Source organism: Devosia sp., assembly GCF_035944845.1.
Classification (GTDB): domain Bacteria; phylum Pseudomonadota; class Alphaproteobacteria; order Rhizobiales; family Devosiaceae; genus Devosia_A.
On sequence record NZ_DASZAW010000065.1, the window covers coordinates 1 to 49,355 of the forward strand.

Sequence of the window (49,355 nt, forward strand, 5' to 3'; positions counted from 1 at the left end):
GAAAACACCGGTTCGACGCTTCAGGCCCTGTCGCCGAGGGGAATTCATTCCCATGCTTCTAGGGTCTAGGTCGATCGCCGGGGGCTTTGCCGTCGGCGATCGGAAGAAATATCCGCAGCTGCTCCGCTAGTGCGCTGCTGCAGACCCTCATTGCTCCCTATGCCGGGGAGGACCCATCGATGCTCATTGCGGCTGCGAGACCGCAACGGCTCCCTGATGGGCAACGGAGGCGTGAAGCCTCTCTATCAAAACGGCCTGGAACAACGAGCCACCATGCTTGGTCAGCGCTCGCATGCTGGTGGAAGGATCGTCCGCCGACGAGGCGAGTGTCTCGGCGGACCGCTCTGGCTACGGTCACGTCGTCGTTGCGCCGGTACGCTTGTGATCTTTGCGACCTACCACACGGTCAATCGCCTGAACCGCACCGACGGCGGACATTTGTTCGCCCTCCTGCTTCACGCCTCCGTTGCCCATCAGGGAGCCGTTGCGGTCTCGCAGCCGCAATGAGCATCGATGGGTCCTCCCCGGCATAGGGAGCAATGAGGGTCTGCAGCAGCGCACGGTGCAAGCAGCTATCAGCTTTTTGGCCGCATCTACTATGGTGGGAGCCGCGGGCCCGTTATCTGGGCCCGCGGTCTCCTGTCTTCGGACGGCGCGCTCGTCACGTGGGCGGACCAGGGCTCCTGAGTCGGGCATACATGGGCATGAGGAGCCCCGGCTCAGCTGCCCCTGCGAGCTGAGGCTCCTTTTCCGGCTCGCCAGCGCTGGGAAGCACCGAATTGAACTCTAGTCGACTTCTTCGACCACCTAAGCCTTTGTATGGGAGCCACATTCCGTACGAGGCGCAAGATGAAGCAACTTAACGTCGACAATGCCACCCGGGAGCTTATCGCCCGCCAGACCCTGCCGGGGCACCGCTTCGTCAGCCGGGGTCGGAGGCTTCCGGATGGCAGCTGGCTGATCGTCGTCGATGACGAAGTGGCAGCAGTCATCGAGGAACAAAGGCTGCTGGGCGAGAGCGACGACAACGCCGTGTCCCGACTGGTGAGGGCCGCCATCGGACAGCGACCGAACTGATCATCCGATCGCCTGCACCAGCGTTGCGAACAGGGTCCTAGGGTCCTGCTCGAGCGCCTGCGCCACGGCCACGAACTCGACCACGTCGATCCGTCGCTCCCCGCCTTCGTACTTCGCGACGAAGGACTGCGGTCGGTCGAGCCGCTTGGCAACTTCCTCCTGAGTCAACCCGGCCGCCTTCCGAGCCGCGATAAGCAGATCGCGCAGAGCCGCGTGTTCTGGGGTGTGGATGGATCGGCTCATGCAGTGCCCGACGAGGACGATGAGCCCGGCAAGCTGATCCCGAATCCGGATTATCCCAAATAGGGATTTCTTCATCGATTCGGCGTCTGATGGACCGGCCAAAGCCGGGAACCATGAACGTGTCAGAGAGTCATCGAGCACCAAGCCGTTTCCTGAAACTCTTCCTGGCCGATGGGGTGTCCGATGGCGTTATCGTCGCCGAGGTCGGCAACTGGGTGGGCAAGGCATTGACCGCACCCAGAACGCGTCTCCTCGACCTGCTCAGGCGGCCGGAATGTGCTCAGACCGGGGTGTACGTGCTGCTCGGGCCTGACCCCGAGCGGGCTGGCGGCACGATCGGCTATATCGGCGAAGCCGACGATGTGGCGGCTCGGCTGCGATACCACATGCGATCGGGCGACAAAGACTTCTTCAACCGGGCCGCCGTCGTCGTCGCCTCCGATAACAACCTGACCAAGGGGCATGTCCGCTACCTTGAAGGACAGCTCATTCGCGCCACGCTTGGGGCCGGCTCGGTGCCGCTCACCAATACGCGCGAGCCGGACTTTCAGCGACTGCCGGAAGCCGACCGGTCCGATATGGACTACTTCCTCGATCAGCTCAGGATCGTGCTGCCAATCCTCTCGTTCGACCTGTTCCGCAAACCGGTCGCCGCAACAACGGCGATGGCGGCAACATCTGCGAACCGCACCAGGTTCGTCTTCTCGCCTGCGGGGGCCTCGGCAACCGCGGTCGAGGACGTCGACGGGTTCGTGGTGCTGGCGGGCTCGACGGCTCGAAAGGGCGAGACAGGCACCTTCCCGGCGGGCTACCGCGCGTTGCGCGACGAACTCCTTGCTGACACTCGGTTGACGGAGGAAGGGGAGAGATACCGCTTCGTCCGGGATGTGCCGTTCACCAGCCCCAGCGCTGCCGCGGCGATCGTCGCAGGGCGCAGCGCAACAGGTCCGGGAGAGTGGAAGATCGAAGGTACCGGGACGAGCTACCGCGACTGGAAGGCGGCCGAACTCGGCGCAGCATGACCACTTATCCTCGCGCGGGAGGGCTGCGTTAGCAGCGCATGCTGCAAGCAGCTATGAGCTTGACCACATCTACCATAGTGGGAGCCGCGGCCCGTTATCTGGGCCCGCTGCCTCCAAGTGAATAGCACAGTCAGCTCCGAGGTCACGGCAGGCGCCGGAGCTGGCCCAGCCCGTCGGGATCGAAGTGCTCGAGACGCAGCCCCTCTGCTGTAAAGTCGGCGGCAGAGATCGAACCGGGCGGGGCCGCGTCATTGAGCGGGCTGAAGGTGAAGCCGTCCGCGTCCCGGTGGGTCAGCGGATAGGTCTGTTGCCCATCGACGCCCAGCGTGAGTTGCAGGCCGTCTGCCACAGCGGTGACGCGCGCCACGCCCAGATATAGGCTCTCGTAGGTCCCCTCATAATCGGAGAGCGGCTTGGCGGCATGCGGCTCGGCCGGTGGTTGCTGCCCGGCGTACCGGCCCTGTGGCTGGAAGGCGCCGGCCATGGCTGAGGAATAGATCTGCCACCAGTCACTCTGCGGCGCACCCTGCAGCACGATATCGTCGAACTGCATCACGAGCGCTTCCGCCACCCCGGTCGGCCAGGCATTGGTGAGTACGACGATGCCCACATCGGCGTCCGGAATCACATTGAAATACGTCGATGCGCCCCAGGCAAAGGCCCCGCCATGGCTGAGGGTGGTGACACCGCCGGCCGTCGTGTTGATGAAGAAGCCGTAACCGTACCAGGCGGAGCGCTCGCCGGGCGCCTTGGCCTGGTAGACCTTCGATTGCGGCGTGATCGCCGGGAACCAGGCCTCGCCCGGTATGCTGGTGCCATCGGGATATGTCCCGTTGGCGAGGACGAACAGCATCCAGCGCGCGATGTCGTTGGCGGAGGAGCTGACGCCACCTGAGGGGGACTGGATATCGGTGTCATAGGCACTGGACCAGTGCTGCTCGCCCTCGAAGTCCCGCTCGGGGCCGACAACGAACTCCCCCTGTTCCTTTACGTGCCCCAGCGCCCGGTTGTCGCGGTTCTGAAAATCGGCGAAGCGCGAACTGGTCCGGGTCATACCAAGCGGCTTGTAGAGCGCGTCCTCCGAGAGGGTCGGCCAATCCTTGCCCGTGGTGGAAGCCACCGCCACGCCGGCGGCGGTCATGCCGTAGTTGGTATAGGCATAGGAGGCGCGAAGGGCACTGAGCGGCAGCTGGTCGAGCCGGGCGAGGATCGTCTCGCGATCAAAGCCGAGTTCTTCCATCGCATCGCCCGCATGATCCGGCAGGCCGGAGCGATGCGCGTAAAGGTCGGCGATGGTGACGTTCGCGCTGACATATGGATCGCCGAGCGTGAAGGACGGCATGTAGCTGCGGATCGGCGCGTTCCAGTCGGCGAGCCCCCTGCCGACGATGCTCGCCACCACGGTAGCGCCGATCGGCTTGGACATCGAGGCGAGCTGGAACACCGTGTCCCCATCGACCGGCTCACTGCCGCCAGCGACGCGGATACCAAAGCCCCTGGCGTAGACGATCTTGCCGCCATGGACGACCGCTACGGCCATGCCCGGAATACCCGACTTGTCCATCAGTTCCCGGGCGTGGGTGTCGATCTGATCGATGGCTTGCTGAATGTGGAACTGTTCAGCAGCATTTGCCGAACCGGCAATGAGCAACAGCGCGGCCACCACGGTCGCCGGCGACTTCGATACGAAAGACATGACGCGTGCCTCGCTGACAGAGGTCGCCAACACAGCACAAATCAAAGGGTTGGCCTGGCAACAATTTCGCGCAGCGTTCAGAAACGCTTACCGTCACGGCCGATGTCCGAGCGCCATGCAGCTCGCACTACCTGATTACACTTACGCACTAGTCCGCTCGGCCCTTGCGCGTCGTCTTTTGCCCAGCCAAGGTCAAGGTCTAGGCGCCACCTCCTACGGCACCGATCTCCCCCGGCTCCTCGCGGAGTCGGGTCTTTTTTTAGATCGTCGGTGCCCGGTCCTTCGACACCTGCAAGCCGATGCCAAGTGGAGCTGCACTGATGACCCGTGATCCCAGGATCGCCGTTTCGATGGCACGGCTGCACCCCGACAAGATCGCGCTCTACGAGCGCATCCATGATGAGATGACCGCCGAGCACGCCGCTGATGTTCGAACGGCGTACCGAAGGATCGACGTCTACCGGCTCGGCGACCTGCTGATCATGCTGACCGAGCAGAATGCCGGTCCGCTGCCGGTGCCCACGGCGGCGGAGGAGGCACGGGACAGGGCCTGGCACGCTTCGCTTGCCGAGTGCTTCCCTGAGCCCTGGCGCCCCGCTGATCCAATCTTCTCGCTGGCGGTTGCTGGGTCCGAGCACAGCCGTAGGTTTGGCTAGTCAGCGGTCGCTCCTCCCGCCCCGTATGCGATTTTTCGGACCTCTCCGGAGCCTGTTGCCCCGGATCGACGAACTCCGTGCCTCTCCGCGTGAACCCGCAAATTTACAACGATGTATTGCAAGACCGGAAATCCGCTGCTAGCGTCCGGCACGATCGGAACCTAGAGACGGCCACAATCAGCCAGCGAAAAGCCTGGCGAGCGGCCGGACGGCACGATCGGGGACTGAGGATTCCTGAGGAGGAAAAACTGAAGAACACGGTAGGACATTTGTTCACGGCAACCGGGCGCGCCGCGCGGATTGCCCTCGTTACGACAACGGCCCTCGCGGGCCTGGCAACAGCGGCTTCCGCACAGGAGCTGTCGGGCACCATCACGGTGTGGAGCTGGACTGCTCCGGCCCGCGGCGTCGAAGCGGCCATTCCCGGCTTCGTCGCGTTGCATCCGGGCGTCACCATCAAGGTGGAAGACGTCGGCAACCCGGCGATCTGGGACAAGATCACCACCGGCATGGCCGCCGGCGGCGCCGGCCTAGCCGATGTGCTCAACATCGGCATCGACTACATGGGCAACTATGTCGAGACGTTCCCGGGCGGGCTCGCCAACCTGAGCACGATGGGCGCCGACGACCTTGCCGCGCAGTTCCCCTCGGGCATGTGGGCCAGCGGCTCGGGCCCGGACGGCGCCGTCTACGGCATCCCGTACGAGGTCAACACGTCGGGCTTCTTCTACCGCAAGGACCTGTTCGAGAAGGCCGGCATCGACATCAACTCGATCGCCACCTGGGACGACCTGATCGCGGCCGGTCCGAAGCTGAAGGAAGCCACCGGCGCTGACCTGATCGCTATGGACAAGGCGGCGACGGTCGCCGACTCCGCCGGGCTGTGGCAGCTGCTCACGAACCTGCAGGGCGCGTTCTACTTCAACGCGGCCGGCGAGATCACCATGAACGGGCCGGCGGGCGTCCGGTCGCTCGAGCTGATCAAGAAGGCCAACGACGCTGGCGTCGTCGCCGACATTCCCGGCGGCTGGGACAATTTCATGATGCAGATCAAGGGGCAGACCAACGTCGCGGTCATTCCTGCGGCCTCGTGGGCAGCTGGCGTGTTCGAGAGCGAAGCGCCCGACATGGCCGGCAAGTGGGGCCTGCGGCTGCCCCCGTCGGTCGAGGCAGGCGGGCTGACCGCGGCGATCTCGGGCGGCACCTATCTGTCGGTGGCCGAGACCAGCACCAACAAGCAGTTGGCCTGGGAGTTCGTGAAATACGCCCTGGGCACGCTCGAAGGGCAGCAGGCGGTGTACGAGGGCGGCGGCATGTTCCCCGGCTTCAAGCCGATGCTGGAGAGCGACGGATTCATCAAGAAGAGCGCCTACTTCGACGCCGAGGTGAACAAGTTCTTCATCGACGAACTGGGCCAGGACACCCCCATTGTCAACTACACCACCGACTACGCCCGCGCGCTCAAGGCTTACACCGACGCACAGACGCAGGTGCTGCTGAGCGGGGCTGACCCCAAGACCGTGCTGGACGAAGCGGCCGCGCTGGTCGCCGGACAAACCGAGCGGACGATCGCCAAGTAGCGAGCGTCCAAGCAACACGCTCGCATGAGCGTGACGGCGGCAGGGCCGAGTTTCCTCCCACCCTGCCGCCGCCTCCCTGTTCCCACCGAGAGCCTGATATGACCGCGCCGAACACACAGCCTGCCGTACGCCGGCGCTGGCGGGGTTCTGCACCTCGCGCGACCCCCTACTTATTCCTGCTGCCGGTGATCGTGCTGTTCCTGGCGTTCAAGGTTTACCCGTACGTCTACGCGGCCTGGCTGAGCCTGACCAAGATACAGAAGGGCAAGCAGGTGTTCGTCGGGCTGGGCAATTACGGCCGGCTGCTGACCGACCCGATCTTCTACAAGGCGCTCAGCAATACGCTGCTGATCCTGGTCATCCAGGTGCCACTGATGCTGGGGCTGGCGCTGCTCTTGGCAGTGGCATTCAACTCGGCGCTGCTGAAGTGGCGGGCGATCTGGCGGACCGCGTACTTCGTGCCGATCGTCATGGGTCTCGTCGCCTACGGCATCCTGTTCTCGACGCTGCTCAACAACCACTACGGGGTGATCAACTTCGCGCTCGAGAGCATCGGGCTGCCCCGGGTGCCGTGGCTGGGCGATCCGTTCTGGGCCAAGATCTCGATCATCATCGCGCTGACCTGGCACTACACCGGCAACAGCGCGGTGATCTACCTGGCGCAGCTGCAATCGGTGCCCGGCGAACTCTACGAGGCAGCGGAAATCGATGGAGCCAGCGCATTCCAGCGCTTCTGGCACATCACCCTGCCAGGCCTCCGCCCCGCCATCACCCTCACCGTGGTGCTATCGACCATCGGCACGCTGCAGCTGTTCGACGAGCCCTATGTGCTGACCAATGGCGGACCCAACAACGCGACGCTGACCATCGGCATGTATCTCTACCAGAACGGCTTCAAATACTTCGATTTCGGCTACGCCTCGGCCATCGGCTACGTGCTCACCGGCATCATCGGCATCCTGGCGCTGATCCAGTTCCGCCTGCTGCGGGAGAAGCGGGCATGAGGACCGACCGCTCCCCCCAGGCGAAGCTCGCCAGCATGGCGGTAACCACCGTTGTCGTGCTGGGCTCGGTACTGATGCTGGCGCCGTTCTACTGGCTGATCGTCGCCAGCACGCACCGCTCGCGCGATATCTTCTCGAACCCGCCCAACCTCCAGCCAGGCGACCAGCTCTGGGCCAATCTCGGCAAGCTGTTCGGCGAGGCCGGGTTCGGGCACGCCGTGCTCAATTCGACATTGGTGGCGCTGCTCTATGCGTTGTTCGGCGGCATCGTCTGCACGGCGGCCGGCTATGCGTTCGCGAAGTTCCGCTTCGCCGGACAGGGCGTGCTGTTCGGCATGGTGCTGGTGATCCTGGCGCTGCCTTCGCAGGTGACGCTCGTGCCGCTGTTCCAGATCATGGTGCAGCTCAACTGGCTTAACACCTACCAGGCCCTGATCCTGCCCAATCTGGCGCTGCCGTTCGGCATCTTCCTGATGCGGCAGACCATGCTGTCGGTGCCCGATGAGCTGATCCAGGCGGCCCGCGTCGACGGCGCCGGCGAGTTCCGCATCTTCTTCCAGATCGTCCTGCCGACGATGCGGCCGGCGCTGGCGGCGCTCGGCATCTTCCTGTTCCTCGCGCAGTGGAACGACTTCGTCTATCCGCTGATCGTGCTGCGGACTTCGGATGCCTACACGGTGCCCGTCGCGCTCGCCTCGCTGCAGGGGCTCAGCGATACCGATTACGGCCAGTTGCTGGCCGGCACGCTGGTGTCGGTCCTGCCGGTGCTCGGGCTGTTCCTTTTCCTTCAACGTCATTTCGTCGCCGGCATCCTCGCCGGCGCGGTCAAGCAATAATCAGGAGACTGGCACCGTGCTGCTGGAAGACTACGCATCCGTCATGGCCCCTGCCGCCACCGGCGTCCCCGGTGTCGAGATTTCGATCGGCGCGGGATGCCGGGTGGTCGCCAAGGAGACCCAGGGCGATCTGCAGATCACGACGATCGAGACCAATGGGGCGATCGTCCGGGTCTCGCTCGAGGTCCCGCTGGGGGACGTCGAGGGCTATTGGTACCCCAATGCCACCATGCGGGCGCTGCCGGCGGATTGGAGCGGGCGTGACAAGACCAGCATCATTTCCTCGAGCCCGCTCGGCTGCCTGTACGACCGGCATGGGCGGAACATCCTCGCCTTCTGCTTCGACCAGCAGATCGAGGAGAGCCAGCTCCGCTTCGGGGTCTCGGAGGAGCACAAGAGCTTTGTCGTCTACTACGAACATGACCCGAAGGGTGAGCGACGCATCCGCCTGGCGACGGTCCGTTCGGGTCTCGAACATGTCGAGGCGATCGGGCTGATGCGCGACTGGTTGCGCGACGATATTGGCGAGCCCCTGGCCGTACCGTTCGACGGAACCGTGCCGGTCTATTGCACCTGGTACGCCTATTCGCAGGACATCAGCGCAGAAAAGATCGAGCGCGATGCAGTGCTGGTACGCGAACTCGGTTGCCGCGCCGTGATCATCGACGACGGCTGGCAGAAGCTGGGCAATGGCCGCTGGTATGCCGGATGTGGCGACTGGGTGGCCGACCCGGTAAAATTCCCCGATATGCGAGCGCATGTCGGCAAGCTGCATGAGCTCGGTCTGTCGGTCATCCTCTGGGTGGCGCCGCTGCTGCTGGGCGAGAACAGCGATGTCTTTGCGCGGCTCAAACCCTTCGCGCCCTATTACAACGGGGACGGCTGGCGTTGCTCGGCGCTTGATCCGCGCTACCGCGAGGTGCGGGATCACTTTGTCGAAACCTGCATCCGGCTGGTGCGTGACTATGGTGTGGACGGGCTGAAGCTCGACTTCCTCGACGGCGTTGTCGCCTACCAGGGCACCGCGACCGGCGGCGATATCCCAGATGTCGGGCAGGCCATCCACGCCACGCTGGTGCAGTTGCGCGAGGGGCTGAAAGACGCAGGGCTCGACGAGGTGCTCATCGAATTCCGGCAGGCCTACATCGGACCGGCTACCGCGCCCTACGCCAACCTGCTGCGGGTCGGGGACTGCCCAGTCGACGCCAACCAGAACCGCCGGGCCACCGTCAACATGCGAATGATCGCTGCTGGCCAAGTCATCCATTCCGATCCCACGGTGTGGGACCACCGTGCCGGAGCCGAACCAGCAGCGCGGCAGCTGCTGAACGCCTATTTCAGCGTGCCGCAGATCTCCATGGATATTACCAGCCTGCCGCAGGTGCAGCGCGACGCCGTGCACACAGTGTTGTCCACCTGGATGGAGGATCGCGAGACGGTGCTCTTCGGTCAGTTGCAGGCGGGGCTGCCTACGGAGGGCTATCCCGTGCTGCAGGCCCGGCATGAAGACCGGCTGGTCGTCGGCGTGTACCAGCCGCTGGTGGTGGATATCGACCTCGACGGCATTGACGAGTTAAGGCTGCTCAATGCGACTTCCCACGACCGGATCGTTGTGCGATGGACCGGTAGGCGCGCGCGGCTGAGGGGCGTAGCCCACTCCGCCCGGGGGGATGCCGGCACGGAGATCGAGGTTGTCGCGACGCAGGGGCTCACCGAGCTGCAAATACCGGTCTCGGGTATCGCCACCTTGCAGGTCTTGAACGAGTAACGATCGAGGAACGGTGGACAGGTCCGACGACAGCAAGGGACCGCGCGGTCAACGCGGCCGCACAGGCGGAACGGACGGGGTGGCCCCTCGCCCCCGCCCCCGCTCGCCTGCCGCCAATATCGGCCTTGCGGCGATCGCCGAACTGGCCGGTGTGAGCGAGGCGACGGTCAGCCGCGTCCTTAACCGTAAATACGGGGTTTCGGCGGCGACACGAGGCACGGTCGAGGCGGCGCTTCGCAAGGCCGGGTACGAGCGCCAGTTGAAGGGTGAGCTGGTGCTGCTGCTAGTGCCGGGTGTCGCCGAGCAGATTTTCGCCGACTTGTGCGAGGCGATCGAGAACGAGATCGCGCCATATGGGCTGCGCGCGGTGATCTGTCCCGGCACGCAGCGCGAGCGCGACTATGTCGAGGCGATGATCGATGCCGGCATCGCAGCAGTCGTCTTCCTGTCATCCAGCAATACGATGCGTAACACCGACCCGGTAGCCCGCCAGCTGCTGCAGTCGCGCGGCATCCCGTTCCTTTGCGTGAATGGCGGCTTTGCGGATATGCCCTCGCCGGTGTTTTCGACCGACGACTGGCGCGCTGCGGAAGTGGCGGTGGCGCACCTCTACGACCTCGGGCACCGGCGCATTGGCATGTGCGCCGGCCCGGTGGGCAATACGCCGGCCGACCGACGGGTTGAGGGCTTCGTGCAGGCCATGGATCGGCGCGACCTACCCAATTCCGACGATTTTGTCGTCCGGCAATACTACAATATCGAGGGCGGCCGGCACTCGGCCGAGGCGCTGCTGCAGATGGGCGTCACTGCGATCGTCGCCTCCAGCGACGACATGGCGCTCGGGGCGATCCGGGCAATCAAGCGCAACGGACTGAAGGTGCCGGCCGATATTTCGGTGATCGGCTACAATGACAGCTACATGCTGGACTTCACCGATCCGCCGCTCACGTCGGTACGGCAGCCCGTGGAGCGCATCGCCGAGAACACCACGCGCGCCATTGTCGCGCTGACGGCCAATCGCGAGTTGCCACTGACCGAAGTGCTGATCGAGCCCGAAATCCGCCTCCGCGGCTCCACCGCTCCGATCGCGGTGAGCTGACGCGTGAGATGGGTGCCTCGCGAGCGTGCAACCCCGGCTGGGTCGCAGTCATCGGCCGGGTAAGCCCCGATGAGGTCCAGTCGCGGGTTCAGTAGGCACGACTGTGCGCTGGCTACTGGGCTTGATCGGACGGCAGGCGGGCCGCATGGGTCTGCAGTCGGTTGCGGTTCTTCGGTCACCGCTTATTGTGTCACCACCTTGGCCGCCGGCCGACATTGGCGGCGGGCATCGAGTCTCCGCCAATACCGCTGGACTGTTGCAGCAAGCGGAGCATGGTGTTGCTCGCGCTGTGAGAGCAGCGCCTCCTGGCCCGGCAATCTACCCGGGCTCGTCTCAGTACACCGGAGCAATTCCGCTTCGGTGAACTGATGAGGAGAGGTGCTGTGGCCTCGAAACTTAACGATACGAAGCGATCGGTCCTTGCCGGTGCGGCCTGCCGTACCGATCTGCGTGTGCTTCCGGTGCCGGAGACCATAAGGGTGTCTGAAGCGATGGTCGACAAGATGGTTGGAGAGCTGCTCAGCGCCGGGCTGGTGGCCGAGACGGCAGCGCTCGACCACGATGTTGTGTGGCGCGACGGCGATGCGGGCAAGTTCACGCTGGTCATCACCGACGCCGGGCTGGCTGCCATCGGTATCGAGCCGGGAACGGCGCCGGTCGAACTGCCTGCGGCCATGCCGAAGACCTCGAAGCAGGACAGCATTGTTGCGCTGCTGCGCCGGCGGCAGGGCGCGTCGATCGATGAAATGACGGCTGCGACCGGCTGGCTGCCGCACTCGGTGCGCGGCTGGATGTCTGGCGCGGCGAAAAAGCGGCTGGGGCTGGAGCTGGTCTCCGAAAAGGATGGCGCGGGGACGCGCCGATATCACGTCGCGGCCCTCCGCCACAGCGCCGGAGCCTAAAACTGATGGCGGACGATCTGCACATTGTCGATCTGTCGCCGGCTGCACCGGTGGAGCCGGTCGCAGGTCACCCGCTGACCCGACATGAGGCGCTGCGGTCGGAGATCGCAGCGCTCGACCAGCTCGACCTCAAGGCGTTGTGCCAGCGCTGGCGGCAGCTCTACCGCACTGCGGCGCCAGCTGGCTTCCGACGCGACCTGCTGATCCGTGCCATCGCCTACAAGCTGCAGGAAAAGGCGCTGGGCGGTCTCGCGCCGCAGGCCCGTCGCAAGTTGCTGAAGATCGCCGCCGCCGCCGAGTCCTCCGATGGGTTCACCACCGCGGACGCACCGCGCCGTCTGCGAGCCGGCACCCGCCTGATCCGCGACTGGAAGGGAACCGTGCACACCGTCGAGGTGCTAGCGGACGGTTTTGAGTGGAGCGGTCGCCGCTTCACCTCCCTGTCGGCCATCGCCAGGGAGATCACCGGCACCAGCTGGAACGGCCACACCTTCTTCGGTGTCGGCAGAGCGAAGCGCGAGAAGGTCAGCGACGATGCGTGAGTCGCCCCCCAACAAGCCGCTGCGCTGTGCCATCTACACTCGCAAGAGTTCGGAAGAAGGCCTCGAGCAGGACTTCAACTCGCTCGAAGCCCAGCGCGAGGCCTGCGAGGCGTACATAAAATCCCAGGCCCATGAGGGCTGGGTGCTGGTTCCCGACCACTTCGACGATGGCGGTTTCTCGGGTGGCAACACGGATCGCCCCGGTCTCACCCGCCTGATGGACAAGGTCCGGGCCAGAGAGATCGACGTCATCGTCTTTTACAAGATCGACCGGTTCTCCCGGAACATCACCGACTTCGGCCAGCTCGCCGAAACGCTGGAGCAGTACGGGGTGTCGTTCGTCTCCGTCACCCAGTCCTTCAACACCAAAGACTCGATGGGCCGGCTGATGCTGAACGTCCTGCTCAGCTTCGCGCAGTTCGAGCGCGAGCTGACCGGCGAGCGGATCCGGGACAAGGTCGCCGCATCGAAGAAGCGCGGCATGTGGATGGGCGGACCCATCCCGCTCGGCTACGACGTCAGGGACAAGGCCCTGGTCATCAACGAGGCGGAAGCCGCGACGATCAGGAAGATCTTCGAACTCTATCTCGACCTCGGCAGTGTCCGGCTGGTCGAGGAGGAGCTGCGCACGCTCGGTCTCACCACCAAATCCTATGTTGCAAAGTCCGGTCGGCAGATGGGCGGGCTGAACTTTACCCGCGGGCACCTCTACAAGATCCTCGGCAATGCGCTTTACGCCGGTGCGGTCTCGCACAAGGGCAAGAAGCACAAGGGTCTGCACCAGCCCATCATCGACCGGCCAACCTGGAACCGGGTGCAGCAGCTGCTGCGGCTCAACCGGCAGGGCGAGCGCAAGCGCGTCAATGCCAAGCACCCCAGCCTGCTCAGCGGTCTCGTTGTCGACGAGTTCGGCAACAGGCTCACCTCCACCCATACGGTGAAGGACGGCAGGCGCTACCGGTACTATGCCAGCACAGCATCGGCAGCCCGCGGTGCACACAACCGGCCGACGAGCAGCTATCGGCTGGCGGCGACCGAGATCGAGCCGGTGGTGATCGATGCCATCGTCTGCCTGTTCGCCGACCAGCCGCGGCTGATGACGGCACTGGGGCTCACGGCAGCGACGCCCAACGAGGTCTCGACCGCGCTCGATCTTGGCCAGGCGCTGTCGGTTGAGCTGCAGCACGGTCTGCCGACCCAGCAGCGGGCGTTGCTCGAGCAGCTGGTCGACAAGGTTCAGATCAGCAAGGACCGGTTGCGCATCGAGCTGAACCCGACCGAGCTGCGCTGGCGGCTGCTCGGGGACGATACGGTGATGCACGAGCCGATTGTACTCGAGGTGCCGATGGACGCAGTCCGGCACGGGGTCGAGACGCGACTGGTCGTCGAAGCGCCGCATCGCACCACCGATCGCCGGACCAACGACAACGCACTCATCCGCGCCGTTGCCTGTGGGCGGGCGTGGTTCGAGGAACTGGCCAGTGGCAAGGCGGCAAGCTTCCGGGAGATCGCCGAGCGGGCAGGGGTCACCGACCGGTACGTGCGCCGGGTGGTGAACCTGGCGTTTCTGGCGCCGGACGTGGTTGAGGCCGTCCTCCGGGGTGAGCAGCCGGCGGGGATGTCGGTCAAGGCGCTGACGGTTGACGGAGACGTGCCGGTGGTGTGGGCGAGCGTGCGCTGACTACGCCCAAAATTAGACTCTACACATTGTACACCTTGCTCGGGTCCTTAGCGCTTCTAAACACGTTTGCTTTTGGTGTCTTTTGAGGCCAACGCGGAACTTCGCGAGCGCGGCCATAAATGGGTTCCGAGCGGTTCTAGCGCAGCAGATACTGGGAGATCGTCGTGAATGAAACTCACAGAGGCACGTTCCCCACTCTGCTCGCTTCAGGCGCAAGTGCCGCCTTTCGAGCGGTTCTCCGTTCGATAGACAGTGGTTCCCGGCGGGACCATCCACGAAGCTTGACCCACTCCCGGAAGAGGCGACTAGCAGCCTATACCAAGACGCACTAGTGTCATGTTGGGGAAAGTAATTTGGGGGAGCTATGCGAGCTAGACTAGGGCCCGCTCCAGCGGTTTTCGTCGTGCAGGTGATGAGCGCAAGCACATTTGGAGGTGCTGTTGCGCAGGACGTGGTGCCAGTTACCGAAGGCGCCGATCCATCCGACACCTCCTTGGCAACCGCCCAGACAGTTGCTCAGACGCCCCTTCCTGTACCCCCACCTTCATTGGATGCCACAATTCTAGTTGCGGCGCTCGTAGTAAGCCTTTGCGTTGCGGCCGCCGCATTGGGACTTGCGCTGCGCCTAATGTACTGGCGAATGGCGTTGAAGGACGGTCAGACCTCAATAATCCCCGACCTGGTGATCAGAGCCTTTCTTCGTCAAGGCGAGGCGATCCGCTCACTGACCAAGTCGACGACAAACCATGCAAGTTCGGTGGATGAGTTCGGGCGCGACGCGTTGAGAGAAATAGCCGAGGTTAAAGAAAGCCTCGCCATATTCTCAAGCAGCCTGTCGATGAAGGATCAAGAGATAGATCGACTGCGCAAGGGCGGAGATGCAAAGATATTCCATCGGTTCCTGGACCGTTTCGTAAGACTCCACAGGGCCGTTGGGGAGGAGATCGAGGATGCCACGGCTGGAGGAGAGCGAGTGGAACGACTTCGCAGCTTGTTAGCGTTGTTGGAGGACGCGCTTGCAGAATGTGGAGTGACAACTTTCTCGCCTCGTGTCGGAGAGTCATTCCGGAGTGCGTTTGGTGTCGCCAGCGCGCCGAGTGTGGTGGCGACCAGCGATATCGCTCTTGACATGACAGTGGCTGGCGTAATCAGCGCTGGCTATGCACTCGCAACCGCCGAGGGGCCCGTTTGTCTAAGGCCTTCCTCGGTCTCAATCTACAAGTATGGAACGACGGAGTAACGCATGGGCGCGGTAGTGGGCATCGACCTTCGAACGACGTTTTCTGCGGTAGCTCAGTTGGACGAGACCGGACGACCGATGATTGTAAGGACTGCAGATGGCAGTAATATCACGCCGTCGGTGGTGGCATTTTCCGGCGCCTCGGTGCTCGTTGGTGCCGAAGCGCGCCGAACCATTTTCCTAGACCCCAATACGTTCGGCCGCTTCAAGCGGGATATGGGGACCGCCACGAAGTTCGATGTTGGCGGCACGGTTCACACACCTACGTCCCTTAGTGCGCTGGTCCTCAAAAAGCTCGTTTCCGAAGCAGAGCGCCAGATAGGCTCCATTTCCGAGGCCGTGATTACGATTCCCGCGAACTTCGCAAATGAAGCGAGGGAAGCGACACTTGAGGCCGCTAGGATGGCGGGGATCAATGTTAAGCACATCATAAACGAGCCAACGGCCGCGGCGCTATACTATGCCCAATTTTCTGGAAAGGAGTTGGCAGGTACATTTGCCATCTACGATCTCGGAGGCGGCACTTTTGATGTTTCGATTGTTCGCGTGACGGGAAACGATGTGGAGGTCCTGAGTACAGAGGGTGTCAGCAAGTTGGGCGGAGACGATTTCGACGCCAAGCTTCATCAACTCATCGCTGCAAAGTACAAAGCGGCGACGGGGTTCGACCTGGACGCCACCGAGTACACAAGGGCCGACGCCGAGACTGACAAAAAGTCCCTCAGCCAACGCGAAACGGTGCTGGTGAGGGCGACGGGTGGCGGTGGACGGCAGCAGATTGAGGTCCGACGTCGGGAATTCGAGGACGCAATCTCGACGTACCTAGCTCAGGCAGAAATGCTCTGTGAGGCAGCAATCGCAGGCGCGGGCGTCTCGCTTGATGACATTCAGGCCATTATTTTGGTGGGCGGTAGTACGCGTGTCCCTGCCGTACAGCAGAGCGTCGCGAAGGCATTCAACAAGCCGCCTACCACGTTCGCCAACCCAGATGAGGTAGTTGCGCTGGGGGCTTCGCTCTATGCCGCTCTCAAGACGACGTCGAGCAACCTGAATGTCATTTTATGCCCAGAGGGACATTTTCCTTCGAGACGCTTCAACTTCGCGATGTTGCGTCTCTGGACATAGTCACGGAGGACAACAAGGCGTCGATCGCCGGTAAGCTAGGCTGGGGAGCGGCGGGCCTCGTTGTGCTCGGCCCGTTGGGTTTGCTCGCAGGGGTCCTGGGTGGTGGTAATAAGCGAGATCGCATCATGGCGATCTCAACGCGAGACGGTCGCAAGGCGCTGATCAAGGGGCATGTGAAGGAGGCTGAGATGCTGATGGCTGCCGCCTTCCAGAACCAGATGGGCGTCACAAAAGTGATCGATGCACAAAAGAGAGAGGCGATCGGCCGCTAGGCTGTCAGAACGGCAGTCGGTCGATGTTCCCTCGAATAAACGTCATCAGCGCGATGGCGTCCGACAATCCCGCCAAGCCGGCCTCATTGTCTCGCGAATAGTCATATGGCCACTCGACGTAACGAACCACGACCTTGGTTCCCTTGGACAAGGCGCCAACGATCGAACCGGAAGCGCATCCCTCCCGATCTGTGGTCACCGCCCCTTGCCCGTCCACGCGTATGGCTCCCGTCCTTCCTGGGAAGTCATGGCCAATGATGCAGACGCTCGTAGGGCTCGCGCTAGTGCCATACCAAATCAGGAGCCGAGCATCGTGCGAGGTAATCTCGCAGTTTCTCTTGTCCGTAATCTTGTCCTTGGTACAACCGATACTCCAGCCGCTGGCTACCGAGGGGCCCGGAACATCAATGCCGCCGCTTCCATCGCCGAAGATGTCGTAGTTATACCCTCCTGGCGACTTCCCCTCCCTCTTTGGGCCGGTGGAGTACTTGCCTATCGAGGCGCCTGGTACAATTCGCTCCCCCGGCTGCCATCCGTCACTGACCACTACCCCGCTCAACTTGGCGAGATCCACCTGTCGCCCGAATTGAGCCGTCGACGCGCAGGCCGCCAACAGCAGCGGCGCAACAAGACCAAATAACCACGCCAGCTTCATCACGCCCCCTAGTTGCGGGGACGGTATGCCATAGGGGCCTCAATTGGAAGATATCGCCCTGCTAGGCCTCGGCGTCACAAATGAGCCGGTGGTCAAGGCGACGAAGGACCTCAAAGCCTTTGACCAGCAGGCCGACGAGATCGAGAAGTTGCCGGACAAAGGGCTGGAAGGCACCGCTGCTCTTCTGGCGAGGGATATGGGCTGCTCGGCGCACCCGCTTGATCCGAATGCCTCGATGTGGACGATCTGGACCGGTCCGCAACGTTGTCGGAGCGCACGAGGGCGCATCGACGAGATGGGCTCGGCGCCATCGCCCTGCTTGGTTCGCCTTCGCGCTGCGGGCATCAGCCTGCCAAACGGGGGTCAGGGGTTCTCACGGCGATCCGAGGTGGCTGCAGCGTCCCTTGAAGTACCGAGGTGAAGCAGAAGCTCTGTTGGAACTGAGCGGGCCAAAACGACAACGGCCCCGAGAGGGCCGCTGCAAAGTCACTCGAGAAGCGATCTGCGATCGGGGATGACATCATGCGCATCGGCAGGTGCTCGCCGAAAGCGCGAGGGGTCAGGGCGCCACTGGCCGATAGGTCAACCGTATCGCGGAAATGGCCATCTCAGAATCAGGGCTGTTGCACGCGCTTTTGCGCCCGGAATCGCGCTCTGGTGAGACGGTTGCAGACGCCAAAATCGAGGCTAAGGCATTGATATTACGTATGGACCCGTCGCAGCTAGGGAACTAGTCCAAAGCAGCAGACTGCGTGGCGGTGGATGTAGTCAGCTGCGAAACGGTCTGAGCCGATCGGCCGGTATTCTGCGCCGCCGTCACGAAGCTGCAAGCCATTGAAACGAAGAGGTGTTTTGTTTGGCGATGCGGGAGCAATCTCTATGGCCGCACCTCAGCTAGGCGAGCTTCAGAATCGTCCAGGTGTCACTGCCGCAGGTGTTTGATGGGTTGGTGTGAGAGGTGACTTGGGCGGAGAGTGAGGTCCTCGTCGGCACGGCCCATCACGACACAGTTGGAAACCGCCGGGAAATGCTCGAATTCGTCCTGTATGTTGACAGCCGAAATCATAGCAGTCAGTTGAATGGCATTGCGTGATAGCCACAAAAGGAATGATCTACGTACCATGGACATCGCCTTGGCCAAGACGTTCCTTGAGATCGCTGAGACCGGCAGTTTTGTTGCTGCTGCGGGACGTTTGAACGTAACACAAACCGCCGTCAGCGCGCGCGTCCATGCGCTTGAAGAGCAACTGGGGCGGAGGCTTTTCGTCCGCAACAAGTCCGGCGCCCGCCTGACTCCCGCCGGCGAGCGCTTCGTACGACATGCCCGGACCCTGGTGCAGGTTTGGGATCGCGCGCGCCAACAAGTCGGTCTGCCGCAGGGTCGGGTCGATATCGCCAGCGTCGGCGCCGAGATCAGTCTTTGGAACCCGATCCTGGCGGATTGGCTGGTGTGGATGAGGCACGAGGCGCCGGACATTGCGTTGCGAGCGGAGGTGGACACACCATCGCGGTTGCTCGAGGCGGTGCACAACGGCGCCCTCGACCTCGCGGTACTCTATGAGCCGCCGCCGCAAGGCGGAAACACCGTCGTCGAGCTGCTGACCGAGGAGAAGCTGGTCATGGTGACGTCGTCACCGGACGGGCGCCGAGGGGGGGCTGAGGACTATGTCCAGGTGGACTGGGGACCATCGTTCCAGGCCAGTCATCAGGCGGCATTTCCGGAGATTGCCAGCCCGGGCGTGATGATCTCGCATGGCCCGCTGGCGCTGCTCTACCTGACCCGGGTCGGCGGATCTGGCTACCTCCGGCTCAGCGTCGTGCAGCCACACCTCGATGCGGGAACCCTACGCCGCGTAGCTGACGCGCCAGAGTTCTCCTATTCGGTGCATATGATCTACTCGAGTCGCACCGAACCGGGACTTATCGGCCGGATGCGGCGTGGTTTTCGATCGGCCGCGTCGCCTGCGACGCACCACCGCGCCTCTTTCTGATCTCCACCAGTCGCTCTGCTTCGATGCGTGCCGTCATCTGCGCCAGTTGATCGCGGACTCCCCCCTCGGCGATCCTTGGGATGATTGCGCCGAGCCGCCCCAGGATCGAGGCGAAGAGCAGCGAGATATCCACCGTCGACAAGCGGAGCTGCGGAATGACGGCCGAAGGCCGGGGAAGGCCACTGCTCAGCGAGCTGGCAAGCAGCCGTAGCCGCAGCGCCCAGCCGGCGACCTGCATCGCGCTCGGCGCGAACGGAGGGATCGATGTGGCACGCACGGGCGGGGGAAGTAGCGCGACCCGCAGGGCGGTCTGCATGTCACCAGCCAGCATCCAGAGATCGACCGATAGCTGCTCATCGTCGAGCAACCCCATATACACTCCCGACATCTCGTGGGCGTAGCAGGCGGGCGAGCTGGGCTCCGGTATCTCGGTCCTATCGGGCGAGATGGCGATCAGGTCCTCGGCCTCAGTGACGATGGCCCGCAGCCGATCTCCCGCCGGAATTATCGCCGTGATACTTCCGACTCCAGTGCCAGCGTACAGCGCCATCGACTCGAAATCGCCGGTCATCGAGCGCAGGGGCGAGTCGGTGCTGAACAGGTAGATCGGGCGTTTGCCCTCAGCCCCGATGACGACGCTTGCCGCAGTGTGGGGGTCGCCGCGGGCACCGCTGGTGGTGGCGCTTCGCAGCACCCGGACCGGTGCTCCGGGCGGCCAGTTGATGTGAAAGCTGCTGGTCAGCAGCGTGTCGCTCGCTTCGGCCGCCTGCAGGCGCTGCTTGTGGTAGCCATGCGCGAAGGACTCGTCGGTGGCGATCATCGCCGTGCCCAGCACAACACCTTGGGCGCCGAGCGCCATTGCGGACACCAGGTCGCTGCCGCTGGCGATACCACCGGCCGCGAGTACTGGGACATGAACGGCGCTGGCGACCTCGGGGAGCAACTCGCGCAGCGGTCGCACGCCGCGGACGTGACCACCAGCCTCGCGGCCCTGAGCGATGATGATGTCGACCCCGGCTCGTTCCGCTGCGATCGCCTCATCGACCGAGCCGACCTGGTGCACCACCAGTATCCCGGCGTCGCGAAGGCGCGCGGTCAGCCATTCATCCAGGTCCCAGAACGTTCCAACCACGGGTACCCCGAGCCGGATACAGGTCGTGACCTGGTGCTCAAGCAGGACCGGGTCGGTTGCGGCAGGGATGATGTTCACGCCGAAGCGCCGGTGACCGAGATCACGCAGGCGTTCGATCTCGCGAACGATCAGTTCGGGCGGCTCGCGCACCATGCCGAGAAAGCCGAAGCCACCGGCCTCGGTGACCGCAGCAACCAGTTCAGATCGAGAGACGCCGCCCATGCCGGCGAGCACCACCGGCACCGTGCAGCCCAGCAACGCGCAAAGCGGGCTATTTCGAAGGTTTGGCATGGCCGGCTTCCGTGTCGGCCTCGAGATACTCTGCAAGCACCCGGGCGTGGTTGTGGACAGGATCGTGGGCGGCATAGATCAGCGTCAGCGGGCCGGCCGCGGCGAGGTCGCGAAGCTGGGCCACCGCCGCGGCGTTGCGCTCGAGTTCGTCACGGTAGCGGCGACGGAAGTCGACCCAGCGCACCGGATCGTGGCCGAACCACTTTCGCAGGAGCGGAGTGGGTGCGACGTCCTTGAGCCACAACGCGATGTGGGCCTCTGCCTTGCTGACGCCTCTCGGCCATAGCCGATCGACCAGCACCCGGGTGCCGTCGCCATTGCCGACCGGCTCGTAGATGCGCTTGATTGGGAAGTGGAGCCCTGTCGATGGCATCTGATGGCTCACTCGTCTGTGTCGGTGGCGGTCAGTTGCCAGGCGGGAGTCGCCGACCGGAGCTCGCGCTCGAAGGTCCAGATCTCCGCGATATCGACGACCCGACCGGGATCTCCCGCCACCACCCTGGCGTCGCAGTCGCGGGTCACCGACACCATCTCACCGACGAATCGGACATCGATCGAGGCCCGGCCGCCCGCGAGTTCGGCGTTGACAATGTCACAAGCGCGAAGGCCGATGAAGGTCAGTTCGATCGTCTCGTCGCGCGCCTGCCGCTCGGCGATGGCTTCTGCGAAGGCGTCGCGAACGCCGTCCGAGAGCAGGTAGCCATACGGCGCGAGATCGCCGCTGGCGAAGGCACCGACGATCACTTCGTAGCTGAGCCTGGCGCCGGCGAGGAACGTGTCAATGCTGCGATAGCCGCAAGCCGAACAGATACGGTTCAGGACCCTGTCGAGCGGCAGCGCCGCTTCCTGCGTTTCGGCGCTCGGCGTGATCCATCCCACGCCACCAAGGTTGGCCGACAGCAAGGGTTGCAGCGCTGGCTCGTCGTGCCGTTCGGATGGCGGCGGCTGCGCGGCGAAGTAGATGCCCCACGAGGCGATCACGGCCACGATCATCAACAGGTAGTCGAACAGTCCGAACTCGTTCATTTCCGATCTCCTTCGGTTCGGCGGCGAGGCCGCGTCAGGCGGCTACTCGATGCGCACGAGGGTATTGAACTGGTGGGTCGGTGGAGGCGACGACAGCGTCCACTCGAGCGTTGTGGCGCCTTCACCCCAGGGATTGCCCAGGGCAGGGCGTTTCCGCACAAAGGCCTCGGCTACTGTAACGAGGAACAGCAGGACGCCGGCGGTGGAGATGTAGGCGCCGATCGAGGACACCAGGTTCCAGAACGCGAAGGCATCGGGGTAGTCGACATAGCGCCGGGGCATGCCGGCGAGGCCGAGGAAGTGCTGCGGGAAGAACACGATGTTCACCCCGACGAACATCAGCCAGAAATGCCATTTGGCGAGCCTCTCGCTGTAGAGATAGCCGCTCATCTTCGGGAACCAGTAGTAGAAGCCGGCGAAGATCGCGAAGGCCGAGCCCAGCGACAGCACATAGTGGAAATGCGCGATGACGTAGTAGGTATCGTGCAGCGAGTGGTCGACGCCGGCGCTGGCGAGGACAACGCCCGTCACGCCACCGACCGTGAACAGCAGGATAAAGCCCATCGCCCAGAGCATCGGCGCCCTGAATGTCACCGAGCCGCCCCACATCGTGGCGATCCATGAGAACACCTTCACGCCGGTAGGAACGGCGATGACCATCGAGGCGGTCATGAAGTAGGCCTGGACGTCCTTCGACAGACCGGAGGTGAACATGTGGTGGGCCCACACCACGAAGCCGATCAGCCCGATCGCCAGCATGGCGTAGACCATGGCGAGATAGCCGAAGATCGGCTTCCGCGAGAAGGTCGCGATGACATGACTGACGATGCCGAAGGCGGGCAGGATCATGATGTAGACTTCGGGATGACCGAAGAACCAGAACAGGTGCTGGTAGAGCACCGGATCGCCCCCGCCTTCCGGCGCGAAGAACGTGGTGCCGAAGTTGCGGTCGGTGAGCAGCATGGTGATCGCCCCCGCCAGCACCGGCAGCGACAGCAGCAGCATGAAGGCGGTGACCAGCATGGCCCAGGCGAACAGCGGCATCTTGTGCAGCGTCATCCCTGGCGCACGCATGTTGAAGATCGTGGTGATGAAGTTGATGGCACCGAGGATCGAGGAAGCGCCGGACAGGTGGATCGACAGAATGACGAAATCGACGGCTGGGCCGGGCTGGCCCGTGGTCGAAAGCGGCGGGTAGAGCGTCCAGCCGCCGCTATGGCCGGTGGAGCCGGGCGGTCCTTCCATGAACAACGAAATCAGGAACAGCGCGAACGCGGCGACCAGCAGCCAGAACGAGATATTGTTGAGCCGTGGGAAAGCCATATCCGGTGCGCCGATCAGGATTGGCACGAACCAGTTGCCGAAGCCGCCGATGAGGGCGGGCATCAGCACGAAGAAGATCATCACCAGCCCATGGGCCGAAACGACTGCGTTGTAGAGGTCGGTGTTGTGGAACAGCTGCAGTCCGGGCTGCTGCAGTTCGATGCGCATCAGCAGCGACAGCGCGGTTCCGAACAGCCCTGCAACAATCGAGAAGATCAGGTAGAGGGTGCCGATGTCCTTGTGATTGGTGGAAAACAGCCAGCGCCGCACGAACGCCGGGGGAGGCGTGGTTCCAAGCGCTGCGATATCCATTTGGCTCTCCGGAACAGCTTCTTCGCCGAGGCGCTGGTCCGCTCTGCAGGCGTCTGCGGGAGAGGGCGGAGCGTCTCTACGCTCTGGAGCAGCCTATGAGTAGATAAAAATACAGACAACCGAATTTAATGATCGGTTGAATACAAAATAATTGTAGTAAAGGGATGGGCTGTCCTATGCTTCGGCTTCTCACGGCTCCGGCGGCTGGCCTGGTCATACAGCTCCTCGGTCCGATCACGTGCCTCGCAGGCAAACGCCACCTGAATGTGCTATTCTCGTCCTCTAGGCAGCAGATCGTGACGTTCATCTTCGATGGCCGCTGTGTGGTCAGTCCACCGTCGCAGAGCGACCACGACGGCGGAGGAGGCTCGTCAGGCGGGAGCGCTCGCGAGCGACCGAACCAACTGGTGCCCGGGAACATCATGGATGAAACCGTTCGAAAACGTCGCGCCTGGGTAGCAGGCCTCAAGGCGGCTGGCTCCCTCGTCAAGCTCCAGCTTTTCGTCACAGACGTCGCGGAACACCCGCGTGACCCCGACCATGTCGCAGACCTGAGGTGATAGCCGCAAGGAACGCACGCCGGCAGACTTCAGCCTCGGGACGTCGGTCAATAGCGATTGGCAGGTGCTGGACATGGTCTGCACGCCGTTGAGGGCGAGGAAGGGCTGATTGTCGAGTGTATCGACTTCCAGGCCATCGGGGTCCTCGCCGCAGACGAAGTGACAGTTGTCCTTGGTCAACCCCTTGAGCCGTGCATGCGCGCAGCGCGCGGAGATGGCGAGTGGCACCCGCCCAAATGCGAAGATCTCGAAAGCAAGTTCAGGCGCGCCGGCAACGATGGCCCGAATGGACGCGGCCGGGAGTTCGGGGGGTAGACAGATTGAGGTTGCGCCACCCTTGGCGAGCACGCGCGCTGTCGCCGCGTTGTAGACATTGAGCATCGGGCCGATGGTGTGGGGGCGGCCACGCATGGCGCCGTGCGCCGCCATTTCGCCGGCCTCCGTCTGGAAGTCGTTCTGCGCTGCCAGCCGCCGTATGGTCTTCATCTCCCGTTCGAGCGTGGCAAGTGCCAGCGAGGCGAGGCGGACATCCTTGCCAGCGGAGGTCAGCCGGTCAGTGACCTCCCAAAGGGTGTCGGCATGAAAATGATCCCGCTTGGAACAGACCACCTCACCCAGCACGACGGTGTCGACGGCTGCTTCGTCAGCGATCCGGAAGTAGAAATCTCGCCACCTAGTGTCGTCCCATAGATAGAGCAGGGGTCCGAGTGTCAGGCCCAGACGGGAATGCGGCATGCCAGTCATCTCCAGCGTTTGTCGTATGAGCCTTCAGTGGTTTTCTGGCCCTCGCTCAGCCTACGCAGTGCACTGCCGTCCCGGGGCGATGGATCGGCAGCCTCAACTGCGACGAGGCGCTTTCGGATTTCCTTCACCACTTGCGAGATATAGGCGCGCCCCCTCTGCCGCCCTTCAATCTTGAGCGCCGAGACACCAGCCGCACGCAGCGCGTCAAGTTGTGAGAGGATATCAAGGCTGACGGGGTCTTCGAAGATGTAGCCGGTCGTATCGTCTGCGGTGAAGCGGCCCTTACAGAGCGTCGGATAGCCAGTGGGCTCGGATTTTGGAAAACGGTTGATGGTGAAGGCACCCAGCTCGGACACCATCTCGTCGGCGTCCTGGCGGTAGCGGACATGGCTGGCGGGGGAGCATACGCCATGCATGTTGGGTGATTTTCCCGTCGCATAGGACGAAAGCGAGCAGCGGCCCTCCTCCATCACGCATAATCCGCCGTAGACAAACACTTCCGTTTCGCACGCGACCTTGCCCGAGATCGCCGCGACCTCGGCAACAGTCAGCACGCGCGGCAGCACCACCCGACGGATCCCAAACGCTTCGATAAGGAAGTTGATGTGGTCGGCGTTGGCGGCTCCGGCCTGCACTGAAAGGTGGCGTCGCAGTTGCGTGTGCCTCTCAGCCGCGTAGGCGAGCAGCCCAAGGTCGGCAACGATGATGGCATCGGCACCAAGGTCCGCTGCATCGTCCACGGCCCTGTACCACAGGGCCTCGTTGCCTGCGCGCATGAATGTATTGATGGCTACGAGCGTCTTGACGCCGCTGTCCTTGGCATGGAGCGCACACTCCGCCAGTTCATTGCGGTTGAAATTCAGGCCAGGAAAGTTGCGGGCGTTGGTTTCGTCTCTGAACCCGCAATAGACCGAGTCGGCACCAGATTCGACAGCATCCCGGAAGGCGGCCGGCGTCCCGGCAGGGCAGATCAGTTCCATTGTTGGACACCCCTGGAGAGAAGGAAGGTTCGGAGCGCCTGCAGACCTGCCTCGACAGGTTTGCGGAAAGGCCCAGTGTCGGGCGCCAAGTCTGTCGGCAGATCGATCCGGCAGTCGTCCATGGCGTTTCGGAGCGCAATAATCGCCTCCATATCGCCATCGATCGAAAGGTCACGCGCAAAGAACTCGGCATCACCATCCAGGCGGCCTTCTGCGAGGGCGAGCAAAGTAACGATGGGACCCGAAATGCCGACATCGGCGCGAACAGTTCGCCCTGATCTCAGGACCGTGACTGTCCCGCCGCGGGGTGCGATCACGAAAGTGAGTGGAAGATCGGTTGGCGTGAAGGCGAAGGATTTCGCCGTATGCTCGCCGAGGCGGTCGAAGAGCTTTGGATGCCTGGCGAGGACCCGGGCAAGCGCCGCATTGGTCACAGCCTGAACGAGTCCAAGCGGGATGGGTCGGCCCAGATACCGTGCACCCGCCGGAAGCTTCATCATTCCACCGTCTCCCGATTTGGTATGGCCGGCAGGTTAGGACGCCCGACCGTGCCGGAACTTGTCCCAAGACAAAGACCGCCCGGATTGTGAGGCGCATTGGCGAGAGCATCCTTCCTGGGCGCGGCATGATGAAAACGGCTTCCGACCTGCAGAGCTTCCTCGACAGACTCGAACATCGTGGGCTGCTGCGCCGTATCACCGCGCCGATCTCCATTGTTCATGAGATCACCGAAGTCCATCGGCGCGTGCTGGCGCTTGGCGGTCCGGCGCTGCTGTTCGAGAACGCCGTGGCGGCGGACGGCAAGCCAGCGGAAATGCCGGTCGTCGTCAACTTGTTCGGCACCAAGGAGCGTATCGCTCTGGGGCTTGGCCTGGAGCCGGCGGAACTCCCCCAACTGGGTGAGACGCTGGCCTTCCTCCGGCAGCCGGAAGGGCCGACGACGATGCGGGCGGCATTGGCGAAGCTGCCGGTCGTCAGGGCGGCACTGTCGATGGGGACGCACATCGTGGTCCGCCCACCAGTGCAGCAGAGGGTCCGGCAGGGTGAGCAGATAGATCTGGGGCGCCTCCCGGTACAGTGGTGCTGGCCTGGCGAGCCGGCACCACTGATCACTTGGCCACTGGTCATCACCCGGTCGCCGGACGACCCAGCCGACATCAATGTCGGCATATATCGCATGCAGGTGCTGGGCAGGGACCAACTGCTCGTCCGCTGGCTGTCGAACCGCGGTGGCGCCCGGCACCACCGCCTCTGGGCGGCCAAAGGTCTCGACATGCCGATTGCCGTCGCCATCGGCGCCGATCCGGCGACTATCCTGGCAGCTGTCATGCCGCTGCCCGACGGCATGAGCGAACTGGCCTTCGGCGGCGTGCTGAGAGGAAGCAAGACCCGTGTCGCAACAGGGATTTCGGTGGACCTGCCGGTTCCTGCCGATGCGGAAATCGTGCTGGAAGGTGCGGTCTCGCGTACCGACACGGAGGCGGAGGGGCCCTATGGAGACCACACCGGTTACTACAATTCGGTCGAGCCCTTCCCGGTGGTGCGGCTGAGCGCGATCACCAGCCGGGAGCGGCCGGTCTATCTCTCCACCTTCACCGGTCGACCACCCGACGAACCCTCGGTCCTTGCCGAAACCATGACCGAGCTGTTTCTCCCCATCGTGCGACGGCAGTTTCCCGAGATTCGTGACCTCTGGCTGCCGCCGGCGGCGTGCTCGTACCGCGCCATGGTGGTTTCGATCGACAAGCGCTACCCCGGTCAGGCGCGCCGGGTGATGATGGGGCTGTGGTCGGTGCTCCCGCAATTCACCTACACCAAGCTGATAGTCGTGGTGGATCCCGACATCGATGTCCGCAACTGGTCCGACGTCGTCTGGGCCATCTCGACGCGCTTCGACGCATCGAGGGATGTAGTCAGTATTGTCGATACGCCAATCGACTACCTCGATTTCGCTTCGCCCCGCCCTGGCCTAGGTGGCAAGATCGGCTTGGATGCAACCAACAAGATTGGTCCTGAAACCGACCGTGAGTGGGGCAGGGTCCTCACCATGTCTCCTGACATCGTCCAGCGGATCGATGCGCTCTGGAACGAACTGGGCCTTGGCGAGCCGCCGCAAGAGGGCAGGTCATGACGCAGCGCGTTGTTGTCGGCATTTCGGGCGCCTCTGGAGCGGCTATCGGTCTCAGGATACTCGAGCGGCTCGCGGCGCTTGATACGGTTGAGACACACCTGGTCATCTCTGATGCCGCCGAGAAGACGTTGTTGCACGAGGTGGGACCTCACGCCTTAGCCCGGGCTTGGGAACTAGCCGATGTTCGACATGACAGCACCGCTATCGGCAGCACGATTGCCAGTGGCTCGTTTCGGACCGCCGGCATGATCGTCGCGCCCTGTTCGATGCGGACGCTCTCGGCGATCGCCTCGAGCCTGTCTGACAACTTGCTGGTTCGGGCCGCTGACGTTCATCTCAAGGAGCGGCGCCGGCTGGTCCTGCTCACGCGGGAAAGCCCGCTCCACCTCGGTCATCTCAGGTCCATGCTGCAGGCTACCGAGATGGGAGCCGTCGTAGCGCCTCCGGTGCCGGCCTTTTATCTACTGCCGCAGTCTATTGCCGAAATGGTGGACGCTATCGCCGCCCGGGCTATTGATCTGCTCGGCATCGATTGCGAACCACATGTCGATAGGTGGGTGGGCCTAAAGTAGTCGGTGCAACATTCGCCGCATTAATGCCGTGCCGTCGAATCCTCTTGGGCTTGCCGGTCGCTGCACATCAAGCGCCCCAACCAATCGTAGCAGCTGTCGGTGGCTGGGTCTGAGGTCCACACCGGGCCCCAAATAGACTGGATATTCACCCGAGCGACTTGGGATAGGTTGGGGCTAGCTGTCCTCTAGCGTGCTTCTTCGGTCACCGTCCTGCCAAGGGCATGCTCGACCGGCCAACGTCATCTCGATCTCGCCTTGCGAGTATCGAGTCGGGGACGAGGCCGAGTTCGACCATGTTGAGGCCGAGTGCGGCCTGCGGCGGGGCACTCCGGGGCCAGAGCGGATGATGAGTGAGCACTTGTCAGTCACTCGGATGAACGCGAAATCATTGCCCACCCGATGCGACGTCGGCTTGCGCTGAAACAAACAATGCGCTGACACGCGCATGTTGTCACAGCTATTCCCGCGGCGGAGCGCCGCAGCCCTGGCTAGAACCTGTTCATCAGCGTACCGGCGCTCAGTCGAGAGTAAACCCTCTCAAGCTGGTCCTGGCGCGCCTGACCCTCACTTGTGGCCACCGCCCGGACGGTGCTCGCGAGCATCTCCGTGACTTCGGTTATGGCGGCCGCGCTCTGCAGCGGGAACGCGACCATCGCGCACTCCAGCATGATCTCCGCCAACGCATCGATCTCGGCCGGACCGAGAAGCTGCACCGCGCGCTCAAGAAAAACCGGATCCACATCCGGTTGCTCGTCGAGGAACAGCGTGGCGGACATGAAGGCTTCCGCGCTCTGTTCCGCCTCGAGCCAACGATTGCCGACCAGCCGAGTCATGGCCGGACGGACCCTTGCATCAGCTCGTACTCGTTCGCTGAAATCGGCGAGCATGGCACGGAACTCCGAGGCCTCGATGTAGACAGAGGGAGCGGACGGCGGGAAGGGCATGAAAATCTATCGCCCCTGTTCGTCGCTGAGCTGCCGTGCCCACAAGATTCCGATGATGGCTCCTTTCACGGGGCGGAGCATCGCCAGTGGCACCATGATGGACAGCGGGATGAGCACCGACAGGTAGACGAGCGGATTTGCCCGGCCCGACACTTCCATCGCCAGCATGACCAGAATGAGGACGTGGGCAACAATCATGATGACGATGAAGGGTAGCAACAGGCCGGCGTTGTATTGTCCCAGAGGCTCTCCGCAGGCGGCGCAGCGGTCGGCTTGCTCAATGAACCGGACAAAGAGCTTTGCTTTGCCACAATTGGGGCAACGACAAACGAGGCCCCTTCGTATGGCGGGCCAAATACGATGTGCGTCTGCCCGTTCCAGGCCGGTTTTCGCCATTATGTGCAGCCTTGTTCGTGGGGTAGCGGCAGGCAACGATGTAGATCGAGGCGACCCTGCCATTCGGCAGGAGTAGCAACGTTGTCCCATCGCAAACAAGAATGTGGAACCTGCCACAGGTGCGCAGCAGCACGTCGGTCGAATTCGGAGCCGCATGAGCGGGCTGAAAGCCGGTTCACTAGGATCGGGGCGTGCAGTAGATGCCGTGCAGGGTGGTAAGTACCTTCTCAAATTCGGCGGAGGCCGACCGATAGTGGATCGACTGACCGTCCCGCCTCGCCGCTACCAGTCGCAGCGCCCTCAGCTTTGAGAGGTGCTGCGATAGCAGCGACTGGGCGAGGCCGACCTTTTCCGAAAGCTCGCCCACGCTCAGTTCCCGGCCAAGCAAATGACAGAGGATCAGCAGCCGCTTGGGATTGGCCATGGCACCGAGCAGTTCGGCTGCTTCATCGGCGCGTGGTCGAGCTCTCTGATATTCATATTTAAGTATTAGAATATTCGAATATGTATGTCGACCAAGCGCTGCAGCCGCCGCTGCCGGCGCCTTTCGGGCGTGCTGGTCGGCTCCACCCTTGCCGTGCCGCTAATGGTCTAGCTGGTTGGCGTTCCGAGCCCTCACATCGCCATCGGTACCAGTGCCCTGGCTGTGGCGGCGAACGCGGCTGCCAACCTTGTCACCCACGCGTGGCGAAGCAATGTCCTCTGGCGCTGTCCGGGGATCTATTCTGCCGCTGGCATCGGTGGCGCCTTTTTCGGTTCCTCCATCGGAAAGGTGATCGACGGTCAGAGACTGCTGTTCTTCTTCGCGCTGCTGATGCTGGTTTGTCGGTACTCTGATGCTCTGGAAGCGGAATACGGTATCAAATCCTGCCGTTGCCTGCACCATCGACAACACCCCCAAGACCATCGGCTTCGGCATGGCTACGGGAGCATTGTCGGGGTTCTTCGACATTGGCGGGGCTTCCTGATCGTCCCCGGTCTCATGGCCGCGACGGGCATGCCGATATTGGGCGTGGTCGGCTCGTCACTCGTTGCCGTCACCACTTTCGGTCTCACCACCGGAACTACGCATGGTCGGGCTTGGTCGATGGCCGCCGTCTTCGTGGTCGGCGGCGCGTATCGCGGGTCGAATGGCGGGACGGCGGGGACTGCTGAGCATCGCCTTCGCGACGATGGTCTTTATCTTCGCGATTTATGTGGCCGCGAGGTCTGCACTGGCTAACCCAGAGCATCCGAGTGCGCGGTTAGTTGATCCCTGTCAAGGACGGGGCTCGCGTTGCCTGCGAAGAGCCATCATCTGGAGACCGATCGATGAAATCTGACCTTGTCGCCCGCTACGCCAAACCGGTGCCCCGCTACACCAGCTACCCCACCGCACCGCAGTTCCGCCCCGAGGTCGGTGCCGACGTCTACGGGCACTGGCTGGACGCGGTGCCGGACGCCGCGGGGATTTCGCTCTACCTGCATATCCCGTTCTGTGACCGGCTGTGCTGGTTCTGTGGATGCCACACCAAGCAGGTTCTGCGCTATGCCCCCATCGCGGCGTACCTGGCTTCGATCCGCATGGAGATCGAGACCGTCGCAAGCCGCCTCCAAGGTCGCGGCACGGTAAGCGCGATTCACCTGGGCGGTGGTTCGCCCTCCATGCTCCTGCCTGCCGACCTGGTGGATCTGGGGCGGCTGTTGCGGTCGCGGTTTGCGGTGTCCTCCGCGGCAGAGATCAGCATCGAGCTTGATCCGAACGACATGGACGAGGCCCGCTACGATGGTCTGGCAGAGTTCGGGATTACCCGGGTCAGCCTGGGGGTGCAGGACTTTGACCCGAGGGTGCAGGCGGCGATCAACCGGATCCAGACGCTTGAGCAGACCGCCGCGGTCGTCGACGCCGTTCGGTTGCGAGGGGTGCGGTCGCTCAATCTCGATGTCCTCTACGGGTTGCCGTATCAGTCGATCGACAGCGTCGAAACGACGGTCCGGCAGGCCCTCGAACTGTCGCCGGATCGCCTCGCGATCTTCGGCTACGCCCACGTGCCATGGATGAAGACCCATCAGAAGATGATTGACGAGACGGCGCTGCCAGGGACGCAAAGCCGCTTCGAACAGGCTCGGGCGGCCGCCGCCAGCATATTGGCATCAGGATACGACGCCATCGGTATCGATCATTTCGCCAAGCCGGAAGACGCCCTTGCCGTCGCGGCACGGGCCGGGCGCCTGCGCCGCAATTTCCAGGGCTACACCACCGACGATGCGGCGACGCTGATCGGACTTGGCGCCTCGGCGATCGGCCAGCTCCCGCAGGGATACGTGCAGAATCGGGTGCCCACCGGCGAGTACCGCAAGCTGGTCGATGCCGGCATGCTGGCGACGGCGCGCGGCATACGGTTCTCGGAGGAGGATCGTGCGCGAGGCTACCTGATCGAGCGGCTGATGTGCGACTTCGCGGTCCGCAAGAGCGACCTGCAGCAGCGTTTTCCCAGCCAAGCCGCCACCCTCGTCAGGGCGATGGAGACGGCGGTCATTCTTGATGCTGACGGCGCTATCGAGTTCGTGGGAGACGTGTTCGCGCTGACGCCATCCGGCCGCCCCTTCGTGCGGTCGGTGGCGGCAGCGTTCGATGCCTATCTGGAGCTTGGCGGCGGGCATTATTCCGCCGCGGTGTGACCAACCTGGTCTACTGATCAGCAGCGCTGCTGATCGGCCGACGCCGGGATCTTCAGCGGTTCCATCTCCGCGAGTACGCCACCGCGCTGCCACTCCCGCTCCCAATCGTACGCTCGATGAGTTCTCGGGTATCCTGAGCACTGAGCGGTATAGAACGAACTGAACCTTATCGTGGCTTATCGAGCGGTTCGTCGTCGTCGTAGAGGATGCGCTCGGCAGCCCCGTCGAGATCGTCGTATTGGCCGTCGCGCAATGTCCACATGAAGATCGCGAGTCCAGCCAGTCCAAGCAGCACAGAGAACGGCACTAACCACATGAAGCTGCTCATGCGGATGGTCCCTCGGGCGCAGCGGCGGGAAATGTTACGCGCTGACCAAAGGTCCGCTCCGTTCCCAACCGCAAGGCATTGGCCACCACGACAACCGAGGACAGCGACATGGCAATGGCAGCGACAAAGGGCGTCGCGTGGCCGAGCACCGCCAGCGGTACCGCGCTCACGTTGTAGAGCAGCGCCAGAGCCAGATTCTGTCTGACCAGACTGTCGGCACGGCGGGCCAGGGCAATGGTCTGAGGCACCGCCATCAGGGTCTCGCGCAGGAAGACGAAGCCGGCGGCATTCCGCCCGACATCGGCGGCATTGGCTGGCGCCATCGAGACCCGAGCCGCCGCGAGCGCCGGCGCATCGTTCAGTCCATCGCCGACCATCAGCACCTTGCGGCCACTTTCGGCCAGTGCGGCAAGGCGCTTGACCTTGCCACCCGGTCGCACGCCGGCCGACATCGTGGTGATGCCCAATTGCTGTGCCAGCGCCGACACGGCCTCGGGGCAATCGCCGGATAGGATCTCGAGTGCCAGTCCCTGGTCGCGCAGCGTGGCGATGGCTTCGAGTGCTCCCGGTCGCAACTGATCGGTGAAGGAAAATCGCGCCAGGAGAGCGCCGTCACGCGCCAACACGGTGCCGGTGATGTCACCGGGCACGGCGAGGGCCCAGTCAGCCCGTCCCAGTCGCCATGTTGCGCCGTCGCTGGTCGCCTCGACACCGCAGCCCGGCTGCTCGGTAACATGATCGAAGGTCGGGCCGCTGATCGTGCCCGGTGCGGCGGCAGCGATCGCCAGCGCATGCGGGTGCCGGGAAAACGCGGCGAGTGCGCCGGCCGCCGACAGGAGGTAGGGCGCGATGTCCGAAGTGTTGGCGAGCTCGGGCTGGCCCAGCGTCAGCGTGCCGGTCTTGTCGAACACCACGGTGTCGATTGGCGCCAGCCGCTCCAGTGCCCCGCCGTCCTTGACCATGACGCCGCGCTCGAACAGGCGCCGGGCGGCCACGACCTGCACCATCGGCACCGCCAGGCCCAATGCGCACGGGCAGGTAATGATCAGTACAGCGATCGCGATGGTCAACGCGCGGTGGATATCGCCGGTGTGCACCATCCAGCCGACAAAGCTCGCAAGGGCAGCCAGATGCACCACCGGCGAGTAGAACTCGGCCACGCGATCGGCCAACCGGCGGAAGCTGCCGCGCCCGCTCTCGGCGACTTCCATCAGCCGTACTGTCTGCGCCAGGAACGAGTCGCGCTCTGCTGCAAGCGCGCTGACCGTGAGCGGTGCGGTAAGGTTGAGCGTCCCCGCCTCGAGCCGCGTTCCTGGTTCTGCCAACCGCGGGGCAGCTTCGCCATTGACCAGCGAGCGATCAAGGTCGGAGCGCCCGGAAAGCACCAAAGCGTCGACCGGGATGCGCTCGCCGGCAGCGATCAGCAACGTCATGCCGGGCAGGATGTCGGCCAGTGCTAGGTATTCTCGGCTGCCGTCGTCGCGCAGTACCAGCGCGCCGCGAGATGCAAGGCGCGCCAGCCCCCGCACCGCGGTTCTGGCGCGTTCGCGCATCACGTGATCCAGCGTACGCCCGATCAGCAGGAAGAAGATCAGCGTGGCAGTGGCGTCGTAATAGGCGTGGGCGCCGTGGTTGATCGTATCGTAGAGGCTTAGAGCGAAGGCGAGCAGCACGCCGATCGAGATCGGCACGTCCATGTTGGTATGTCCGTGCCGCAGGGCGTTCCAGGCGGGACCGTAGAATATCCGCCCCGAATAGAGCAGCACGGGAAGCGTGAGGGCAGCGCAGATCCAGTGCAGGATGTCGCGCGTCGTCCCGTCGGCGCCGGACCAGACTGAGCCCGCCAGCATCATGACGTTCATCGAGCAGAAGGCAGCAACCGCCAGCGCCTTGATGAGTCTCGCAAGTGCCGGATCGCCACGATCGTCGGAAAACTCGTGAAGGTTGGGAGGGTAGCCCAGCTCCCGCAGGGCCTCGACGATCGGTGGAACAGCCATCTGCGCCCGCCAGCGCACTGCCAATCGCCGCGTCGAGAGGTTGACGCGGGCGGCCTCGACGCCGGGAAGGACGCCAAGCGCTTTCTCGATACGACGAACGCAGCCGCCGCAATGTACGCTGGGGACAGCAAAGTCGGATTGCCGGATGTCACCGCCCAGATCGACGCTGGCCAGTCGCACTTCGTCGCTGGAGGGACCTCCTCGCTGATCGGCCATGGTTACTCCGGGGTCTTGGGAGACGCGTCGCTAGTCGCGCATCGCGGCGTAGACGTGCCAGCTCGCGTGCCCCAGCAGCGGAAAGATGACGATGAAGCCGACCATGCCCGTCGCCACCCCGACCAGGGTCAGCGTCAGGACGACTACACCCCAGGTGATCATCACCGGTAGGTTCTGCCAGACCGTTGCAATGGACAGGCCCATCGCGGTGAACGCGTCGACCTGGCGGTCGAGCAGCATGGGAACGGAGAGGACGCTGATCGCGAAGGACAGCGCAGCGAACAGGCCGCCGACGACCGTGCCCACCGCAAGCATGGTCAACCCGAGCGGCGTGGTGAACAGCATCGGCGCGATGTGCTCAAGCCCGGGGAACGGCCGGAAGCCGAAGAACAGGGCGTAGATCAGCACCGCCGCGCGCAGCCAGAGCAGCAGCAGCATGGTGAGTACGAGGCCGATGAACAGGATGTGCCCGGTTGTGCCGCGGCCCGGAAACAGCAGGCGCGCAAGACTGACCGGCTCGCCGGCGGCGAGCAGCCGGCTCTTCTCATAGAGGCCGCTGGCCAGCGCCGGTCCGACCACGAAGAACCCGGCGATCATGGGGAACAGGATGTAATCCCAGCCCAGATAGACCAGACCGGCAACCAGCGCGAGCGAGGCCACCGAGATCGCCAGGCCATAGGCCAGGCTGGGCAGGGGGGTGGTCCACAGATCGCGCCAGCCCTTGCCCAGCCAGGTCAGCGTCGCGGTCCACCGCAAGTGCCTGTTGCGGTCCACCGCCATCCGGGCGGGAGGGTTCGTTGCCTCGTCAACCATCCTAGTTCCTCCCATTCAGCACGCCGATTTTGCGGCACGGTAGGTGCCTTCGTGGCCGGGTGACTTTTCGTGCTCTACGCAATCAGGCTGGGACGCGAAGGCGACGTAGACCATGTGCGCGTTGGCCCCGAGCACGCCAATGACTCCGGCTGCCACCGCCAGCACGATCCAAAGCCGGCGCCGGGGTCGGCCAGGATGCATCGAAGTGTCGGTGGTCGCCGATGTGCGTGTCATGAACCGCTCCTGAGGTCGTCTACATAAACGGCCAGTAGCTTGAGGTCGGTCTCAGACAGCCGTCCCTCCCAGGTCGGCATGTGGCCCTGACGGCCATAGTACACCGATGTGAATACCGCCTCGGCGTCCCCACCATAGATCCAGAACGCGTCGGTCAGGTTGGGTGCACCGCTCTCCGTCATACCTTCGGCGGATGCCCCGTGGCAGCCGGTGCAGTTGTCGACAAAGATCTGCGCACCAGCGCCATCCGGGTCGGCGACGGTCGGGTCGCTGAGGCCGCGGACATAGGCAACGACGTGCTCGATATCGTCACGCTGCAGCATCTGATCGCGGCCGAAGGCGAGCATCTGTGCGTAGCGGGTATCCGGATGGGTCGAATTGATCCCAACCCGGAGGGTTTCAAGAATGGTTGCCGGATCGTCGCCCCACAGCATCGGCGCTTGGGCGATATTGGGATACCCGGTATTACCCCGGCCAAGCGCGCCGTGGCAGGCTGCGCAATTGTCGCCGAACAGCGACGCACCGGCTTCGCGGACGACGGTCATCAACGCCGCGTCGGCCTCGATTGCAGCAAAGTCCTCGCTCAATAGGCGTGCGCTCCAGTCAGCGCGCTCTGCCGTCGCGGCGGCGATGCTTGCCTCGACGGTGGTCTTCTGGTCAACGCCGAGCAGCCCCCTCGTGTAGTCCGTGACGATAGGCCAGGCCGGCATCAACGTGGTCCACAAGATCGCGAACAGGATGGTCGCGCCCAGGAAGAACAACACCGGCTTGGGGACAGGAGTGTCCAGTTCCTTGATACCGTTCCACTCATGGCCGGTTGTCAGCTTGCCGGTATGAGGGTCGCGCTCGCCTACTTCCATGGCCGGTCCTCGCTATCTTCGATCGCATTGCTCGCGGCCTTCCGGAAGGTGTCCCGGTTGGAGGGCCAGCACGCGTAGACCAGGACCCCGATCGACATGGCGATGAGGTAGAACAGCCCGAAGGATTTGGAAAACGCGACTACCGTGTCGTGGTCAAAGGGCATGATGTTGCTACTCCTCCGCCAGATCTGCGGTGTGGGCCACGTCGGTTAGTCCACCGAGAATCTGCAGGTAGGCCACCAGAGCGTCCATTTCGGTGACCCGCACGGCATCGCCATCGAACAGACGGACATTGGTGCCGGCGCCATAGCGCTCGGTCACGCCGCCGGCCTCACCACTGTCGGGATTGGCCTGCCCGAAGGCGTCGGCGCTGGCATTGGCGATCATCTCGTCGGTATAGGGCACGCCGACCGCCCGGAGCGCGGCAAGGTGCCCGCCCAGATCATCGACCTTGGCGGCGTCGCGCAGCAGCCAGCGATAGGCCGGCATCTTGGACTCCGGCACGACGTCGCGCGGGTTGTAGAGGTGCGTGACGTGCCAGGCGTCGGAATACTTGTTCCCGAGGCGGGCCAGGTCCGGTCCGGTTCGCTTGGAGCCCCACAGGTGCGGGTGATCGTACTGGCTCTCCACCGCCAGCGAGTAGGGGCCGTACCGCTCCACCTCGTCGCGCAGTGTCCGGATCATCTGGCTATGGCAGGCGTAGCAGCCCTCCCGGACATAGATGTTGCGCCCAGCGACCTCGAGCGGCGTGTAGACACGCATGTCGGACACGGTCTCGACGGTCTCGCCGATGGTGAACAGCGGTGCGATCTCGACGATGCCGCCGATCGAAGCCACCCCGATGATGCCGAGCACGAGGCCGATGGCGTTGCGTTCAATCTTGCGGTGCCAGCCCAGCATGCGACTTACTCCCCCGCCTGCAGGAGCGGACGTGCCGCTGGTGCGTCGTCGATGGAGTCGTCCGGCGCCGGTACGCGCATGCGCACCGTCATGAAGATGTTATAGGCGGCGCAGAGCGCCCCAAGCAGGAACAGCGTGCCGCCCAGGGCACGGGCAATGTAGTAGGGGTGCATGGCGACCAGGCTGTCGATGAAGGAGTAGGTGAGCGTGCCGCTCTCGTTGTAGGTGCGCCACATCAGGCCCTGGATGATGCCCGAGTTCCACATCGCGAAGACGTAGACAATTGTGCCGGACAGGGCGAGCCAGAAGTGCACCTCGACCAACCGCTTCGAGTAAAGCGCGGGCCGTTTCCATATCCACGGCACCAGTGCGTAGAGCGAGCCGAACGTGATCATCGCCACCCAGCCGAGCGCTCCGGCATGGACGTGTCCGACGGTCCAGTCCGTGTAGTGCGACAGGGCGTTGACCGGCCTGATGGCCATGAACGAGCCTTCGAAGGTGGTGAGGCCGTAGAAGATCGCTGCCAGCATCATGAAGCGCAGCACGGCGTCGTCGCGCACCTTGTGCCAGGCGCCGTTCAGCGTCAGCAGCGCGTTGGCGGCCGAGGCCCACGACGGCACCAGCAGCACCACGGAGAAGGCCATGCCCAATGTCTGTACCCAGTGCGGCAGCGCCGTGTAGTGCAGATGGTGCGAGCCGGCCCACATGTACATGAAGGTGATGCCCCAGAAGCTGATGATCGACAGCCGGTATGAGAAGATCGGCCGGCCGGCGCGCTTGGGCAGGTAATAGTACATCATGCCGAGGAAGCCGGCGGTGAGGAAGAAGGCGACGGCGTTGTGGCCGTACCACCATTGCGTCATCGCATCCTGAACGCCCGAGAACAGCGAGTAGCTCTTGGCGCCGAACACTGACGCCGGAACGGCCAGGTTGTTGACGATGTGCAGGATCGCCACCACCAGAATGAACGCCATGTAGTACCAGTTGGCGACGTAGATATGCGGTTCCTTGCGCCGCGCGAGCGTGCGCAGATAGATGGCGAAGTAGACCACCCAGACGATGACCAGCCAGATGTCGGCGTACCACTCGGGTTCGGCATACTCGCGGGACTGCGTCATCCCCATGAAATAGCCGGTGGCCGCCAGCACGCAGAACAGGTTGTAGCCTAACAGCACAAACCACGGGCTGAACTGGTCGGGCAACCGCGCCCGCGTCGTGCGCTGCAGCACGTGGAAGGATGTGGCGATCAACGCATTGCCGCCGAAGCCGAAGATGACGCCGCTGGTATGGACCGGGCGGATACGCCCGAAACTGGCCCAGCCGGCATCGAAGGTCAGCTCGGGCCAGGCCAGCAAGGCGGCCACCCAGACCCCGAACGCCATGCCAATCACACCCCAGATAAGGGTCAGGAAGACGCCGACCTTGGTCGGATCGTCGTAGTAGTGAGACAACCGCTCCTGGCTTGGCTCGGGCGTATCATAGCCACGTATCAGGGCAAACAGCACGGCGCCGGCGATCAGCAGCACGATCCAGCCGTGGGCCCCCATCAGGTCGTCCCGGCCACCGGCGGCCATGGCGAGCCCGAGGGCCACCAATGCGCCAGTGACGAGCATACCCAATACGCGCTCGTCTCGCGTCAACTGTGCGATCATTCCGGAACTGCCCCCTTGAAATGCAAGACTGCCTACCACCATCGTTGGTCGCGTCCTTGATCTAGATCAAGCAAATCGTCGCTCCTCGGTACGTTTTCCAATGACTTCAACGGCTTGCTCTGCATTTTTCTTTCGAAGATCTGTGTCGATGGTGCTCGCCCTCCTCGATCTCCCGGCGTCGACGCACTGGGCATTCAGCAGTCGCGCTTGGCTCGCTATGAGAGCACGGCATGTTGCGATCCTCCGGACAGGCCCAGCAAGGAGCGCATCGGCCCTGGCGTCGCCGTCAGATCAGCGAGGGTGTAGTCGTCCAGCACCGCCAGAAACGCCAGGCGCGCCCGATCGAGGGCGCCGCGGAGCTTGCACGCTCGGCGGAGCGGGCAGTCCTGGTTATCGGGATGGAAGCAGGGGGCGAGGTCCATGTCCGGTTCGGTAAACCGGATCAGTTCGCCAAGCCGGACCGCGTCGGCAGCCCGGGCCAGGCGCACGCCGCCGCCTCGACCCCTGACGGTATCCAGGTAGCCGGCCTGCCCCAACTGGTGGACAACCTTCATCAGGTGATTTCGCGATATTCTGTACGCGTCGGCCACCTCCGGAATGGTCGCCAAACCGGTGTCCTTGACCGCAAGATACATGAGCAACCGCAGCGCGTAGTCGCTATAGACGGTCAGACGCATGGTTCGTTCCTAAAAGCGGCGCTCGACATGTTGCTTCATCAGCCTGTCGCCGCCAACCGCGAATGGCAGGCGGACGCCACCGCTCGGGGTGGCGTCGCAAGCTGAAGGTGGTTTACCCTTGATACCACACGGGCTGCCGTCTGGCCGGCATTTCGTTGCGGCGTCGGGCGGATGGTTGGGGCAGGTCGACTAACGCGGCCTGCCCCTGCGCCGCTAACGCGGCGAGGTCTTGGCGAAGAGCTCGGCCATCCGCGCCTGAGCCTTGCCCGGCAGCTTTACGTTGAGCATGTCTGTCATGTTGTGACGGTCGTCGCCGACCTGAATCAGCCCGACCATGCCCATGTTCAGGTGCGGATTGCACTTGAAGCCGTAGAGCCCGGGAGCGGTCAGCGTCACGGTGAACTGCTCGTCGATCTTGCCCTTCCAAGTCTGAGCCTCGGCCGGGATCATGTCGAGGATGGTCTCGGCGTTGTGTCCCTTGTCGACCGGGATGAATGTAACCGTGTCGCCTGGCTCGACCTGCAGGAACGAGGGTGAGAACCCCATCGTCTTCCCATCGGTTCCCTTGTTCAGCATCAGGACCTCGAAGTCGGCGGCGGCGGCGGTGCCGGCCAAGCTCAATGCGCAAACGGTGACCACCGCCCTGATCAGTCTCTTCATCTGATTCTCCTATAAGATGTATTGAAGATACATCTTATAGGAGAAGTGCGGTGCTTCGGCAATCGCTCGTCGCCATTCCGGAGACGATCAGTGACTGAGGCCGGCAAGCTCCCGTTCAGTGCGGCAATGCCGCCGAAGGCCGTCGAAAAAGCCGCGCAGCATGTACCCGACCGCGTCAGGGGGAAGCACCGGTCGCCCCCGACCGAGAAGCAGCAGTTCGTACTGCACCTCCTCGGCGAAGCACTCATCTACAAAATGTTCCGAGCGTAGCTGGTCGACTATCGCGCTTCCGTCCTGCACGCGGGCGAGGATGCGTGGAAACAGGTCGACTTCCTCGGCGAGATGCGCCCGCCGTATGACCGGCAGGATCATCTCCGCGATGCGAAGACACTGCTGCTGATCAATGCCCGAGGGAAGGGAATCGGCAATCCCTTCCAGCAGATCGCATAGGTGCATTTGGCTTCGGAAGCTCTCCGCGAGCCCGTCGGATTCGAGTGGGGTGACCGAGTTCGACATGACCATCTCCAAACGCGTGCGGATACTGTAGCGGACGGAGTGCGACCGCCTTTGACCTGAATCAAGATGGTCTCGGTTATCTGGCGCGCGCCGGCCGGCCGGCCCTTCAGGCGACGAGTCGACTGATCCGGACCTGCCAGATTTCGGGGCCCTCCTTTTCGTAGGTCCATTCGAAGATCCCCGGGTACTCGGCATTGAACAGATAGAATAGCGGTCTCGGGTCGTGGTCGTTCACCAGCAGAAGCGAGTCGCCGCCGCCCAGTGTCTCGAAGGTCGTAAAGATCAGGGGATGACGCATCCGGGGGGCAATTGTCCGTACGTCGATGATCGTCTCGGGGGTCTGGCAGTCGTTGCACATCGTATCGAGCTCCTGGTGGGCGGGTCCGGACTGGATACCGGCCAGTTCAAACGTCCATTCGGGGCGGCCATGCCTCAGGCGGCGTTCGGCAACCCGTACGGAACGACGGGATGGTACGGTCCGGGCCGCCGGAGCTCTTTGCGCCGAGGCAAACAAGCGATCAGAGAACTGCGTGCCGGCACGTCCGCAAATAGCGCGCGAGCCAGGTCGCTATGCCAGCCTCGGGGCGAGCAGCATTCGGCCGTACTCCATTGAAAACAGCACGAAGGCCAGAATCCAGCAGGCACCGCTGAGCCCAAGAAGCTCATGGTAGTGGTCCGGCAGTAGCTCCGCGAACGGACGGATAACCGCCGCCACCAGCAGGGCCAGGTAGCTCACGGAGGTCCCGGGCGAGGCACTCAGTTTTCGCCCGGTGTGACCAAGCGTCGATCTGGTCATGACCGCGAGCGTCATGTTGCCCAAGGCGCCGACGGTAAGCACATGCAAAGCCGAAGGAGCACTGATCCAGCCGAGGGCCGATAGTGTGATGCAGAGAAGGCCCAGCGGCACGAAGGCGTATGCGATGTGCAGAACCACAAGCAGCGGCTCCTCGAGCGTGGCGGCACCCCGCCAACCGATAAGCCTGAGGGTATGCAGCGCCGCCGCCCCAAGGCCAAGGGCGACGACGGTCGGCGTCTCGGGCATGATCGTCCATGCGAGGAGGCAGGCCAGCATCAGGCCCATGGCAGCGATGTCGAGCCGTCCGAACGGACGGGGAAGCTTGCTGGCCTTGGCCTTTGCCAGCCAGTTTCGCGTGAAGCTCGGGACGATGCGGCCGCCCACCAGCCCGATCAGCGCAACGAACACCGATACACCTGCCCTGTGGACCGAACCGAGTTCGCCCCCAGTCAGGACCTGAAAATGAAAGCCCAGGTTGGCGCAGGTGAGCAGGCAGAGGGCGGCGAGGATCTTGAGATTCTTCCAGTTGCGACCGGCGATGATCTCGCGAGCGGCAATGGCGGCGAGCATCGGCAGGAATGCCCCATCCACGATCACCGTCGGGAATAGCCCGAATATGTCTGGCTGCAGCATCAGGATGCGACCGACCGCCCAAAGCCCGACCAATGCAAGCAGCGGAATCCCAGAAACCGGCAGCCTGCCAGTCCAGTTGGGGATCGCCGTCAGCATGAAGCCGGCGAGCGCGGCCGTCGTGTAGCCAAACAGCATCTCGTGGGCGTGCCAGGCAAGCGGACCATAGGTTTGTCCGCCGAGGCCCCAGCCGAGGGTCAATGCGCCGATCCACGCAGTCATCGACAGCACTGCAAACAGGCCGGCCCCTAGAAAGAAGGGGCGAAAGCCGTAGGACAGGATGGCGGGGCCGGAGGTGGCCAGTCCGCGCGGCATCCCGCCGCGGTGTCTGTCAGCGATCTTGTCCGCATTGGCTTGCATCAATCTCTCCCGAAGGTTGCCTCCTTATCGGGCGAGCTTCCTTGTTCGTCTTTGAGCAAGCGCAATGAGATGGCCGGGCGACGACGTTAGCATCTCCACCTTAAAGCGGAGGACCGAGACATGCGCTACGAAGAGTTCTCCAACCTGTGCGTGGCGGAGATCATGGGCAGATGGCCGGCGACCATCGGCGTCTTCATCGATCTGGGCATGCACTGCATCGGATGCCCGATCGGGGTGTTTCATACTCTCGCGGATGCCGCCGAGGAGCACGGGATTCCGCTGCAGGTGTTGTCGGCGGAGATCTCGGCGGCGATCGACGGGGAGACTAAAGCAGGCCCGGTACGTGCCCGTCACCGATCAGCAGCAGGCGGTGGGGGGCCTTCACGAGCAGCTTCTGTCGCCCACCTTCGACCAGGCCCGCGTTTTCCCAAGCAGTGAGTATCCGCGACACCGTGTGCAGGGTGGTGCCGGTCATCTCGGCAATATCCTGCTTGGAAACCGGGAAATCGATGCGGATGCCGCCTTCTTCCCGCTTTCCCGATTGGCTGGCGAGGCGGAGCACGGTGTGCGCCACGCGGCGCTCGACCTCCTCGGTCGAGAGTTCGCGCATCCTGGTGTGGGCGTCCTGCAGCCGGCTTCCCATCGTCTGCATGGCATTGATCGCAAGCGTGGGGTGGCGTTCCAGGATCGAGTCCCAGGTCGTCATCGGCCACGCCAAGGCGATGCTCTCTGCCACTGCGGTCGCGGTGCCGGGGTAGTCGGGCCGTCGGAGCGCTTTGGCGATGCCGAACAGGTCTCCGGGGTTCACCATGCGCACGATGATCTGTTGTCCCTCGGGTGTCACCTGCGTCACCCGAAGCCGACCATGCAACAACACGAAGAACTGGTCAGCAGCCTGCCCCTGCTCGAAGACTGCGGTTCCAGGTGGATAGCGCCGGCTAGTGCAGCCGGACAGGATGTCATGAAGCGCCTCGTCCGACATGTGCTCGAACAAGGGAACGGCCTTTACGAGGCTGTGATCGATGGCGGCGGCGCTCAAGTGTCGGTTCCGATAGGGTACAACGCAAGCTACCCGCTCAACTGCTACGCTGCAACGACCGGGATGACGCAGCTCACCAATGCTCAGTCGCGGGCCAGGCCCCGAGCACGGCTGGCTGCCGGCTCGTTCAGATCAATGACCGTCCAGCCTTAGTCGCCGCTTGCGGCTGCCTGGTCGTCGGCGCCATTCGGGGCAAACAGAGCCTGGATCATCTTACCGAGCGGCTCGTACCAGCGGGCCTTGCGGACCAGCCGGAACCCGAGGTTGTCCGGCGGCACCCCCACCGAGCATCCACCGCTGCGGCCATCCCGAATGAACGCGCTCATCGGCGTGCGGTGCTGGCCTTCGAGATATCGAACGCCGCACGATTGCAGCGTCGAAACGACGGTGCCGGCGCCGTCGACCAGGGTCCGGGCATTGCAGCTCGTCGTCCACTCCCAGACGGTCCCGCCAAGGTCGGCGATGCCGAACTCGTTCTCCCCGAAAGCGCCCAGCGGCTCCGGCTGCGCCGAGGCGTTGCCGATACCGACCGTTGCTTCCTTCTCGTAGAGTGCCAGCCAGCGGTCAGCGGGGTTCGAGCTGTCGGTGTCCTTGAGGAGCGCGTGATCCACCGCCTGCGAACCGGCCGCGAAGCTCCATTCCTCGATCGAGGGGAGGCGCCAGGTTTCGCCAGTCGCCGCCGACAGCCATTGGGCGTAATCGGTCGCGTCGTTGAAACTCACCCCGGTGGCCGGGACATCGCCTTCGACCCGCCGCCGGGGTTCGGCGACGTGGCACGCCCCGTCGGCGACGCACCGTGCATAGTCCGCGGCGCTGACCTCGAACTTCATGATCTCGAGGGGGGCGGGACCGGCGACCGTGACGACCGGCCCGTCCGCCGGCACACCGTCCCTGAGGAAATCTCCCGCGGCGCGGTAGCTGAAAGCTCGCGGCGCGATGAGCACGGTCCGGGGCGCGGCGACCGCCGCCGGCCGATCGAGGAACCTCGCCGCTCCCGACTGCTCGAAGATGAGCGCGGTTAGGGCCGCCAGCAGTAGAGCGGGCAGCAGCAGGCCGCCCGTGGGATCCGCCCGTTTGATGGCCTGTGTCATTGCCGTCCACCCGAAAAGGAGGAGAAAGGGTGGCCCGTGCATGTCGGGCAACCCGTCGTCAGGCGCGTCAGCCGATCGGCGTCGGCGGCTGAACCTGTGTCATCAGGTCGTCGTTCCAGTCGCCTTCGACGGTGAAGTGCGCCGTGGCCCCCAGTTCAACAGCCTCGATGAGGTTGTGGTTGACGTAGGCGTAGATGCCGGGCTGCAGGAAGGTGTAGAGCGCGGCACCGGCACAGCCGCCCGGGATGTGCCAGGTCTCGAGGTCGACTTCCGGCGGGTTGCGGAACTTGCCCGTGGCCCAGACATAGTCACCATGGCCACCGATCAGGTGCGGCCGCGTGTCCCGGTTCGCCTGCGAGTGGATGATCAGCACCGTCTCGCCGACCTTGGCCTGCATCGCATTCTCGCCGGTCAGGGCGCCGACGGCGCCGTTGAACACCTCATGGGTCGGCGTCAGGGTCTTCATCACCCGCAGCATGTCGTCGTAGCCGTCGCCGGCCGTCGGGTAGGTCTTGAAGTTACCGGCCTCGTCGCGCGGCACGTAAAAGTCCTGTTCGCCGATGTAGTAGATCCGATCGTAGTGCAGCGCGTTGCCCAGGCCATCCTTGAGGCCATCACGCGGCAGCACCAGGATGGCGCCGTTCATGCCCGACACGACGTGCCACGGGATCATCGGGCCGCCCGGCGCGCAGTGATAGACGAAGGCGCCCGGCCGAGTGGCCTTGAAGCGGAGCTTCACCTGCTCACCGGGGTTGATGAGTGTCAGCCCACCGCCGCCGAGGGCGCCTGTCGCCGAGTGGAAGTCAATGTTGTGCTGCATCATGTTGGTGTCGGGATTGATGAGCGTCAGTTCGACATAGTCGTCCTGATGCACCACCATCAGCGGCGCCGGCACCGACCCGTTGAAGGTCATCGCCTGTACCGTGGTGCCGTACTCGTCGAGCACCATCTCCTTCTCCTCGATCGTCAGCGTGAACTCGACCACCTGGGGTCCGCTCGTCGTGATCTGTTCGTGCGGATGGACGAACGGCGGGGCCACGAGTTCGACCTTCTTGCGCGGCAGATGGGCAAGGTCGGGAACCGGACCGGTGACCACGCCTGCGTCTTCTGCCGCGGCCGGCGCACTGGCCAAAATGGTTCCGAACACCCCAGCGAACGCTGCGCCTGCCAGCAATGCCCTGCGCGATACGTTGACTTCGTTCTGGGCGTCCATGGTCGTCTCCTGCCTGACATCGAGCGCTGATCGCTCGGTTCGCGGTCTAGGTAGGGCACCGCGGGGAAGCGCTCTTTGAGCCGCAACAAATAGAGCCAGAGAAGTTTCAGATCCTTTCGAGCAGATCGACGGGAAACTTGACGCAGATCAAAGAGCACGGCCGGCGAATAGCGGAGATGGCATCACCGACGTTCGATGAGCGTCGGGCGTGTACTAAGGAGAGCAAAATGAACGCCCACAAATGTCTTCTTGCCGCCGCCGCCATTGTTGCCATCGCCGGCGGGCCGGCGATGGCCGCCAACTTCGAAATCCATATGCTCAACAAGGGCGCAAACGGCGAAGGCATGGTCTTCGAACCCGCCCTGGCCGAAATCGCGGTGGGCGACACGGTGACCTTCATCCCGACGGACAAGGGGCACAACGCGGAAACCATCAAGGACATGCTTCCGGAGGGGGCGGAGCCGTTCAAGGGGGCGATGGGTAAGGAGATCGTGGTGACGTTCACCGTTCCCGGCGCCTATGGTGTGAAGTGCGCACCGCATCTCGGCATGGGCATGGTCGCCCTGGTCGTCGTCGGCGATGCTCCAGCCAACCTCGATGCCGTGAAGGACGCAAAGGTGCCCAAGAAGGCCCACGAGCGTCTCGAAGCGCTCTACGCCGAGCTGCCGTAACTCGAGCAGCCATCGGGCCGGGTGTGGCCGGCCCGACGGCGCGCCGGGAGGCATGGATGCAGAATGTTCTCGGTGGCTACGCGGAGTTCGCTTTGGCGCTCTTTGCGTTTTTTGCGGCACACGCCGTGCCGTCCATACCTGGGCTCAGGGCCCGGCTCACCAGTCTGTTCGGCCTTCGCACATACCTGATCGCCTATAGCTGGGGCTCGATCGTGCTGCTCGCCTGGCTCTTTCGGGCTGCCGCGGACGCGCCATTCATCGAACTCTGGCCATTCGCTGAATGGCAGCGAATCGTCCCCGCAATCCTTATGCCGGTGGCCCTCTGCCTGGCCGTCTTCGGGCTGACCACCCCCAATCCACTGTCCCTTTCGGTCTGGCCCGTCCGCCACTTCGATGCGGATCACCCGGGGATAGCAGGACTTGTCCGCCACCCGATCCTGTGGGCGACCCTGCTGTGGTCGTTGGCCCATCTCGTGCCCAATGGCGACCTGGCGCACGCGGTGCTCTTCACCACGTTCGGCATGCTGTCAGTGTTCGGCATGCTCATCCTCGACATCAGGAAGCGGCGGATGCTTGGCCACGATCACTGGACTCAGCTCGCGAAGCTGACGTCGATTCTCCCGGGAGCCGCGCTGGCACGGGGATGGCGACCGCGACCTGATACCACCGATGTCTTCAAGGCGGCTGCCGGACTGGGGGCCTACGTCGTGCTGACGATGGCGCACGCGAGCTTCGCGGGCGTGCCAGCACTGCCCAGTTGAACCGGTGCGCTGCCCGTCCAAATTGCCGACACGGTCGGTCGATGAGAAGCCGCCACCCCAGCAGCCGCACGCCGTCACACATCGCCAGCGTCATCGCGGCGATCGCGAAGCAAGAGCGGGATCGCGCGGAGCCACCTAGGTTCCGCGGGGCTCCATCTCGGCTCGTGAACCTAGGCGACGAGACGGTCGATTCGGACTTTCCAGACGTCTGGGCCATTTTGCTCGTAGGTCCATTCGAAAATACCCGGGTACTCAGCGCTGAATTGGTAGAACAGCGGTTTTGGGTCGTGATCGTTCACGATGCGGAGGCACCCACCGCCAGCAAGGTGCTCAAACGTCGAGAAGATGAGTGGGTGGCGCATGCGGGGCGCCACTTGGCGAATGTCGATGACGATTTCAGGTGCCAGGCGATCGTTGCGCATCAGATCAGTGTCCTTTGTTCGGGCGCGGCCATCGGAGGGCCTTCGGACCTCCATGATGAGGCCGAGGTCGACGATGCTGAGACCGATCTCGGGCGCCGAGAAGGCACTCGCACGGGCCGGGATCGAGGCTGGTTTCGGTGATGCCCATCGGGGCAGCCCAAGTGACGACGATCTTCATAGCGGGATCGGCGAAGGCGCTCTTTGCGCGAGCGCAAACTCGGCCGGATCTGCAGGAAATGCCGGGACGACGGGGATCGACGTCGTCCACGTCAATGGCGAGCTCCGAACCCTCCGCGACAGCATCGAGCGGCTAGTCATCCGGCCTCGTAGTTCCGATGGGTGTCACCGCATTGCGGTAGCTGCCCTCGAGCTGTCCGCGGATGCCGAGTCCGGATCGATATGCAAGCTGGGCCGCGCATATCACCCACAGTGCGAGGTCACCAGCCGGCGCAAATGCGATAAGGAGTCACCCTGCGCCGGTGAAGAAGTCGGCGCTTGCCACTACGACGCCAAGTCCCAGCCAGCTCGACGTCCGCTCCGCCACTGCCGCGCCGAGTATGCCAGTCACGCCGGCGCAGGCCAGTGCCAGGCCGACCGTCGCGCTATCGAGACCGATCGAAGCAGCGTGAAACACGTAGATGGTACCGGCGATGCTGTTGCCGATGAACCAGATGTGCAGAGTCAGCGCATAACTGCCTCCGGCTGATGAGCGTGCCGGGCGTCGGCCCGCTGATGTCCATTGCGGTGGTGGCCGCCATCGGCACCGGCGAAGCCTTCGACCGAGGCCGCGACTTCGGCGCCTGGCTCGGCCTGGTGCCACGCCAGTACAATACGGGAGGCCGATCCATCCTAGTTGGCATCTCCACCCACACTCTAACCAAGGGGCGTGGGGGCAGTGTCGGTTCGGGCCACCGCCGGATCGCAGTCCGGTGCCGTTCTTCCTGGACTTGTGCAACGGCTCACACCCTTGGTCGATCCCACGAGCATCGGGAGACCAGGAGCATGACGCAGGGCAGCCGGCAGCACTCGATATCCCGCCGTAGCGTCCTCGCCGGTGC

Annotated in this window: 54 protein-coding genes and 1 pseudogene; 24 read left to right on the forward strand and 31 right to left on the reverse strand. The window is 63.7% G+C overall.

Annotation, left to right across the window (positions count from 1 at the left end; genetic code table 11):
* The first annotated feature begins 849 nt into the window (after positions 1-849).
* Positions 850-1,077 (forward strand): hypothetical protein, encoded by a 228-nt coding sequence (locus VGV07_RS11145; protein ID WP_326868763.1) that lies wholly within the window; start codon positions 850-852, stop codon positions 1,075-1,077.
* Here VGV07_RS11145 and VGV07_RS11150 read toward each other — a convergent pair whose 3' ends face one another.
* Complete coding sequence (locus VGV07_RS11150) at positions 1,078-1,395, reverse strand: helix-turn-helix transcriptional regulator (protein WP_326868764.1); 318 nt, start codon at positions 1,393-1,395, stop codon at positions 1,078-1,080. It abuts the gene before it with no gap.
* A 14-nt stretch (positions 1,396-1,409) separates the two neighbouring features.
* On the opposite strand from VGV07_RS11150, the gene VGV07_RS11155 reads away from it, so the two are divergent.
* Positions 1,410-2,342 carry a GIY-YIG nuclease family protein gene (locus VGV07_RS11155; RefSeq protein ID WP_326868765.1) on the forward strand — a complete coding sequence of 311 codons (933 nt, stop codon included), beginning with the start codon at positions 1,410-1,412 and terminating at the stop codon, positions 2,340-2,342.
* 142 nt (positions 2,343-2,484) lie between these two features.
* On the opposite strand, the gene VGV07_RS11160 is transcribed toward VGV07_RS11155, so the two are convergent.
* Positions 2,485-4,038 carry a serine hydrolase gene (locus VGV07_RS11160; RefSeq protein WP_326868766.1) on the reverse strand — a complete coding sequence of 518 codons (1,554 nt, stop codon included), beginning with the start codon at positions 4,036-4,038 and terminating at the stop codon, positions 2,485-2,487.
* A 320-nt stretch (positions 4,039-4,358) separates the two neighbouring features.
* On the opposite strand from VGV07_RS11160, the gene VGV07_RS11165 reads away from it, so the two are divergent.
* The 12 genes from VGV07_RS11165 to VGV07_RS11220 all read left to right on the forward strand — a co-directional run bounded on the left by VGV07_RS11165 (position 4,359) and on the right by VGV07_RS11220 (position 16,743).
* Positions 4,359-4,694: an L-rhamnose mutarotase gene (locus VGV07_RS11165; protein ID WP_326868767.1), complete on the forward strand. Its 336-nt coding sequence runs from the start codon at positions 4,359-4,361 to the stop codon at positions 4,692-4,694.
* A 269-nt stretch (positions 4,695-4,963) separates the two neighbouring features.
* Positions 4,964-6,274: an ABC transporter substrate-binding protein gene (locus tag VGV07_RS11170; RefSeq protein WP_326868768.1), complete on the forward strand. Its 1,311-nt coding sequence runs from the start codon at positions 4,964-4,966 to the stop codon at positions 6,272-6,274.
* A gap of 98 nt (positions 6,275-6,372) precedes the next feature.
* Positions 6,373-7,278, forward strand: coding sequence for a sugar ABC transporter permease (locus tag VGV07_RS11175; RefSeq protein ID WP_326868769.1), 906 nt, complete (start codon positions 6,373-6,375; stop codon positions 7,276-7,278).
* Positions 7,275-8,114, forward strand: coding sequence for a carbohydrate ABC transporter permease (locus VGV07_RS11180; protein ID WP_326868770.1), 840 nt, complete (start codon positions 7,275-7,277; stop codon positions 8,112-8,114). The genes VGV07_RS11175 and VGV07_RS11180 overlap by 4 nt, the downstream gene beginning before the upstream one ends.
* A gap of 16 nt (positions 8,115-8,130) precedes the next feature.
* On the forward strand, positions 8,131-9,882 hold the full coding sequence (locus VGV07_RS11185; protein ID WP_326868771.1) for a glycoside hydrolase family 36 protein: 1,752 nt from the start codon (positions 8,131-8,133) through the stop codon (positions 9,880-9,882).
* Between the two features lie 79 nt (positions 9,883-9,961).
* A complete protein-coding gene (locus tag VGV07_RS11190; RefSeq protein ID WP_326868772.1) occupies positions 9,962-10,981 on the forward strand; it encodes a LacI family DNA-binding transcriptional regulator in 1,020 nt (339 codons plus the stop codon).
* 383 nt (positions 10,982-11,364) lie between these two features.
* Positions 11,365-11,883 carry a DUF3489 domain-containing protein gene (locus tag VGV07_RS11195; protein ID WP_326868773.1) on the forward strand — a complete coding sequence of 173 codons (519 nt, stop codon included), beginning with the start codon at positions 11,365-11,367 and terminating at the stop codon, positions 11,881-11,883.
* 5 nt (positions 11,884-11,888) lie between these two features.
* Positions 11,889-12,425: a DUF2924 domain-containing protein gene (locus VGV07_RS11200; protein ID WP_326868774.1), complete on the forward strand. Its 537-nt coding sequence runs from the start codon at positions 11,889-11,891 to the stop codon at positions 12,423-12,425.
* Entirely contained in the window at positions 12,418-14,106 is a 1,689-nt protein-coding gene (locus VGV07_RS11205; protein ID WP_326868775.1) for a recombinase family protein, read from the forward strand. The genes VGV07_RS11200 and VGV07_RS11205 overlap by 8 nt, the downstream gene beginning before the upstream one ends.
* Positions 14,107-14,746: 640 nt before the next feature.
* On the forward strand, positions 14,747-15,346 hold the full coding sequence (locus VGV07_RS11210) for a hypothetical protein (RefSeq protein ID WP_326868776.1): 600 nt from the start codon (positions 14,747-14,749) through the stop codon (positions 15,344-15,346).
* A gap of 3 nt (positions 15,347-15,349) precedes the next feature.
* The gene (locus VGV07_RS11215) at positions 15,350-16,471 is read left to right on the forward strand and encodes an Hsp70 family protein (protein WP_326868777.1); all 1,122 of its coding nucleotides are present in this window, start codon (positions 15,350-15,352) and stop codon (positions 16,469-16,471) included.
* Positions 16,472-16,596: 125 nt separating this feature from the next.
* Positions 16,597-16,743, forward strand: coding sequence for a hypothetical protein (locus VGV07_RS11220; protein ID WP_326868778.1), 147 nt, complete (start codon positions 16,597-16,599; stop codon positions 16,741-16,743).
* A gap of 4 nt (positions 16,744-16,747) precedes the next feature.
* Here VGV07_RS11220 and VGV07_RS11225 read toward each other — a convergent pair whose 3' ends face one another.
* On the reverse strand, positions 16,748-17,398 hold the full coding sequence (locus VGV07_RS11225; protein ID WP_326868779.1) for a hypothetical protein: 651 nt from the start codon (positions 17,396-17,398) through the stop codon (positions 16,748-16,750).
* 43 nt (positions 17,399-17,441) lie between these two features.
* Between VGV07_RS11225 and VGV07_RS11230 the strand changes: the two genes are divergently transcribed.
* Together VGV07_RS11230 and VGV07_RS11235 are read left to right on the forward strand one after the other, a co-directional pair.
* Positions 17,442-17,819 carry a hypothetical protein gene (locus VGV07_RS11230; protein ID WP_326868780.1) on the forward strand — a complete coding sequence of 126 codons (378 nt, stop codon included), beginning with the start codon at positions 17,442-17,444 and terminating at the stop codon, positions 17,817-17,819.
* 712 nt (positions 17,820-18,531) lie between these two features.
* A complete protein-coding gene (locus VGV07_RS11235) occupies positions 18,532-19,389 on the forward strand; it encodes a LysR family transcriptional regulator (RefSeq protein ID WP_326868781.1) in 858 nt (285 codons plus the stop codon).
* Here VGV07_RS11235 and VGV07_RS11240 read toward each other — a convergent pair.
* The 7 genes from VGV07_RS11240 to ubiT form a co-directional block, all read right to left on the reverse strand.
* On the reverse strand, positions 19,319-20,812 hold the full coding sequence (locus VGV07_RS11240) for a nitronate monooxygenase (protein ID WP_326868782.1): 1,494 nt from the start codon (positions 20,810-20,812) through the stop codon (positions 19,319-19,321). The two genes, VGV07_RS11235 and VGV07_RS11240, sit on opposite strands and share 71 nt — an antisense overlap.
* Positions 20,793-21,185: a DUF488 domain-containing protein gene (locus VGV07_RS11245; RefSeq protein WP_326868783.1), complete on the reverse strand. Its 393-nt coding sequence runs from the start codon at positions 21,183-21,185 to the stop codon at positions 20,793-20,795. Before VGV07_RS11245 ends, VGV07_RS11240 begins: the two co-directional genes overlap by 20 nt.
* A gap of 8 nt (positions 21,186-21,193) precedes the next feature.
* On the reverse strand, positions 21,194-21,838 hold the full coding sequence (locus VGV07_RS11250; protein WP_326868784.1) for a Tim44/TimA family putative adaptor protein: 645 nt from the start codon (positions 21,836-21,838) through the stop codon (positions 21,194-21,196).
* Between the two features lie 42 nt (positions 21,839-21,880).
* Positions 21,881-23,473 (reverse strand): cytochrome c oxidase subunit I, encoded by a 1,593-nt coding sequence (gene ctaD / locus VGV07_RS11255; RefSeq protein ID WP_326868785.1) that lies wholly within the window; start codon positions 23,471-23,473, stop codon positions 21,881-21,883.
* A gap of 371 nt (positions 23,474-23,844) precedes the next feature.
* Positions 23,845-24,768 (reverse strand): ubiquinone anaerobic biosynthesis protein UbiV, encoded by a 924-nt coding sequence (ubiV, locus tag VGV07_RS11260; RefSeq protein WP_326868786.1) that lies wholly within the window; start codon positions 24,766-24,768, stop codon positions 23,845-23,847.
* Positions 24,769-24,773: 5 nt separating this feature from the next.
* The gene (gene ubiU, locus VGV07_RS11265) at positions 24,774-25,757 is read right to left on the reverse strand and encodes a ubiquinone anaerobic biosynthesis protein UbiU (RefSeq protein ID WP_326868787.1); all 984 of its coding nucleotides are present in this window, start codon (positions 25,755-25,757) and stop codon (positions 24,774-24,776) included.
* Positions 25,748-26,257, reverse strand: coding sequence for a ubiquinone anaerobic biosynthesis accessory factor UbiT (ubiT, locus tag VGV07_RS11270; protein WP_326868788.1), 510 nt, complete (start codon positions 26,255-26,257; stop codon positions 25,748-25,750). The genes ubiU and ubiT overlap by 10 nt, the downstream gene beginning before the upstream one ends.
* 128 nt (positions 26,258-26,385) lie before the next feature.
* On the opposite strand from ubiT, the gene VGV07_RS11275 reads away from it, so the two are divergent.
* The gene (locus tag VGV07_RS11275) at positions 26,386-27,888 is read left to right on the forward strand and encodes a UbiD family decarboxylase (RefSeq protein WP_326868789.1); all 1,503 of its coding nucleotides are present in this window, start codon (positions 26,386-26,388) and stop codon (positions 27,886-27,888) included.
* Complete coding sequence (locus tag VGV07_RS11280; protein WP_326868790.1) at positions 27,885-28,460, forward strand: UbiX family flavin prenyltransferase; 576 nt, start codon at positions 27,885-27,887, stop codon at positions 28,458-28,460. Before VGV07_RS11275 ends, VGV07_RS11280 begins: the two co-directional genes overlap by 4 nt.
* Positions 28,461-28,948: 488 nt before the next feature.
* Here the strand turns inward: VGV07_RS11280 and VGV07_RS11285 are convergent, their stop codons facing one another.
* From VGV07_RS11285 to VGV07_RS11295, 3 genes are all read right to left on the reverse strand, one after another.
* Positions 28,949-29,347 carry a hypothetical protein gene (locus VGV07_RS11285; RefSeq protein ID WP_326868791.1) on the reverse strand — a complete coding sequence of 133 codons (399 nt, stop codon included), beginning with the start codon at positions 29,345-29,347 and terminating at the stop codon, positions 28,949-28,951.
* Between the two features lie 63 nt (positions 29,348-29,410).
* Positions 29,411-29,800, reverse strand: a complete 390-nt coding sequence (locus tag VGV07_RS11290) for a DUF983 domain-containing protein (protein WP_326868792.1) — start codon at positions 29,798-29,800, stop codon at positions 29,411-29,413.
* A 178-nt stretch (positions 29,801-29,978) separates the two neighbouring features.
* The gene (locus VGV07_RS11295; protein ID WP_414649938.1) at positions 29,979-30,224 is read right to left on the reverse strand and encodes an ArsR/SmtB family transcription factor; all 246 of its coding nucleotides are present in this window, start codon (positions 30,222-30,224) and stop codon (positions 29,979-29,981) included.
* 222 nt (positions 30,225-30,446) lie between these two features.
* Here VGV07_RS11295 and VGV07_RS27405 point away from each other — a divergent pair, with 222 nt between their 5' ends.
* Positions 30,447-31,022, forward strand: a complete 576-nt coding sequence (locus tag VGV07_RS27405) for a TSUP family transporter (RefSeq protein ID WP_414649939.1) — start codon at positions 30,447-30,449, stop codon at positions 31,020-31,022.
* Between the two features lie 89 nt (positions 31,023-31,111).
* Positions 31,112-32,461, forward strand: coding sequence for an oxygen-independent coproporphyrinogen III oxidase (gene hemN / locus VGV07_RS11305; protein WP_326868794.1), 1,350 nt, complete (start codon positions 31,112-31,114; stop codon positions 32,459-32,461).
* Positions 32,462-32,627: 166 nt separating this feature from the next.
* On the opposite strand, the gene ccoS is transcribed toward hemN, so the two are convergent.
* From ccoS to VGV07_RS11370, 13 genes are all read right to left on the reverse strand, one after another.
* Positions 32,628-32,789 (reverse strand): cbb3-type cytochrome oxidase assembly protein CcoS, encoded by a 162-nt coding sequence (gene ccoS, locus VGV07_RS11310; protein WP_326868795.1) that lies wholly within the window; start codon positions 32,787-32,789, stop codon positions 32,628-32,630.
* Positions 32,786-35,002 (reverse strand): heavy metal translocating P-type ATPase, encoded by a 2,217-nt coding sequence (locus VGV07_RS11315; protein ID WP_326868796.1) that lies wholly within the window; start codon positions 35,000-35,002, stop codon positions 32,786-32,788. The genes ccoS and VGV07_RS11315 overlap by 4 nt, the downstream gene beginning before the upstream one ends.
* A 30-nt stretch (positions 35,003-35,032) precedes the next feature.
* Positions 35,033-35,815, reverse strand: coding sequence for a DUF2189 domain-containing protein (locus VGV07_RS11320; RefSeq protein ID WP_326868797.1), 783 nt, complete (start codon positions 35,813-35,815; stop codon positions 35,033-35,035).
* Positions 35,816-35,830: 15 nt separating this feature from the next.
* Positions 35,831-36,049 (reverse strand): hypothetical protein, encoded by a 219-nt coding sequence (locus VGV07_RS11325; RefSeq protein WP_326868798.1) that lies wholly within the window; start codon positions 36,047-36,049, stop codon positions 35,831-35,833.
* Entirely contained in the window at positions 36,046-36,909 is an 864-nt protein-coding gene (gene ccoP / locus VGV07_RS11330) for a cytochrome-c oxidase, cbb3-type subunit III (protein WP_326868799.1), read from the reverse strand. Before ccoP ends, VGV07_RS11325 begins: the two co-directional genes overlap by 4 nt.
* Positions 36,900-37,073 (reverse strand): cbb3-type cytochrome c oxidase subunit 3, encoded by a 174-nt coding sequence (locus tag VGV07_RS11335; protein WP_326868800.1) that lies wholly within the window; start codon positions 37,071-37,073, stop codon positions 36,900-36,902. Before VGV07_RS11335 ends, ccoP begins: the two co-directional genes overlap by 10 nt.
* A 7-nt stretch (positions 37,074-37,080) precedes the next feature.
* Complete coding sequence (gene ccoO, locus VGV07_RS11340) at positions 37,081-37,809, reverse strand: cytochrome-c oxidase, cbb3-type subunit II (protein ID WP_326868801.1); 729 nt, start codon at positions 37,807-37,809, stop codon at positions 37,081-37,083.
* Between the two features lie 5 nt (positions 37,810-37,814).
* Positions 37,815-39,461: a cytochrome-c oxidase, cbb3-type subunit I gene (ccoN, locus tag VGV07_RS11345; protein WP_326868802.1), complete on the reverse strand. Its 1,647-nt coding sequence runs from the start codon at positions 39,459-39,461 to the stop codon at positions 37,815-37,817.
* A gap of 215 nt (positions 39,462-39,676) precedes the next feature.
* Positions 39,677-40,138, reverse strand: a complete 462-nt coding sequence (locus VGV07_RS11350; protein ID WP_326868803.1) for an Rrf2 family transcriptional regulator — start codon at positions 40,136-40,138, stop codon at positions 39,677-39,679.
* 213 nt (positions 40,139-40,351) lie between these two features.
* Entirely contained in the window at positions 40,352-40,798 is a 447-nt protein-coding gene (locus tag VGV07_RS11355) for a pseudoazurin (protein ID WP_326868804.1), read from the reverse strand.
* Between the two features lie 87 nt (positions 40,799-40,885).
* The gene (locus VGV07_RS11360; protein ID WP_326868805.1) at positions 40,886-41,314 is read right to left on the reverse strand and encodes a hemerythrin domain-containing protein; all 429 of its coding nucleotides are present in this window, start codon (positions 41,312-41,314) and stop codon (positions 40,886-40,888) included.
* A 106-nt stretch (positions 41,315-41,420) separates the two neighbouring features.
* Entirely contained in the window at positions 41,421-41,672 is a 252-nt protein-coding gene (locus VGV07_RS11365) for a DUF2249 domain-containing protein (protein ID WP_326868806.1), read from the reverse strand.
* 210 nt (positions 41,673-41,882) lie between these two features.
* Positions 41,883-43,100, reverse strand: a complete 1,218-nt coding sequence (locus tag VGV07_RS11370) for an NnrS family protein (RefSeq protein WP_326868807.1) — start codon at positions 43,098-43,100, stop codon at positions 41,883-41,885.
* Positions 43,101-43,220: 120 nt separating this feature from the next.
* Here VGV07_RS11370 and VGV07_RS11375 point away from each other — a divergent pair, with 120 nt between their 5' ends.
* On the forward strand, positions 43,221-43,538 hold the full coding sequence (locus tag VGV07_RS11375) for a DUF1858 domain-containing protein (RefSeq protein WP_326868808.1): 318 nt from the start codon (positions 43,221-43,223) through the stop codon (positions 43,536-43,538).
* On the opposite strand, the gene VGV07_RS11380 is transcribed toward VGV07_RS11375, so the two are convergent.
* The 3 genes from VGV07_RS11380 to nirK all read right to left on the reverse strand — a co-directional run bounded on the left by VGV07_RS11380 (position 43,426) and on the right by nirK (position 46,443).
* Positions 43,426-44,082: a Crp/Fnr family transcriptional regulator gene (locus VGV07_RS11380; protein WP_326868816.1), complete on the reverse strand. Its 657-nt coding sequence runs from the start codon at positions 44,080-44,082 to the stop codon at positions 43,426-43,428. The genes VGV07_RS11375 and VGV07_RS11380 overlap by 113 nt on opposite strands.
* A 206-nt stretch (positions 44,083-44,288) precedes the next feature.
* The gene (locus VGV07_RS11385; RefSeq protein WP_326868809.1) at positions 44,289-45,230 is read right to left on the reverse strand and encodes a formylglycine-generating enzyme family protein; all 942 of its coding nucleotides are present in this window, start codon (positions 45,228-45,230) and stop codon (positions 44,289-44,291) included.
* A gap of 67 nt (positions 45,231-45,297) precedes the next feature.
* Positions 45,298-46,443: a copper-containing nitrite reductase gene (gene nirK / locus VGV07_RS11390; RefSeq protein ID WP_326868810.1), complete on the reverse strand. Its 1,146-nt coding sequence runs from the start codon at positions 46,441-46,443 to the stop codon at positions 45,298-45,300.
* 227 nt (positions 46,444-46,670) lie between these two features.
* On the opposite strand from nirK, the gene VGV07_RS11395 reads away from it, so the two are divergent.
* Together VGV07_RS11395 and VGV07_RS11400 are read left to right on the forward strand one after the other, a co-directional pair.
* Positions 46,671-47,114 (forward strand): pseudoazurin, encoded by a 444-nt coding sequence (locus VGV07_RS11395; protein ID WP_326868811.1) that lies wholly within the window; start codon positions 46,671-46,673, stop codon positions 47,112-47,114.
* 56 nt (positions 47,115-47,170) lie between these two features.
* On the forward strand, positions 47,171-47,875 hold the full coding sequence (locus tag VGV07_RS11400) for an NnrU family protein (protein ID WP_326868812.1): 705 nt from the start codon (positions 47,171-47,173) through the stop codon (positions 47,873-47,875).
* A gap of 170 nt (positions 47,876-48,045) precedes the next feature.
* On the opposite strand, the gene VGV07_RS11405 is transcribed toward VGV07_RS11400, so the two are convergent.
* The gene (locus VGV07_RS11405) at positions 48,046-48,297 is read right to left on the reverse strand and encodes a DUF2249 domain-containing protein (protein WP_326868813.1); all 252 of its coding nucleotides are present in this window, start codon (positions 48,295-48,297) and stop codon (positions 48,046-48,048) included.
* 466 nt (positions 48,298-48,763) lie between these two features.
* Entirely contained in the window at positions 48,764-48,931 is a 168-nt protein-coding gene (locus tag VGV07_RS11410; RefSeq protein ID WP_326868814.1) for a hypothetical protein, read from the reverse strand.
* Between the two features lie 59 nt (positions 48,932-48,990).
* Between VGV07_RS11410 and VGV07_RS11415 the strand changes: the two are divergent.
* Positions 48,991-49,161 (forward strand): annotated as a pseudogene (locus tag VGV07_RS11415) (transposase); the annotation flags it as partial.
* Positions 49,162-49,355: the final 194 nt, after the last annotated feature.

Bases quoted from the DNA above. Each gene is read 5' to 3' on its own strand.
- VGV07_RS11145 (WP_326868763.1), top strand. From the start codon at position 850: ATGAAGCAACTTAACGTCGACAATGCCACCCGGGAGCTTATCGCCCGC.
- VGV07_RS11150 (WP_326868764.1), bottom strand. From the start codon at position 1,395: ATGAAGAAATCCCTATTTGGGATAATCCGGATTCGGGATCAGCTTGCC.
- VGV07_RS11155 (WP_326868765.1), top strand. From the start codon at position 1,410: ATGGACCGGCCAAAGCCGGGAACCATGAACGTGTCAGAGAGTCATCGA.
- VGV07_RS11160 (WP_326868766.1), bottom strand. From the start codon at position 4,038: ATGTCTTTCGTATCGAAGTCGCCGGCGACCGTGGTGGCCGCGCTGTTG.
- VGV07_RS11165 (WP_326868767.1), top strand. From the start codon at position 4,359: ATGACCCGTGATCCCAGGATCGCCGTTTCGATGGCACGGCTGCACCCC.
- VGV07_RS11175 (WP_326868769.1), top strand. From the start codon at position 6,373: ATGACCGCGCCGAACACACAGCCTGCCGTACGCCGGCGCTGGCGGGGT.
- VGV07_RS11180 (WP_326868770.1), top strand. From the start codon at position 7,275: ATGAGGACCGACCGCTCCCCCCAGGCGAAGCTCGCCAGCATGGCGGTA.
- VGV07_RS11200 (WP_326868774.1), top strand. From the start codon at position 11,889: ATGGCGGACGATCTGCACATTGTCGATCTGTCGCCGGCTGCACCGGTG.
- VGV07_RS11205 (WP_326868775.1), top strand. From the start codon at position 12,418: ATGCGTGAGTCGCCCCCCAACAAGCCGCTGCGCTGTGCCATCTACACT.
- VGV07_RS11210 (WP_326868776.1), top strand. From the start codon at position 14,747: ATGGCGTTGAAGGACGGTCAGACCTCAATAATCCCCGACCTGGTGATC.
- VGV07_RS11215 (WP_326868777.1), top strand. From the start codon at position 15,350: ATGGGCGCGGTAGTGGGCATCGACCTTCGAACGACGTTTTCTGCGGTA.
- VGV07_RS11220 (WP_326868778.1), top strand. From the start codon at position 16,597: ATGGCGATCTCAACGCGAGACGGTCGCAAGGCGCTGATCAAGGGGCAT.
- VGV07_RS11225 (WP_326868779.1), bottom strand. From the start codon at position 17,398: ATGAAGCTGGCGTGGTTATTTGGTCTTGTTGCGCCGCTGCTGTTGGCG.
- VGV07_RS11240 (WP_326868782.1), bottom strand. From the start codon at position 20,812: ATGCCAAACCTTCGAAATAGCCCGCTTTGCGCGTTGCTGGGCTGCACG.
- VGV07_RS11245 (WP_326868783.1), bottom strand. From the start codon at position 21,185: ATGCCATCGACAGGGCTCCACTTCCCAATCAAGCGCATCTACGAGCCG.
- VGV07_RS11250 (WP_326868784.1), bottom strand. From the start codon at position 21,838: ATGAACGAGTTCGGACTGTTCGACTACCTGTTGATGATCGTGGCCGTG.
- ctaD (WP_326868785.1), bottom strand. From the start codon at position 23,473: ATGGATATCGCAGCGCTTGGAACCACGCCTCCCCCGGCGTTCGTGCGG.
- ubiV (WP_326868786.1), bottom strand. From the start codon at position 24,768: ATGCCGCATTCCCGTCTGGGCCTGACACTCGGACCCCTGCTCTATCTA.
- ubiU (WP_326868787.1), bottom strand. From the start codon at position 25,757: ATGGAACTGATCTGCCCTGCCGGGACGCCGGCCGCCTTCCGGGATGCT.
- ubiT (WP_326868788.1), bottom strand. From the start codon at position 26,257: ATGATGAAGCTTCCGGCGGGTGCACGGTATCTGGGCCGACCCATCCCG.
- VGV07_RS11275 (WP_326868789.1), top strand. From the start codon at position 26,386: ATGAAAACGGCTTCCGACCTGCAGAGCTTCCTCGACAGACTCGAACAT.
- VGV07_RS11280 (WP_326868790.1), top strand. From the start codon at position 27,885: ATGACGCAGCGCGTTGTTGTCGGCATTTCGGGCGCCTCTGGAGCGGCT.
- VGV07_RS11285 (WP_326868791.1), bottom strand. From the start codon at position 29,347: ATGCTCGCCGATTTCAGCGAACGAGTACGAGCTGATGCAAGGGTCCGT.
- VGV07_RS11290 (WP_326868792.1), bottom strand. From the start codon at position 29,800: ATGGCGAAAACCGGCCTGGAACGGGCAGACGCACATCGTATTTGGCCC.
- VGV07_RS11295 (WP_414649938.1), bottom strand. From the start codon at position 30,224: ATGGCCAATCCCAAGCGGCTGCTGATCCTCTGTCATTTGCTTGGCCGG.
- hemN (WP_326868794.1), top strand. From the start codon at position 31,112: ATGAAATCTGACCTTGTCGCCCGCTACGCCAAACCGGTGCCCCGCTAC.
- ccoS (WP_326868795.1), bottom strand. From the start codon at position 32,789: ATGAGCAGCTTCATGTGGTTAGTGCCGTTCTCTGTGCTGCTTGGACTG.
- VGV07_RS11315 (WP_326868796.1), bottom strand. From the start codon at position 35,002: ATGGCCGATCAGCGAGGAGGTCCCTCCAGCGACGAAGTGCGACTGGCC.
- VGV07_RS11320 (WP_326868797.1), bottom strand. From the start codon at position 35,815: ATGGTTGACGAGGCAACGAACCCTCCCGCCCGGATGGCGGTGGACCGC.
- VGV07_RS11325 (WP_326868798.1), bottom strand. From the start codon at position 36,049: ATGACACGCACATCGGCGACCACCGACACTTCGATGCATCCTGGCCGA.
- ccoP (WP_326868799.1), bottom strand. From the start codon at position 36,909: ATGGAAGTAGGCGAGCGCGACCCTCATACCGGCAAGCTGACAACCGGC.
- VGV07_RS11335 (WP_326868800.1), bottom strand. From the start codon at position 37,073: ATGCCCTTTGACCACGACACGGTAGTCGCGTTTTCCAAATCCTTCGGG.
- ccoO (WP_326868801.1), bottom strand. From the start codon at position 37,809: ATGCTGGGCTGGCACCGCAAGATTGAACGCAACGCCATCGGCCTCGTG.
- ccoN (WP_326868802.1), bottom strand. From the start codon at position 39,461: ATGATCGCACAGTTGACGCGAGACGAGCGCGTATTGGGTATGCTCGTC.
- VGV07_RS11350 (WP_326868803.1), bottom strand. From the start codon at position 40,138: ATGCGTCTGACCGTCTATAGCGACTACGCGCTGCGGTTGCTCATGTAT.
- VGV07_RS11355 (WP_326868804.1), bottom strand. From the start codon at position 40,798: ATGAAGAGACTGATCAGGGCGGTGGTCACCGTTTGCGCATTGAGCTTG.
- VGV07_RS11360 (WP_326868805.1), bottom strand. From the start codon at position 41,314: ATGTCGAACTCGGTCACCCCACTCGAATCCGACGGGCTCGCGGAGAGC.
- VGV07_RS11365 (WP_326868806.1), bottom strand. From the start codon at position 41,672: ATGTGCAACGACTGCCAGACCCCCGAGACGATCATCGACGTACGGACA.
- VGV07_RS11370 (WP_326868807.1), bottom strand. From the start codon at position 43,100: ATGCAAGCCAATGCGGACAAGATCGCTGACAGACACCGCGGCGGGATG.
- VGV07_RS11375 (WP_326868808.1), top strand. From the start codon at position 43,221: ATGCGCTACGAAGAGTTCTCCAACCTGTGCGTGGCGGAGATCATGGGC.
- VGV07_RS11380 (WP_326868816.1), bottom strand. From the start codon at position 44,082: ATGTCGGACGAGGCGCTTCATGACATCCTGTCCGGCTGCACTAGCCGG.
- VGV07_RS11385 (WP_326868809.1), bottom strand. From the start codon at position 45,230: ATGACACAGGCCATCAAACGGGCGGATCCCACGGGCGGCCTGCTGCTG.
- nirK (WP_326868810.1), bottom strand. From the start codon at position 46,443: ATGGACGCCCAGAACGAAGTCAACGTATCGCGCAGGGCATTGCTGGCA.
- VGV07_RS11395 (WP_326868811.1), top strand. From the start codon at position 46,671: ATGAACGCCCACAAATGTCTTCTTGCCGCCGCCGCCATTGTTGCCATC.
- VGV07_RS11400 (WP_326868812.1), top strand. From the start codon at position 47,171: ATGCAGAATGTTCTCGGTGGCTACGCGGAGTTCGCTTTGGCGCTCTTT.
- VGV07_RS11405 (WP_326868813.1), bottom strand. From the start codon at position 48,297: ATGCGCAACGATCGCCTGGCACCTGAAATCGTCATCGACATTCGCCAA.